The organism is Paenalcaligenes suwonensis (genome assembly GCF_011290505.1).
GTDB lineage: Bacteria > Pseudomonadota > Gammaproteobacteria > Burkholderiales > Burkholderiaceae_B > Paenalcaligenes > Paenalcaligenes suwonensis.
Genome location: NZ_JAANPV010000001.1, coordinates 346,029 through 403,078, shown reverse-complemented (window position 1 = coordinate 403,078; position 57,050 = coordinate 346,029). Strand labels below are relative to the sequence as shown.

Genomic DNA, 57,050 nt, shown 5'->3' with positions numbered 1-57,050 from the left:
CCACCACGGCGCCGATGCACTGAACGATGGTACCGTTGCTCATGTTTAGTCCTTGCATAATAACTTAATGGTTAGCCACACACCGATTACACGGCTGCGGCACCCCCCACGATTTCAGAAATTTCTTTAGTAATAGCAGCTTGACGGGTTTTGTTGTAAACCAGTTGCAGCTCACCAATCACTTTTTTGGCGTTATCAGATGCGGCCTTCATCGCCACCATACGGGCGGATTGCTCAGAAGCCATGTTTTCCGCTACAGCCTGATACACCAGACCTTCTACATAGCGCAACAACAGTTCATCAATAACAGTTTTCGAATCGGGTTCGTAGATGTAATCCCAACCGTATTCAGATTTGAGTGCTGTAGAAGCTGCTGCACTCTCGCCTACAACCTGGAAAGGATCTGCCAAACCGCTAGGCAGTGGCAATAAACGAATAAACGTAGGATCCTGCGTCATGGTGTTAACGAAACGACTTGTCGCTAGGTAGACTGCATCAATCTTGCCAGCTACGAAATCGTCCATCTGCACTTTAACTGCACCGATCAGACGCTCAAGGTTAGGTTCATCACCCAACTGCACTTCCTGAGACACCAAGTTGGCACCAACACGAGCCAGCGTTGAGGCAGCTTTGCTACCCAATGCTGTGGTTTGTACCTTAATGCCTTGATTTTCAAATTCGCGCAGACGAGCCAATACCAAACGCAAAATGTTGGTATTCAAACCACCACACAGGCCTTTATCCGTACTAACTACAACCACACCAACTGCGTTCAGCTTTTCACGCTCAAGCAAGTATGGGTGTGCGTAGTCTGGGTGTGCCTGCATCAGGTGCGCTGCAATTTCGCGTACCTTGGTCGCATAAGGACGGCCTGCACGCATCCGTTCCTGCGCCTTGCGCATTTTGGATGCCGCCACCATCTCCATGGCTTTGGTGATCTTGCTCGTGTTTTGCACGCTCTTGATCTTTGTACGAATTTCTTTAATTCCAGCCATCACACTTTCCTGTAAAGGCGTTATCGGGACAGGGCACCTGCCCCGCTATATGGGGCAGAACTAGCCTGCCCCTGCCTTAGCTCCAGACTTAGAAAGAGCCGTGCTTTTTGAAGTCCTGAATAGCAGCAGCCAATTCAGCTTCATCTTCTTTGCTCAGGTTAGCTGTATCTTGGATACGGTTAACCAGGTCTGCATGTTTGTTACGCAGCGAGTCTTTCAACGCTTTTTCGAATGGCAGAATCTGCGCAACTTCGAGGTCATCCAAGTAGCCATTGTTAATGGAGAACAAGCTAACAGCCATTTCCCACACTTCCAATGTTACGTACTGAGGCTGTTTCAACAACTCAACAGCACGACGACCACGCTCTAACTGACGACGTGTAGCTTCATCCAGATCAGAAGAGAACTGCGCAAACGCAGCCAATTCACGGTACTGAGCCAGGTTAGTACGAATACCACCGGACATTTTCTTGATAACTTTAGTCTGAGCTGCACCACCCACGCGGGATACGGAAATACCAGCGTTAATCGCAGGACGCACACCGGAGTGGAACAAGTCTGTTTCCAAGAAGATCTGACCGTCAGTAATAGAAATTACGTTGGTAGGAACGAAAGCGGAAACGTCACCAGCTTGAGTTTCAATAATTGGCAGAGCAGTCAAAGAACCTGTTTTGCCTTTTACTTCACCGTTAGTCAGACGCTCTACGTACTCAGCGTTAACACGAGCAGCACGCTCTAGTAAACGGGAGTGCAGGTAGAACACGTCACCTGGGTAAGCTTCACGACCTGGAGGACGACGCAACAACAGGGAAACCTGACGGTATGCCCACGCTTGTTTGGTCAAGTCATCGTAAACGATCAAAGCATCTTCACCACGGTCACGGAAGTATTCACCCATCGTGCAACCGGCGTAAGGAGCCAAGTATTGCATCGCTGCGGACTCGGAAGCCGACGCTGCAACCACGATTGTGTATTCCAGAGCACCGTGCTCTTCCAATTTGCGTACTACGTTGTTGATGGTAGAAGCTTTCTGACCAACAGCTACGTATACACAAGTAACGTTTTTGCCTTTCTGGTTGATGATGGTGTCAACTGCCACAGCTGTTTTACCAGTCTGACGGTCACCAATAATCAATTCACGCTGACCACGGCCAATTGGCACCATGGAGTCAATCGCTTTAATACCAGTTTGCAGAGGCTGATCAACGGATTGACGAGCAATCACGCCAGGAGCAACCTTTTCGATTACGTCCGTAGCTTTAGCATTGATTGGGCCTTTGCCATCAATTGGGTTACCCAGTGTGTCTACTACGCGACCGCGCAGTTCAGGACCCACAGGAACCTCAAGAATACGACCTGTGGCTTTAACAGGGTCGCCTTCCGACACGCCTGTGTACTCACCCAGAATAACGGCACCAACGGAGTCACGCTCCAAGTTCAGCGCCAAGCCGTATACGTTGTTAGGGAACTCTAGCATTTCCCCTTGCATCACATCGGACAAGCCGTGGATACGTGTAATACCGTCAGTCACGGAAACGACCGTGCCCTGCGTGCGAATGTCTGCAGACGCGCCAAGGCCTTCAATTCGGCTCTTGAGCAGTTCGCTGATCTCAGACGGATTAAGTTGCATGTTCAGACTCCTGGAATCCTGTATTCTGGCCTGCCATCAAGCTGCCAATGTGTCGCGCATGCGGGCCAGACGGGCCTGCACGGAAGTATCAAGTACCTGATCGCCTACCACTACGCGAACGCCGCCGATCAAATCAGTATCAACGGTGACTTCAGGCTCAAGCTTCAAACCGAATTTTTTCTCAAGTGCGGCAACAAGCTGATTCAGCTCATTACCTTGCAAGGGGAACGCACTACTGATGCGGGCTACAGCACTACCTTCTTGTTTGTGTTTCAGAAGGTCAAACTGTTCAGCAACCTGCGGCAACAGCAGCAGGCGTCCGTTAGCAATCAGCAAGTTCAGCAGATTGCGCGCCTTGTCATTCAGTGGGGTTTTCAGCAGACCTGAAAAAATCTCAAAACGCTGCGTATTGTTCAGCGTGGGCGTAGCCAGTGCTTCACGAACGTCGGGAAGATCAGCCACCTGAGCCATTTCGGACAAGAGGGCCGCCCATTGCTCGAGAGCACCCTGTTCTTGGCGTACAGCCTCGAACAGCGCCTCAGCGTAAGGTCTGGCAATAGTCGATAGTTCAGCCATGGCCTACCTTCAGATTAAAGTTCTGCTTCAAGCTGGTTCAACAGCTCAGCATGCACAGAAGAATCAACTTCGCGTCGCAGAATCTGCTCGGCACCAATTACGGCCAGTTTGGCCACATCGCCACGCAGTTGATCACGCAAACGCTGCACTTCCTGTACCGCGTCCAGGTGAGCCTGGGCGATGATACGGGCTTTTTCATGTTCAGCTTCAGCGCGTGCTTGTTCGATAAGTGCAGCAGCTTGCTTTTCAGCTTCAGCCAAACGTGCATGGTTATCGGACTTCGCGGATGCTTCCATCAGACTGATACGTGCCTGGGCTTGTGCCAGATCAGCTTTGCCTTTATCGGCTGCAGCTAGACCATCGGCAATCTTTTGGCGACGATCATCGATTGCTCTCGTCAGTGGTGGCCATACGAATTTCATCGTAAACCAAGCCAAGACGAAAAACACGATCATCTGGAAAAAGAGAGTCGCGTTTAAATTCACGGTCGTATCCCTTAAATACCTCTTGTGCCGGGCTAAAAATGTACCGACACCCTATGTTCAAGTCGAGAGCGGCGCAATGTACAGCACCGCCAACCTCAACTGCCTGTCCGCCGTAGGGCCAGCGGACGCGCCGCTATTAACCAACAAATGGGTTAGCAAACGCAAACAACATGGCAATACCAACGCCAATCAGGAAGGCCGCATCGATCAGACCAGCCAACAGGAACATTTTGGTTTGCAAAGCGTTCATCAGCTCTGGTTGACGAGCAGAAGCTTCCAAGTATTTACCACCCATCAGGGCAATACCGATACTGGCACCAAATGCACCCAGACCGACGATAATACCGCAAGCCAGTGCAACAAAAGCAACGTTGGTCATGACAACTCCTTGGTTAAAAATCTTGTGTTCAAAAAAACAAATAAAAACGGAACGGCGTAGCAGAAAACCTGATCAGCCCCGGGTCAGACACCGTGCCAAACCCGGAATATGTTTAATGGCCTTCGTGAGCCTGACCCACGTAAACGAGTGTCAGCATCATGAAAATAAACGCCTGTAGCAGCACGATCAGAATATGGAAAATTGCCCATATAGAACCGGCCAATACATGACCTACACCCAAGCCAATGCTTGAGCCATTAAACCCTGTCCATGCCCCGCCTAACAACGCGATCAACATGAAAACCAGCTCACCCGCGAACATGTTACCGAACAGTCGCATACCGAGAGAAACCGTTTTGGCCCCGTACTCAATAAGGTTCAGCAAAACGTTAAACGGAGCCAGCAGCACACCAGCAATACCGCCAAAGGTAAAGGGGGCTGTAAATAATGATTTCACAAAGCCTGTAGGCTTATGCATTTTGACGCTGTAGTACAGTGTCATCAGCAACACGCCCAGAGACATACCCATAGGGATGTTCAAGTCGGCGGTTGGCAAAATACGGTGGTAGTACAGAGGATCGCCTAGCTCATTAGCCAAGCCTAACTGGATGAACACCCAGCCCAAGAAGTCCACAGGGATCAAGTCCAGCACGTTCATCAAGATGATCCACAAGAACACTGTCAGTGCCATTGGTGCCACAAAGCGGCGGGACTCTTCGTTATGAACGATGGATTTAGCCTGATCAGCAACCCAATCAACCAGCATTTCTGCGGCGGTTTGGAAACGACCAGGTACACCTGCTGTTGCTGAACGCGCTGCGCGGTACAAGAAAAACACGACCAGCAAACCCATGAACAACGACCAGAAGATCGAGTCATAGTTGATGATGCTGAAATCGGCTATAACACTCTGCTTTTCACCCACGCTGTTCATATGAACAAGGTGGTGCTGAATGTAGTCAGACTGAGGCGAAATACCACTAGCAGCCATCTGAATTACCCTGTGACGTATACATTATGGGTACAAGACCCGTTAATCGTTTATGGCAACTTGCCTGCGACAAGCAGCAGCACATATCCCTTTAATACACCAAGCAGCCCAAACAACAAGGCTGGCCACACAAGCCAACCTGTATCAGACCAGACCACTAACGCCAAAATACCTAATGCAGAACCTAGCTTAAACAGTTCACCCACAAAGAAGGCTTGTACTGTAGCCGCTTTACCGCTGAGTAGATTCAGCAACAGCCGCATGGCAAAAAGTGCATTTGGTATCAAGTAGGCTGCTGCCCCCAGCAACGCTGAGATTGCGGCATTACCTCCTGCGACCACCCACGAAATCACGATAACAACTATTGCCATGACTGCCTGAGCCATCAGCACTCGAGCTATTCCCATGCCAGAACGCTTGGCCAAACGGCTGCGTTGCTCTGGTGTCAGGACTAGCTTGTTGTCATCCTGTACTTCGTTGGTTTCTGGTCCGACAGCCTGTAACTGAGTGCTATCGGTGTTGTTGGCCCGCTGCATACCTAGCCTTTCTGATTGAACGTCTCGCATAGCGGCAATTCCTTGCAAGACAACACTTTACATGCGAAAAATCGCGTAAATATGGCAATTCATCTACTAAGTTGCTTGGTGCCAAACCCGTAAAGTATAGCGCCTTTTTTTTGCCTCACGCAAATTTACAAATGCATTCACGCCACAAATCGTTACCTTCTTTTAGTCATAATACGGCAACGAAATATGATAATGGGGCGCAAAGCCGCGCCCCATATAGCTTGCTGAACAGTAAAGACACTATTAGCGGTGTTGGAATTTTGGTGGTCGTTTTTCCACAAATGCGTTCATGCCCTCTTTTTGGTCGTGTGTACCAAACAAAGTCTGGAAACTTCTACGCTCAAATAGCAGCCCTTCAGCCAATGGGCTCTCGTAGGCACGGTTAATGTTTTCTTTAGCCATGATCAAACATTGCAATGGCATGCTAGCAATGGTTTCCGCTACTTTCATGACTTCGTCCATGAGCGTCTCAGCAGGCACCACGCGCGACACCAAACCCGACGCCTCTGCTTCATCGGCTTTCATCATGCGAGCAGTCAAAATCATGTCCATGGCTTTGGCTTTACCAATAGCACGGGGCAAACGTTGTGTGCCGCCATAACCCGGAATCACGCCAATCTTAATTTCTGGTTGGCCAAACTGTGCGTTATCGCCCGCAATAATCATGTCGCATTGCAAGGCCAGTTCGCAACCACCGCCCAATGCATAGCCGGATACCGCAGCAATCACGGGTTTACGAATGCGGCGCAAGTCTTCCCAATCACCACCCAAGAAGTCTGCACTGTACACATCGTGAAAGAACCAGTCTTTCATGCCAGCGATATCAACCCCAGCAGCAAAAGCTTTAGGGCTGCCTGCCAAGACAATGACACCAATGTCTGGGTTTGCATCTAACGATCGCATGGCTTGCGCTAACTCGCCAATCAATTCATTATTTAAAGCATTCAGTGCCTTAGGCCTATTGATCTGTACGATACCCACGCGCCCGCGGGTTTCGATCAGAATTAAAGATGTTTCGCTCACATTGCCTCCGTTAAGCATTCTTGAAAGTAAAAGATGACTGCCAAAAATATACTGTATCGCGTTTGTTTTCCTGATCTTGCCGGACACCGTATACAGGTATCCCTGCATATTCCCAAACCTGATCCCGAGGGACAAGAACTATTTTTGCCCGCGTGGATCCCTGGTAGCTACCTCATTCGCGATTTTTCGCGTCAAATTGAAAGCTTAAGCGCCACGGCCGACAAAAAAACGGTAGCAGTACAAAAGCTAGATAGCCACCGCTGGCGCTGCGCCCCAGCCAAGGGCCCCTTACACATCGAATACACCGTTTATGCATGGGATTTATCCGTGCGTAGCGCACACGTTGATGAAAGCCATGTTTTCTTCAACGGTACCAGTGTTTTTTTGGGTGTGCACGGTCAAGAGCAACAACCTTGCTTGGTGGACATTCAAGCCCCAAAAAAACACAAAGACTGGCGTGTTTACACCAGCTTGCCGCTTGCTCCCAAACGCACTAAAGATGCCGCTAAACGCCATGAATTCGGCCTGTACATGGCCCCCGACTACGACGCTTTGCTGGATCACCCTGTAGAAATCGGTACACCACAGCATATCAGTTTTCATGCCCATGGTGCACTGCACGAAATGGTGTTTACCGGCGTGATTCCCAATCTAGATTTAGAGCGTATTGCCGCTGACGCCAAAGCCATTTGCGAAGCACAAATCAGCCTGTTTGAGCCAGACGATAACCGTGTTCCTTTCTTAGATAGCGCGGATCGCTATGTATTTATGACCATGGTGACAGGCGACGACTACGGTGGTTTGGAGCACCGTAGCTCTACAGCATTGATGGCCTCACGCAGCGACTTGCCCACACTCAGTCAGCGCGACCAACCCAAGAGCGCGGGCTATCAGACCTTTTTAGGTTTGGTGAGCCACGAATACTTTCATACATGGAATGTCAAACGCATCAAACCTGCCGCGTTTGCTCCCTATCAGTACCTGCAACCCAACTACACCGAGTTGCTCTGGGTATTTGAAGGCTTTACCTCGTACTACGACGACCTCATGTTGCTACGCTCTAAGGTAGTCACCGAAGAGCAATACCTAAGCTTACTCGCCAAAAACATAGACGTCGTACACCGTACCGGCGGACGCTTTAAACAATCGGTGGCCGAAAGCTCATTTGATACGTGGACTCGCTTCTATAAACAAGACGAGAACTCACCCAACGCGCTGGTCAGTTACTACAGCAAAGGCGCACTGGTAGCGCTAGGCCTGGACCTACTACTACGACAACGCACCAACGATGAACGCAGCCTAGACGACGTCATACGCTTAATGTGGCAACGCTATGGCCGCGACTTCTACCAAGGCCAAGGTGCCGGTATACCCGAAGATGCTATGCCAGCTCTGATACAAGAAGCCACTGGCGTGGATGCCAGCGACTTCATACAGCGTTATGCAAACGGACGTGAAGATGTACCCTTGCAAACGCTTCTAGAGGCCCAAGGCATCACCTTAACGTGGCAAGCAGACAGCACCCTACCCTCATTAGATGCGCGCTTTAAAAACAGCCCACAAGGCTTACAAGTAGCGACCGCCTATGAAGATGGCGCGGCACACCACGCAGGAATTTCTGCAAACGATATAATCGTGGCTCTGGATGGTTTACGCGTCAACGATCAGGCATCACTGAACAAACTACTTTCCGCCTACTCAGCCGGAGATAAAGTAGAAGTGCACGTATTCCGTCGCGATGAATTACGCAGCTTCCGCGCCAAACTCGGCCCGGCCCCACAACAGACTTGCTCGCTTAAACGTCTTACTTCCTGACATGACACACGCTTCATCTGCTGGTAAATGTGTACTGATTACGGGCGGAGCCCAGCGCTTGGGCAAAGCCATGGCATTGCGCTTTGCCCGCCAAGGCTGGGATATCGCGCTTCACTACCATCGCTCGCATGAGCAGGCCTTAGCCAGCCAAGCAGAAATAGAAGCACTGGGGCAGCGGTGCGCGCTGGTACAAGGTGATTTATCAGACGCCCATGCCCCAAAAGACATTTTCACTCGTAGCGTCGCCACCTTAGGGCGTGTTGATGCGGTCATCAACAATGCCTCGCTATTTGAGTATGACAATGCCAGCGAATTTTCGGCGGCACTGCTCAACCAACACTTAGGGCCTAACTTGGTAGCTCCTATCGAGCTGGCACAACAGTTGCACCAACACATACAGCCCCACCACCCCGAGCGCCAAGGTGTGGTGATCAACTTGCTAGACCAAAAGCTGTGGGGCTATAACCCCGACTTTTTCTCGTACACGCTGTGCAAAGCAGCGTTGCAATCTGCCACCACCATGCTTGCACAAGGGCTAGCGCCCTTTGTTCGCGTGGTAGGATTAGCCCCTGGCCTGACCATGCCTAGTCATATGCAAAGCGAAGACGATTTCGCCCGCACGCATGCACTGGCCCCTTTAGGCAGAGCCAGCACACCTGATGACATCGCCAATGCTGCCTTAATGCTGGCAGAAAACCCCAGCATTACCGGCTCGTCTCTCGTTGTAGATGGTGGTCAACACCTCATGGGCCTACAACGCGATTTTAGTTTGCTTTAAATACTCTTCTTTTTGTTATGACACTCGCTTCGGCCATACCTCCGCCTCCTTCTGTACGCCGTGTATTTTTTACCAATCTAGAACTGGGTGCCCGCATCGGCATACTGGAGCACGAACTGCGTGCGACACAGCCTATCAATATTGATGCCGAATTCGATGTGCTCACGCATCACGTCGTAGACGACCACAACATCGCTACGGTGTTGGATTACCGCCAATTGCGTAACGCCATCATTGAAGAGTGCACACAAGCACACGTAAACTTGCTCGAAACTCTGGTTGAACAAGTAGCCCGTCGGCTATTTACTGACTTCCCAGACCTTGTGCGCCTACGCTTGCGCATCAGCAAACCTCAGGCATTCAGCGACTGCGATGCCGTTGGCATTGAACTTGAACAAAGCCGTACTGTTACACCATGACCCTACCTTCCCTTGAAGCCGCCGTCAGCGAAGAATCGTCTGCCCTGACTCGCGAAGAAAAAAAACAACGTCACAACTTCCTGCAACTGGAAAAACGCCTGCTGCGTGAAGCCGGACGTGCGATTGGCGACTTCAACATGATTGAAGACGGCGATAAGATCATGGTCTGTTTGTCGGGTGGTAAGGACTCCTACACCCTGCTGGACTTGTTGATTAAGCTTAAAGCGCGCGCGCCCATACATTTTGATATTGTGGCGGTGAACCTAGACCAAAAGCAGCCCGGTTTTCCTGAACACGTGCTGCCTGAGTACCTAGAAAGCATCGGTGTGGACTACCACATCGAAACGCAAGACACCTACTCCATCGTTAAGCGTGTGATCCCTGAAGGTAAAACCACCTGCTCGCTGTGTTCGCGCCTGCGCCGTGGGATTTTGTACCGCGTAGCCGAAGAACTAGGTGCCACGAAAGTTGCGCTGGGCCACCACCGTGACGATATTCTGGCAACCTTCATGCTGAATCTGTTTTACGGCGGTCGCCTTAAAGCCATGCCACCAAAGCTGATGTCGGATAACGGCAAGCACATTGTGATTCGCCCTCTGGCCTATGTGGCCGAAAAAGACATCATTGAATACGCTCAGGTACGCGAATTCCCCATCATCCCCTGTAACTTGTGCGGTTCACAGGTGAACTTGAAACGCCAAGAAGCCAATCGCATGATTGCCGAATGGGATAAAAAATTCCCTGGCCGTACATGGAACATGTTTGGTGCACTGAATAAAGTGGTGCCATCGCACTTGATGGACAAAGAACTGTTCAACTTTGAAGGCCTAACCATCAGCGGTCAGCCCGACGCAGAAGGCGACATGGCTTTTGATGCTGAAGATTTCAATCAGCCACTTACCCACGCATTTGGGCAAGATGAAGACAACGAAGCCACCAAGCGTCCTGCTGTGGTGGCCCGTTTAGACAAATAAGTAGCAGTTAGGGTTAGCTGGGTTCTATCCCAGCAGCCCGTTTTAAACGTGTGATCAACAGCGGATCATACTCAGGGCCTTGCACCCTACGTCTATCTGGTTCAGGAGCTGCCAACGGCGCAGCTTCTTGACGCATGGTTTGTCCCGCTTCCAACGCCAACCGTTGGTATAGCGCGGTACCTTCACTTTTCCATGCAATTTCTTCTGGTTTGAGTGGGCGCACGATACGAGCAGGCGCCCCCATCACCAACTGCCCAGCAGGGATGTCCATAGAAGCCTTCACAAAGGCCATCGCCCCCACAATGGAGTCTTCGCCAATGACGGCTCTATCCATAATGACGGCGTTCATCCCTACCATGGCATTTTTGCCCACACGGCAACCGTGCAAAATAGCACCATGCCCTATATGCCCATCTTCTTCTACGATGGCGTCGGCATCCGGAAAGCTGTGTGCTACACAGTTATCTTGAATGTTTGCACCAGTCATCAGTTGTATGCGGCCAAAGTCGCCCCGCAATACTGCACCAGGCCCCACATAGCAGGCAGGCCCGATGATGACATCCCCAATTAATGTTGCTGACGGGTGCACATAGGCAGAAGGGTCAACAACGGGAATCACGCCATCGAAAGAGAAGATTTGAGCCATGGCTGTTAGGCCTCCCAGCTTTTGGCAACCATAGTCAATACGTCGTATAGCGCTACCACATCACCATTTTGGTTAGTGACTTCGCAATCCCAACGTACTTCACCGTGTTCTGCACTACTGCGTGGGTTGATTTCTTTACATGTAAGCTGCACACCTAAGGTGTCGCCGGCGTATACAGGTGTCAAGAAACGCAGGTTATCCACACCGTAGTTAGCCAATACTGGACCGGGTGCCGATTCCACAAACAAGCCCGCCGCAAACGACACTACTAGATAACCATGCGCAACACGGCCATCAAAGAAGGGGTTGGCTTTGGCGGCTTCTTCGTCCATGTGAGCGTAGAAGGTATCACCAGTAAAGTGTGCAAAGTGCTCGATGTCATCCAAGCTTACTGTGCGTTTGGCAGTAATCAGCTGATCGCCGATTTTTAACTCTGCCAACGATTTACGGAAAGGATGTGGCCCTTCGGTTTGTGCTGGCGCACCGGCTACCCAACGGCCTGTTATCGCGGACAACATGGTTGGAGGCCCCTGCACACCTGTGCGCTGCATGTAGTGATACACACTGCGCAACCCGCCTAGCTCTTCACCACCGCCTGCCCGGCCTGGCCCACCGTGCACCACACCGGGAACCGGTGACCCATGCCCAGTTGAGCTTTTTGCGCTATCACGGTTAGAGACCAAGATACGGCCATTAAAGGCCGCCATGCCCAAGACCACTTGCTGCACTACAGTGGGATCGTAACTGAACACAGACGTTACCAAACTGCCTTGGCCTTTACGCACCAAGGTAATGGCTTCATCAATAGAGTCGTAAGGCATCACTGTGCTCACCGGGCCAAACGCCTCTACATCGTGTACTTTCTTAGCGCTCAAAGGCTGATCGCAGTACAGCAACACGGGGTTATAGAACGCACCCGATGCACCGGCATCGTTTTGTTCAGGCTCGCCAAACCACACTTGAGTTTCCGTTAGCAACTCTTGAACACGCTCTTGCACCTCAGTGCGCTGATCTTGGCTCGCCAACGGCCCCATTTTGGTGCCTTCAGCAGCAGGATCACCCACCACCACTTTACCCAGTGCCTCGGCCAATGCTGCTTGCACGGAGGGTACTAGTGCACGTGGCACCAACACACGGCGAATGGCCGTACATTTTTGCCCTGCTTTCACGGTCATTTCATTCACGACTTCACGCACAAACAGCGTGAACTCGGGGCTATCAGGCGTAACGTCTGTACCCAGTACGGTAGCGTTTAAGCTGTCGGCTTCCATGGTGAAACGCACTGAGTTGTCTACAATGGCACGGCTGCTGCGCAGCATACGACCCGTAGAGGCAGAGCCCGTAAAGGTGACTACATCTTGACCATCTACATGGCTCAACAAATCGCCTACTGAACCACACACCAACTGCAACGCACCTTCAGGCAGCACACCCGTATCCAGCATACGGCGCACCATCAACTCGGTCAGGTACGAGGTTTGGCTAGCGGGTTTCACAATAGCAGGCATGCCAGCCAACCACGTGGGAGCCAGTTTTTCCAACATACCCCAGCACGGGAAGTTAAACGCGTTAATGTGAATTGCCACGCCTTGCAGCGGGGTCAAAATATGCTGAGCACTAAAGCTATTGTCTTTAGACAAGCGCTCTATGCCGCCATCCAGCAATACCGAGGTATTAGGTAGTTCGCGTCTGCCTTTAGACGAATAGGTCAGCAGTGTTCCAATACCGCCTTCAATATCAATCCAGCTATCGCGGCGCGTTGCACCGGTGCGGGTAGATAACGCGTACAGCTCTTCTTTGCATTCCAGCAGCGCCAAGCCCAATGTTTTGAGCATGCCAGCACGCTCATGAAAGGTCATGGCACGCAATGCTTTACCGCCTGTTTGGCGGCCATACTCACGTATGGCTGCAAAATCCAAACCTGTGGAATCTACTACAGCTACCGCCTCGCCTGTAACCGCATCCAACAACGTCTGCCCTTTCCCTGTGCCTGCTGTCCAACGACCGCAGACATAACTTTCTAGGCGCGTAGGCGTTGACGATGAAATGGTCATGAAACTTTCCTTACTTTGTAGAGTTTGATCAGGCCGTCAGTCCTAGGGCCTGCAAATGATCGTTCACACGCGTCTCCCAACGCTGTAACTGATCACTATTGCTGTCATGGCGTAAACCCAAACGACACAACATGGGGTAGCGGGCGGAGTCTTGCTGACCAAAGCCTGCTGCCACGCGTGGTCGCCAGTACGCCAAGCTCTCTTTGATTTGTTGGGTGTCTTGGCCCGCTTTTACCAGCACAGCCAAGCCTTCTTGCCCCAGTTCGGCATGACGCTGCTCACGCGGAGCAATGTCTCTAAATACTTCAGCCAATGGACCATAAGAAACCTTGCTTAGGCTTTCCAACTGCACTTCAGCAGCCAGACCTTGCAATACGTTCATGACCACGGCATCCACCCAGTTAATGAGCGGGAAATAAAACACCGACAAGCGCATGTCCGAACCTTGTCTAGCGGTAGGCAAAGCACTATCGCGGGGCAAACGTGCTGCCCAGTCATGCTGTTGTTCGTAGCGCTCTACATCGGTACCAAAGCTACGCATAATTTCCAGCACACGCTGGGCGTGATCGGCTTTCTCTAGCGTAATACGGCTAGCGGCAATACGCGCTTGGATATTAGGCGAGTAGTTAATGGACGAAGCAAAACCTGCCGATGCCGCCAGTTCGCTATCTACAAACGACGACATCATGCGCATTAATTCGCCACGATAACGAGCAGGTGCATTTTCAGGTGAGCTCAGCACGCCGCCTTGTTCTAGGTACTCTTCAATTTTCATGGTATCGGACATAGCGACTCCCCTTACTCATCAAAACTCACTACCACCTTGTCACTCAAGGGGTAGCACTGGCAACTCAGCACATAGCCCTGCTCAACCTCATAATCTTCCAACGCATGGTTGACGGCCATTTCCACTTCACCTTCCAGCACTTTGGCCTTGCAGGTAGAACACACGCCAGCTTTACAGGCATACGGTGCATCCAAATTGTTTTCCAATGCCGCATCCAACAAGCTTTGACCTTCTTTGGGGAAATCAAAACTACGCGCCACACCGTCTAACGTGACTGTAGCGGCACATGTTCTGGCAGCACTACCCGCATCAGAACTGCTCACTTGCTTACGTGCACGGCCGGGCTGTGCGGAAGCGAACAACTCGAACTTAATGCGTTCTTTTGCCAAACCATGCGCTTTCAACGCATCGGCAATGGTCAGCATCATGGGCTCTGGCCCACAAATGAAGGCTGTGTGTACCGATGGCAGGTTGATCCAACCACCAAACAAGCCATCGCATTTTTCGCGATCAATACGGCCTGTGAACAACTCAATTTCTTGGCCTTCTCTATCAAAAATATGAATGATAGATAGGCGCTCCATGTACTGGTTTTTCAGGTCTTCCAGTTCTTCACGGAACATCATGGAGCTGATCTGACGGTTGGCATACACCAGTGTGAAACTGGCTTGTGGCTCACGCGACAAGGTGCTTTTAATAATAGAAAGCAAAGGCGTAATACCACTACCACCCGCAAAACCTAAGTAATGGCGTGTGCTTTCTGGCTCCATAGGAATATGGAAGTTGCCCATAGGTGGCATAGCTTCCAGCACGGCACCTTCGGCTAACTCTTCATTTGCCCACGAAGAAAACGCACCACCATCCACACGCTTAATCCCAACGCGCAGCACTCCTTCTTCCAGACCGGAACAAATGGAGTACGAACGGCGCAGCTCATCGCCCTCAAATTCGCGGCGGAAGGTCAGGTACTGACCTGGGATAAATGAAAACAAGGCGTCATCTTCAGGACGCGGTTTTAAGGTAACGACTACGGCATCGCGTGTTTCGCGACGCACATCAACAACTTGCAGGGGGTGAAAGCGTGCCATGATTTCCTCCAATGGCTAGGCTTAAATACATTTGAAATAATCAAAGGGTTCTAGGCAATCCTGACAGCGATAATTGGCCTTACAGGGCGTGGAACCAAATTGACTAACCCGTTCTGTACGCGTGGACTGGCAACGCGGGCATGGCACTGACGGCACACCCTCGGCACGCAACCAAATGCGGGCAGGTTTACCGTCGGTACTTTGCTCTACCGGCGGTGCTATACCGTAGCCCCGCAGACGCTCTTTGCCGCGCTCGCTCATCCAGTCGGTACTCCACGGTGGCGAAAGCTGACGCTCCAGACGTATGTGTTCTATGCCCTGCGCACGCAGGGCTGCCTCTATATCCTCGTTAATCACAGTCGTGGCAGGACAACCGGAATACGTGGGTGTGACCACCACAACCAGCGTGTCTTCCTCGTAATACACCTCACGGATAATGCCGAGGTCCACCAATGAGATCACTGGAATTTCAGGATCAGGCACAGCGTCCAGCCATTGCCATACCTGATCCAGTTCGGGACGAGATAGCGTGTTCATGATGCTTACCACGTACAGCCAGGGTAGGCGCGCTGCAAGAATTGCATTTGCGCGAGGATATAACCCAAGTGCTCAGTGTGACGGCCTTGCTTGCCGCCCTTGTGCATGTAGGGGTTCTCGGGCAATTTCAACGTAGCGTGTGTCATGACGTCTTGTACACATGCCAACCAGGCATCACGCAGACTTTCGGGGTGTGGAGCAATACCGGCCTCGGCCAATACCGCATCACACTCATCGCCCATAAATAGCTCGCCGGTGTACGCCCACAAGTTATCCAGTGCTTCTTGCATGCGACGATGACTTTCGTCTGTGCCATCGCCCAAACGCACCAACAAATCGCTGCTACGCTCTAGGTGATAGGTCACTTCTTTCAACGCCTTGGCGGCAATCTCCGCGACACGGCTGTCTGACGATTGTTCTAGCGCTTGCAACTGCAACAAGTGCCACGCATCAAACAAGAACTGACGCATCAAGGTGTGTGCGTAGTCGCCATTAGGCTGTTCTACCAACAACACGTTGCGGAAATCTACGGCATCTCGCAGGTACGCTAAATCGTCGTCGGTTTTGCCTTCGCCTTGCAGCTCAGCAGCCAACCCTAACCAGAACTGTGTCTGACCAATCAGGTCTAGCGCCACGTTAGCCATGGCGATATCTTCTTCCAAGATAGGGGAATGGCCACACCATTCTGAAATCCTATGCCCCAGAATCAAAGTGCCATCACCCATGCGCAGCAACAGCTGCTGCAAAGCCGTCGTTGTGTCTAACTGGGTAGTCGTCATTACATGTGCCCCACTTCTTCAGGAATCTTGAAAAATGTTGGGTGGCGATACACCTTGGAGTTTGATGGCTCGAACAACGGGCCACGTTTAGAAGGTGCGCTAGCCACTACATCTTCAGACTTCACTGCCCAGATGCTCACCCCTTCGTTACGACGGGTGTACACATCACGTGCATTGTTGATTGCCATTTCCGCGTCAGGCGCATGCAAGCTACCTACGTGTCTATGATTCAGACCGTGTTGACCACGGATAAAAATTTCCCACAGAGGCCATTCTTGAGACATGGTGTAGTCCTCCTTATCTCGCTTGTTATTGCTACAGTTGTAGAGTGACGTGCCGATGGGAGAATCACCACCGGCGTGTAAGGTAGTTACGCTTGCTTGCGCTGTTTGGTTTGTTTCTTCTGGGCATTAACTGCCAGCCCTTCACGGAACCAGGCACCGTCATCCCACGCTTTAACGCGTGCGCCTAAACGCTCTTTGTTGCAGGGACCATTGCCAGCAATCACATCAAAGAACTCGCTCCAATCGGGCTCGGAGAAATCGTACGCACCGCGTTCTTCGTTCCATTTCAGGTGCTCATCTGGCACCGTCAGACCCAAGTACTCGGCTTGCGGTACCGTCTGGTCTACGAACTTCTGACGCAGCTCGTCGTTGGTGTTAATTTTGATTTTCCATGCCATGGACTGAGCCGAGTGCACGGAGTCTTTGTCTGACGGACCAAACATCATCAGCGCGGGGTACCAGAAACGGTTCAACGCATCTTGAGCCATGGCTTTTTGCTCAGGGCTACCGGCACACATTTTCATCATGATGTCGTAGCCTTGGCGCTGGTGGAAACTCTCTTCCTTACAGATACGGATCATGGCACGGCTGTATGGGCCGTACGATGTACGTTGCAGCGGTACTTGGTTCATGATGGCCGCACCATCCACTAACCAACCCACTGCACCAATATCGGCCCAGTTCAGTGTGGGGTAGTTAAAGATAGATGAATACTTCATCTTGCCGGAGTTCAGCAATTCGATGAGTTCGTCACGGCTTACGCCCAGCGTTTCGGCCGCACAGTACAAGTACAGACCGTGACCGGCTTCGTCTTGCACCTTCGCCAACAAAATAGCTTTACGTTCTAGCGTAGGAGCGCGCGTAATCCAGTTACCTTCAGGCAACTGACCTACTACCTCAGAGTGCGCGTGCTGACCAATCTGACGAATCAGGGTCTTGCGGTAGCCTTCTGGCATCCACTCTTTAGGTTCGATTTTTTCGCCGTTCTCTATACGCTCCATGAAGGCCTGTTCTTCTGCCGACATTTCATCAATGCGGCGTACGCGATCACTGCCCGTATTAATTACCTGTGCATACATAGGATGTCACCTTGCGTTCTATACTCGTTCAATAATCAGTGCGATACCTTGCCCTACGCCAATACACATGGTGCACAGCGCATAGCGGCCGCCTTGGCGATGCAGCTGATACGCTGCAGTCGCTGCCAGACGAGCACCACTCATACCCAGTGGGTGGCCTATAGCAATAGCGCCCCCGTTGGGATTCACATGTGGCGCATCATCCGCCAGCCCTAATTGACGTGTGACCGCCAGAGCTTGGGCAGCAAACGCCTCATTCAATTCGATTAGGTCCATGTCTTCTAAGCGCAAGCCGGCGCGTTTCAGTACACGGCGAGTGGCTTCTACTGGACCAATACCCATAATGCGTGGTTCTACACCCGCCGCCGCCATGGCTACAACGCGCGCCAACGGTTTGAAACCTTGTTGTGCGGCTATGGCTTCAGAGGCCACTACCAGCGCACATGCACCATCGTTCACGCCAGACGCATTACCCGCAGTCACGCTCAAGTCAGCACCATTTACGCCTTTTAATTTGGCCAACTGTTCTACGCCAGTACCAGGACGTGGGTGTTCGTCTTCGGTCACCAGAATAGGATCGCCTTTGCGCTGAGGAATGCTGACGGACATGAGTTCGTCGTTAAACACGCCAGCCGCTTGCGCTGCTGCCCAACGTGCTTGGCTGCGTGCAGCGAATAAGTCTTGGTCTTCACGACTGATGTTGAAATCAGCGGCTACGTTGTCCGCTGTTTGCGGCATCGTATCTACACCAAAGGCCGCGGCCAATTTGGGGTTCACAAAGCGCCAGCCAATAGTGGTGTCATACACCGCATTGCTACGTGAGAACGCGCTGGTTGCTTTGGGCATCACAAAAGGCGCACGGCTCATGCTTTCCACACCGCCTGCCACGATGAAATCGCAATCGCCTGCTTTAATAGAACGGGCCGCCATACCTACAGCATCCAAACCCGAACCACACAGTCTGTTAATGGTGGTAGCCGGTACATTGACTGGCATACCCGACAACAGTACAGCCATGCGTGCCACGTTACGGTTATCTTCACCCGCTTGGTTCGCACAGCCAAAAATCAGATCGTCCACCAGCGACCAGTCCGCAGTAGGATTGCGCTGCATCAGTGCGGTCAACGGCATTGCCGCCAAATCATCTGCTCGTACTGACGACAAGGCGCCACCATATCTGCCTATGGGTGTACGTACAGCGTCACAGATAAAAGCCTCGGACATAGGTCTGTTTCTCCTGTTGGATCCGCTCCGGCTAATTCAATGACCGACCGGACGGTTATATATAAACATATGAGTATTTAGCCATTTAATACATTACAGTTCAATGAGGGTTTTCTCTTAATTTGTAATGTTTCAGGATAAATTTTTTTGATACTACTTACACAAAAGCAGCCAAACGCTCTAGACGCTGGCTGATTTGTTGACTATTCGCGGGTAACTCACCATCGATGCTGACGAAGTCTGCCACCACTTTGGCATCAGCCATTTTGGACAACGCTACATACAAGCGCGCAAATAACTGACGCGCTGCATGGCCCTCCCACTGTTCAGGTAACGCTTCTACTGGCAAATGCGGCGCACGTAAGGCTACATGTCTAAATTCGTGCACCATTAATAACCGTAACGTTAACGCTGTAGCGGGCTCTAGCTGCGACAGCATGGCTTCCACAGGTTGGAAATGCGAGATAAAGCCTTGGTAGGCTTCCGCATACACAGGCAGATCCCAATGCTCTGCCACAAAGGTACGCATGTTATCGCGCCCTTGCAGTACTTCTGCCTGCCACACCAACACCTGCTTGGGTAACGGCACATCGTCTGGCCCCATGGCTAGACGTGGGCTAACCGCGGCATAACCCAAGCGCTTCAAGGTGCGCATAATGGACTCAGACTCGTCCCCTTCTACATAGACTAACCGCCACTGCTGCGTGGCTTGGTAGTCGTAGAGCACCTTCGCCGCATACGAGAACTCAGCGCGTGCGGCATTGGTTAGGCGATAAAAACTGCGCCGCCCAGAGCGTTCGCCCTGCAACTGCCCCGCTGCCATCAAACGCGACACCGCCGTGCGTACTAGGTTTTCACTAATACCCACAGCGGCACAACTCTCGATGATATTTCCCATCCACAACACACCACCGCGCGGCTCTACCACGTCACCATATAAGGTAACGATGAAAGCAGCCGCTTTAAGCTGGCAATTCAGCAGCAAGGTATCTACAAGCTGCTGACCTGCATTACTCGTGGTGTGCGACGTAGATGTAGGCAGTTGTGGCATAAGACTCAATACATGGAAGAGGTGTCAGCCTCAAAATGTACCAGTTTCTGCTACAGCTAGCAGCTTTTGACATGGTTCGGGGGTCATGCCTACTGCTGCAAAATGACGCAAGCGCTCTACTACCTCGCCCACACCACGCTCTACAGCATCTTGCAACAAACCACCACGCCAGCGTGGGAAGCCGTAGCCATGGATTTCAACCAAATCCACATCTGCTGAGCGTTGCGCAATACCTTCTTGCAGAATAAGTGCCGCTTCGTTCACCATCGGCAATACCAAGCAATCAATAATGTCTTGCTCAGTCCATGCTTGTTTGGCTACATCCGCAGACACCTTAGCAATCACATCAGCCACTACAGCAGACTCTATGGCCTTACGCTCGCCAGGCTCGTAGTCGTACCAACCACCATTGGTTTTCTGACCCAGCCTACCCATCTCACACAATTGCTCGGCAACCGGTGCGAATACCTCTTCGCCACGCTCTTTAGCTGCTTTGCGCTGGAATGCCGCAATATCCAAACCACCCAAATCTTGCGCTTCAAATGGCCCCATGGGCATGCCGTAGGCACGCATTGCGGCATCAACCTGGCTAGGTGTTGCACCAGCCAACAACACACGCTCTGCTTGTGCACGCAGCACACGCAAAATACGGTTGCCAATAAAGCCATCACAAATACCTGCACGTACTGGAATTTTGCGCAGTTTAGCAGCCAGTGCAAAACTGGTAGCTAAGGTTTGCATGGAGGTTTGTGCTGTTGGCACAATTTCCAGCAACTTCATAATTTGTGCGGGACTAAAGAAGTGCAAGCCGATGAAACGCTCCGGTGCTACTACACCGTGAGCAATAGCCGCTGGGTCTAGATACGACGTGTTGGTCGCTAAGATAGCATCCAAACGGCACACAGCAGACAACTGCGCAAACACATCACGCTTCACCTGCAAGTCTTCAAATACGGCTTCGATAACCAAATCTACTTCTGCTAAACCGGTGTAATCGGTCACGCCACGCACGCCAGCAATGCGTGCTTCGGCCGTTTCCGCACTAATGCGGCCACGTTTCACACTGCTTTGGTACGTTGTACTAATACGATCTAAGCCGCGTTGCAGTGATTCGGCATCGCGCTCCATCAACACCACGTTAATACCTGCATCACGCAGGGCCATGGCAATACCAGCACCCATTGTGCCGCCACCCACCACACCTGCTAGCTGTATTTCTTTAGTGTCTACGCCTTTGATTTCTGGGGGACGTGTGGCACCGCGCTCGGCAAAGAACACATGACGCAACGCACGAGCTTGCGCTGAACCACGTAAGCTCAAAAAGGTTTCACGCTCAAACGCTTGTGCTTCAGCCACCGGTGCTTCGCATGCACGTTTCACACACTCCAACGCCATGGCTGGCGCTTGCAAACGCTTGTCACGGGGCAATAGCGCTTTAGCTACCTGCTCCCATTCCTCGGATGACAAGGCTGCTCCCGCCACGGAACGCTGCAACACGGGCGCGGGCAATGGCTGTTCTACTACGGCGCTTAGCCACGTCAACGCGTTTTGCTGCAGGTCATTTTCAAATACTGCATCCACCAACCCTACGTCCAACGCTGCTGGCGCTTTAATCGGCGAGCCTTTAACTACCATTTCAGCAGCCTTACGCGCACCCACCAACCGCGGTAAGCGTACGCAACCACCCGCACCAGGCACCAGGCCCAAATTCACTTCGGGCACACCCAATTGTGCGTTCGCTAATGCCACACGGAATCGGCATGCCAATGCTACTTCTAACCCACCACCCAACGCACTGCCATGAATAGCGGCTGCCCACGGTTTAGCGGCTTGCTCAATGGCGGCAATCACCTCAGGCAAATGTGGAGCCTGCGGCGGTTTACCAAATTCGTTTACGTCTGCACCGGCAATAAAGGTACGCCCCGCGCACGTCAGCAGCACCGCCTGCACAGAAGGGTCTGCATCCAAGGTTTGTACAGCAGCAATCAAGCCGCTGCGTACTTCTCTGGACAGTGCATTTACCGGTGGATTATCCACCTGCACAATCGCAATCGCCCCACTACGTTCAATAGCAATATTCATCGTTTACATCCCCAGATAGGCAGAGCGTATACGCGGGTCTTCAATCAATTGCTGAGCCGGACCGGACAGGGTGATATGCCCTGTTTCCATCACATAGCCCCTATCAGCAACGGATAACGCGCCAAACGCATTTTGCTCTACCAACAACACGGTGACGTCCAACTCTTTCAGACTTTTCACCACATCAAAAATCTGAGCCACCAAAATGGGGGCCAACCCCATGCTAGGCTCATCTAACAATAAACACGATGGGCGGCTCAGCAGCGCACGCGCTATCGCCAACATTTGCTGCTGCCCTCCCGATAAACCACCCGCTGCCAAGTTACGTTTTTCACGCAAAATAGGAAACATGTTGAAGGCATCTTCCATGTCTCGCTCTACTTTGTCGTCGGTATACAGGTACGCCCCTAAACGCAGATTTTCCTCTACTGTTAGGCTAGTAAAAATCTGACGCCCTTCGGGTGACTGTGCCAAACCGCGTTTCACGCGTTGGTAGGCTGGCATGGTGTTTAGGTTTTCACCCCTGAACACAATATTGCCATCTTGCACCGGTTGAATACCAGATAAGCAACGTAACAAGGTAGTTTTACCCGCACCGTTTGCACCCACCACCACGACAATCTCGCCGGCACTAATTTCCAGATCAATGCCATGCAGCACTTCGATGCGGCCATAGCTGGAACGTAATTGATTAACACTCAGCATATTTGGCGGCCTCCTCTTTTGCGCCTGCACCTAGATAGGCTTCGATTACACGTGGATGGCTAGCGATCTCAGCAGGCACACCTTCGGCAATTTTTTCACCGTGATCCAGCACCACAATTTGATTGGAAATACGCATCACCATTTTCATGTCATGCTCCACCAACAAAATCGCAATACCACTGCTAGCCACTTCGGCCACCAGCTTTTCAATTTCTTCTGTCTCTACGGCATTACACCCTGCAGCTGGCTCATCCAACAGCAGCAGCTTAGGCTCTAGCGCCAAGGCTCTGGCGATTTCCAAGCGTTTTAACGACCCGTACGACAACGAACCCGCTTCAAATTCTGCCGCACGCCCTAGCCCTACACGGTCTAATAGCTCTCGTGCTTGATCTTCTGAACGCTTAGTACGTCTACGCGCTGACGGCAAGCCCAACAAATCAGCCAACAACGACCCGTTTTCTTGCAGGTGAAAACCTGTGGCCACGTTTTCCAATGCGGTCATTGCTGGAAACACTTGCAAGTTTTGAAAGGTACGGGACATACCTCGGCGAGCCAACAAGTGCGGTGCCATACCAGTTACTGGCTCGTTATTTAGCAATACTTCGCCTTGCTGCGGTTGATACACCCCCGACAACATATTGAACAAGGTGGTTTTACCGGCACCATTGGGCCCAATCACCGAGACGATTTCACTTTCGCGTACCGCAAAGCTCACGTCGTGTACCGCACGCAAACCACCGAAAGAGATGCCTACGTTTTTAACGTCTAATAAACTCATTAGCCTCTCCCGCGTAGTTTCTGTGACAAGCTAGGCAATACGCCTTCGCGCATAAAAATCATGACCAGCATCATGATCAAGCCCAACACAATCTGCTCGTACTCTTGCAAGAACGTCAGCACTTGTGGCAACGCTGTCAACAATGTGGCACCAAATACCGCCCCCAACACCGATGCAGCACCACCCAACACGGCCATGGTCACAATTTCAATGGAGTGCATAAAGCCCGCGACGTCAGGCGTCACGAAACGGTTTTGCATCGCCAAAATAGAACCCGCAAATGAGGCGTAAATGGCGGAAATCACAAAACCACGTAATTTGAATCTCGCCACATCTACACCTACGGTGCGTGCAGCCACTTCGGAACCGTGCAACGCGCGCAAGGCACGACCTGTTGCGCTGTATTGCAAGTTCAAAGCAATGGCAGCACCAATCACCAGCGCTATACCGCTAAAGGCGTACCAGAACTCGGCATTGCTCAGATTTAGACCCCACTCTTTCAGCAAGGCACGCAAACCAGGATCAGCCACCACGATGCCATCTGGGCCGCCAGTTAGCCATGCTTCGTTAGTCAGAACCATGGAGATCAGCACACCAAAACCCAAGGTAGCCACCGACAAGTAGTAGCCTTTAAGGCGCAAAATTGGTCGCCCCACCAACCAGGCCAACACACCTGAAATCAGTGCACCCAACACAGCGGCTGACAGCACCGAAATCCCAAAATGTTTAGGAGCCAGCGCGCACGCATACGCACCAATACCAATAAAACCCGCGTGGCCCAAACTAATCTGACCCACAAAGCCGGTAAGAATCACAATACCTACTACGGCCAAGCTGTTCACAAACACCAGCGAGCCCACGCGTAAGTAATAAGAAGAAGGGAAGAACCACGGCGCAATCGCGATCAACGCAATCAAAATCAGCAACGTGGCATGTTTAGGAGACAATTTCTTCATGGTTTACACCCTCTCCATGGATTTGCGCCCAAACAAACCTTGTGGCATCAAGAACAGCACCGCCAGAATCACCACAAAAGCCGCCGCATCTTTGTACTGCGAACTAATGTAGCCTGCCGTCATGGCTTCCAGAACCCCAAGCAAAATACCGCCCACTAACGCGCCTTTAGGGTTGCCCATACCGCCCAACATAGCGGCTGCAAAACCCTTCAGTGCCATGGTCATGCCGATGTCGTAGCTGGTCAGCGTAATAGGAGTGACCAACACACCAGCCAGCGCACCAATCGCTGCCGACAGAGCAAACGATAAGGTCATCACATACTTGGTATTAATCCCCACCAATACCGCTGCAATACGGTTATTGGCGGTTGCCAATACCGCGCGGCCCGTCAAGGTACGCGTAAAGAACAGCCACAACCCAACAAACACGACCAACGCACCAGCAATCACCCATAAACTCTGTGGCAAAATTGTTGCCCCCAGCAGCCTAATAGGATCATCTCCTGAAAACGCAGGGAACCTATGCAACTGCTTATCAAACACCAGTTGCACCACCCCACGTACAAAAATGGATGCCCCGATCGTAATAATGATCAGGCTTACTACCGGCGCACCGCGTGCCGGTTCAATCGCCAACTTGTTCAGCAATACCCCAATCACCGCTGTCACCACAATGGCCAATGCCGCCGCCAGGGGTAATGGCGCACCTGCGGTGTACGCCGCAGCAGTGATCATGCCCCCCAACATCACGAACTCACCTTGCGCAAAGTTCGCCACATCGGAGGCGTTATAAATAATGGTAAAACCCAGTGCCACTAACGCGTAGACGGCACCTACCGTCAGCCCCGATAACAGGAACTGCATAAATTCGGACATAGCTGTCTCCAGACCTTCTGCGTGCCCACCGTGGGGTGGTGACTAGCGCCACACCCCACGGATAGCCGTATTACTCAATGATTGTCCATTTGCCATCACGAATTTCCAGCATGCGGAATGCTGTCAAATCCAGACCTAAGTGGTCTTCTGGAGACATGGTGTAAACACCGGTGGTACCTACCAAGCCTTTAGTCGCTTCCAATGCATCACGGATAGCGGCTGGATCAGTGGAACCGGCACGCTCAATCGCATCAACAATCAGGTACAGCGCGTCATGGGCATAGCCACCGAATGTGGAAACTGGCTTGCCAGTTTTGCTCTCGTAGCGCTCTTTGTACGCTTGTACAGCTGGGCGTTGTGGGTCATCAGCCGCCAACAGCTCGGCTACCAACAGCGGTGTACCTGGCAGGCGAATACCTTCGGCTTCTTTAGCACCAGCCAACTCGATGAAGGCATCAGATGCTACACCGTGGGACTGGTACAAAGGCAAATCAATGGCCAATTGTGAGTAGTTACGTGTCACGATGGCAGGACCCGAACCCAGACCCAGCACCATGATGGCTTGAATACCGTCTTTGTTTTTCAGGTTAGTCAGCTGTGGGGTCATGTCGGCATCAGTAGGGCCAAAAATCTCGTCGCCCGCAACGGTGATGTCGTACTCGCCCACGATGTCCAAACACTGCTTACGCATAGAGGAGCCGAAGCTATCTGAGCCGGACAAAATACCTACGCTGTGCAGGTCACGCTTTTTCATATCCTCGAAAATCTTGGCACATGCCATACGATCCGTGTGAGGCGTTTTGAAGGTGTGTTTACGTACAGGCTGCGTAATTTCAATGGCACCTGCCAACGAAATAAATGGAACACCAGCCTCTTCCACTACAGGCATAATCGCCATTGTCGCGCCAGTCGTAGAACCACCAATGATGGCCACTACTTCATCGTCTTCTACCAAACGTGTAGCAAAAGTACGTGCTTTATTGGCATCACTCGCATCGTCGTACGAGATCAAACGGATTTTTTCACCCTTAACACCAACACCTCCTCTGGCATTGATATCCTCTACAAGGATTTTCAGTGTCTGTTCTTCGGGCTCGCCTAGAAAGGATGCAAAACCTGTGGAAGATACGGAAGAACCTATCAGTATCTCAGCCTGACTACCCATTGCCACGCAGGACAATACGGCGGCCACAGCGAGTTTGCATACGTTTTTCTTTGACGCGTATTGAGTCATATATGTCTCCTAGCTTGTTGAAGTGAACTGCTTGTTATGGGTGTGACCCTATGGGCCACACCTTGATTTCTTTGTTCTTACTGTGTCACCGGCCTACGCCACATCACCACGCGGAAGCGGTTTGCCACAAACGCGGCATCCGCTACACACGCATTTCCTGCTGGGTTAGCCCCCGTTACATGGAAATCACTGAAAGCAGCGCTCTGGTTCACATAAATACCGCCCATCAAGTTGATGGACAGGTTTACCCCTGCCGCCGCAAACGCTTGAATGGCGTTTTCGGTGGCGTCAGCATCGGTTTCATACAAGGCGGCGGTAATCGCCCCTTTAGTTCTGGCTAAGGTTGCGGCACGACGCACCCCTTCTTCAGCACTGTCTACAGCCACCAAAAACACGATGGGGCCAAAGCATTCTGTGCCGTACAAGGTTTCGTCTTCAGCCTGCACCGACAACAACAAAGGTGTAGCGGTACGTGCACTGTCTAAACCTTCGATCGCCGTAGAGTCACGCACAATAGGCGCTACCTTGCGCATGGCTTGTACGCGCTCCAGGGTGTCGGTATTGGCTAAGGCTCCTGCGACCATCGCCGCACGTGTTGGGTCTGCTAACAAACCGTCAATGGCAGCAGCAATACCTTGCTGTACCTCTTCCAGTGTTTTGTGCTCGTTGCCTGCGCGAATCCCCGCTTTAGGGATAAAAATATTCTGCGGAGCTGTACACATTTGGCCGCTATACAGTGCCAACGAAAACGCGATGTTCTGGCACATGCCTTTAAAGTCATCGGTAGCGGACACCACAATGCTGTTCACGCCAGCTTCTTCGGTGTACACCAGCGGTGTAGCCGCGTTAGCACGCAACCATTTTCCAAAGGTGTGCGAACCGGTGTAATCGATTTGCGCCACGTCTGGGTGCTCAGCCAAGGTTTTCGCCAAGCCAGTACCTGCATCTTCCGCCGCCAACAACACTACATCGGCTGGGAAACCTTGCTCAGTCAGCACGGCACGTGCCACTTGCACAGTAATTGCCATAGGCAAAATAGCAGCAGGGTGCGGTTTAGCAATAACGGTATTACCGGTCATCAAGTTGGCAAACAAGCCGGAATAACTGTTCCACGTAGGGAAAGTTTGGCAGCCAATCAACACCGAAACACCACGCGGAATAATCTGCCAATGCTTTTCCAGCACCAAATCACCCGCCTTACCCTGTGGTTTTACCCACTGAGCTTGCGCTGGAATACGTGCCATTTCAGCCCACGCGTACGCCAAGGCTTCAAGACCACGGTCTTGGGCGTGCGGGCCGCCTGCTTGAAACGCCATAGGAAATGCCTGACCCGAGGTATGCATCACGGCATGGGCCATCTCGAAACTGCGTTTATTCAAACGTGCCAAAATTTCCAAGCACACCCCTGCACGCGCTTCATGCGAGGCCTCTGCCCACGCTTTAGCGGCATTCCTAGAATGCTCTACCAAGGTGTTGGCATCTACGGCTGGATACGTAATACCCAGCACAGGGCCATAAGGGGACTGCTCTTGGCCCACGGTGGGGGCACCGGGGTGACCCGGCAAATCGAAGTGGCTATTCAGGCTAGCTTCATACGCTGCCAAACCATCGTCTTTAGCCGTTTCACCGTAAAACTTGCCGCTGGGAACCTCTGGATAAACGGTCCAGAACCCGCGCTGTTGCAGGGCTGTTAACGCCGCCTCTAGGATGGCGCGGTGCTGTTCAAATAAACTCTGCATACTGGTTTTTCCTATGTCTACATTTTCGGAAATATTATTGACCGACCGGACGGTTTATGCAATAGTAACAACCCGAATACCCGAACTTTGAGAAAATAACCAAAAGAATCAAAACCTACCAAAGCAAGGTTCGGCACTACTGGTTCGTAAAAGCAATAGGAGACATGCAATGAACCCTGCACACGATTGCGTGCTGAGTCGTCTTGAACAAGGCGTACTACACCTGACCCTGAACAGGCCAGACAAACTTAATTCGTTCAACACGGAAATGCACGTGGCATTGCGCGCCGAATTTGAGCGCGCCAGCCAAGATCCTGAAGTACGAGCGGTGCTGCTTACGGGTGCAGGGCGCGGTTTTTGTGCCGGGCAAGATCTGGGCGATAGAGATCCTCGCAAAGCCGAAGCAGCTCCAGACTTGGGGCAAACCATTGAACAGTTCTACAACCCTTTGATCCGTCAAATTCGCGCACTGGAAAAACCCGTAATTTGCGCGGTCAACGGTGTAGCCGCTGGCGCCGGTGCGAATATTGCACTGGTGTGTGACATCGTTTTGGCAGCTCGTTCTGCAAAGTTCATCCAAGCCTTTTCTAAAATTGGTTTGGTACCAGACTCAGGCGGCACATGGAGCTTACCTAACCTGATTGGTGAAGCACGCGCCAAGGCTTTGGCACTGACCGCCGCTCCTGTGGATGCCACCACTGCCGCTGAATGGGGCATGATTTGGCAAGCCGTAGAAGATGTTGAGCTGCAAGACACCGCTACTAAACTGGCACGCCAGTTGGCTCAAGGCCCCACCTTTGGTTTGGGCTTGATCAAACAAGCCATCCAAGCCGCCTCTGAAAACAGCCTAGATCAACAGTTGGATCTGGAGCGTGACCTACAGCGCCGCGCAGGCCGCAGTCACGACTACGCAGAAGGCGTAACCGCTTTCTTGGAAAAGCGCGCACCCGAATTCAAGGGGAAATAAGATGAGCACAACCACGCTATCCCCTCAGGCTTTAGCACAAGCTTGCGCAGACGCCATGTGGGCAGACGATCACGCTACCAAACACCTGAACATGGAATTGCTAAGTGTAGATGCAGGAAAAGCCTCTATTCGTATGCGCATTGCCAAACACATGTTGAACGGTCATGGCACCTGTCACGGTGGCTACATGTTTACCTTGGCAGATTCTTGCTTTGCTTTTGCGTGCAACACCTATAACCAGCGAACAGTGGCCCAGCAATGCTCTATCAGCTATTTGACCCCTGCATTCGAAGACGATGAACTCACGGCTACGGCACGTGAAGTCAGCCGAGCTGGCCGCAGTGGTATTTACGATATTAGTCTCCACAACCAACGTGGCGAACATATTGCTGAATTCCGCGGCCTTTCGCGCACCATCAAAGGTTCATTATTGCCTGACAGCCAGCCCTAAGAGGCTAGGCTAATCAAAGAAAATAGAGAAGTAGAGGACACAAAATCATGGAACCTATTATTCCTAACAAAGCTGATCTGGACCCCATAGTACTGGCATCGCGCGACGAAATTTCCGCGCTGCAATTGGAACGTATGAAATGGTCGCTGACACACGCCTACGAAAACTCGCCTTTTTACAAAGCGCGTTTCGATGAGGCCGGTGTACACCCGTCTGATCTGAAAACCTTGGCTGACTTGGCCAAATTCCCCTTTACCTGCAAAGACGATCTGCGCAAATCGTACCCCTTTGGGATGTTTGCGGTACCACGTGAAAAACTGGCTCGTATTCACGCCTCGTCTGGCACTACTGGTAAACCTACCGTTGTAGGCTACACCCGCAATGACATCGATACCTGGGCCACATTGGTTGCTCGCTGTATCCAAGCTGCTGGTGGTAGACCCGGCGATATCATGCACAACGCCTACGGTTACGGCTTATTTACCGGTGGTTTGGGTGCGCACTACGGCGCAGAAAAATTGGGGTGTACGGTAGTACCTATTTCTGGTGGTATGACCGAGCGTCAGGTATCCCTGATTAACGACTTCAAACCGCGCATCATCATGGTGACCCCATCCTACATGCTATCTATTTTGGATGAGTTCCACCGCCAAGGTTTGGACCCACGCGAATGCTCACTGGAAGTGGGTATTTTCGGTGCTGAACCTTGGACCAACGCCATGCGCTTGGAAATTGAACAAGCTTTCGATATGCACGCTGTGGATATCTATGGTTTGTCTGAAGTAATGGGCCCAGGTGTGGCTAACGAATGCGTAGAAACCAAAGACGGTCTGCACATTTGGGAAGATCACTTCTACCCAGAGATCATTAACCCTGAAACGGGCGAAGTACTGCCCGACGGTGAAGAAGGCGAGTTGGTGTTCACCACCCTAACCAAAGAAGGTTTGCCTATTATTCGTTACCGTACCCGCGACTTGACCCGCTTGCTGCCCGGCACAGCTCGCAGCATGCGCCGTATGGCTAAAGTAACAGGCCGCAGTGACGACATGATCATTTTGCGTGGTGTGAACGTGTTCCCCACACAAATTGAAGAGCAAATCTTGAAGTGTGATGGCTTAGCTGCCCACTTCAAGATTGAACTGAACAAATCGGGCCGTATGGACAACATGACTGTGCACGTTGAATGCCAGCCACAGTCTACCGACGACGCATCACGACAACGTGCAGCCAAAGAACTGGCTCACCACATCAAGAGCATCATCGGTATTAGTACACACATCAACGTTGCCCAGCCCGGAACCTTGCGTTCCGAGGGTAAAGCACAACGTATTGTGGACAACCGACCCAAGCAATAATACCCCTTGTACATCAGCCTGTTAGAGGCTGATGTACAAGAATACGCTACACTGATAGTTTTACTTTTACAGGAAAAATATGGCTCGCTCACGCGCAGCTGACTTTGAAGAAAAGCAGTTGCACATCTTAACCAATGCTGCTGCCGTTTTTGCAGAGCTGGGCATGGAAAAAGCCTCCATGTCACAAGTTGCTGCTCGCAGCCAAGTTTCCAAGGCTTTGCTGTACCACTACTATCCCAGCAAAAGTGCCTTAATTTTCGACATTATCCGTAGTCACTTAGAAGAACTGGATGACGCGCTAGAAATTGTTGCCGAAGAAAGCAAGAACGATGCTCCTGAAGTACGGCTGCGTAAATTGGTGCGCCAAATTCTAGAATGTTATCGTGACGCCGATGACAAACACTTGGTACAGCTGAATTGCCAGCGCTCGCTTCCCGAAGATGAAGCCCAAGAGATCCATATGCTGGAACGCAAAATCGTGGTGCAGATTGCGAATACCATTCTCGAAATCAACCCCGATATCAATGCGGAACGCCCATTGCTCAAACCCGTGACCATGTCACTGTTTGGTATGTTGAACTGGGTATATATGTGGTTTAGGCCCGATGGCCCTATTAGTCGCGAAGAATACGCCGACCTTGCTACGACCTTAATTCTGGAAGGTCTGAAAAATATACGGTAAGCCTAGCGCTTACCGCTTATCGCCTAACCCCTGCCATTCAAGCATGGGGGCATCAATATCTAACATGGCTAGCACTCGCTGCAACGAGTGATCTACCAATTCTTCTATATTCTGTGGTTTGAAATAAAACGCTGGTAATGGTGGAAAGATAATGCCCCCCATTTCCGTCACGGCCGTCATATTACGCAAATGTGCCAGGTTAAAAGGCGTTTCCCTAACCATTAGCACCAAACGTCGGCGCTCTTTAAGCACCACATCGGCAGCACGTGTAATTAAGTTATCAGCCAAACCGTGCGCCACCGAACCTAAGGTACGCATAGAACACGGCACTATCACCATGCCTGCCGTTCTAAAACTACCGCTGGCGATGCTCGCGCCCACTTCTTTATGGTTGTGCACCACGTCGGCTAAGTCGTACAACTGCTGACGCGTCATGCCCAACTCGTGATCCAAGTTCAGCACAGCGGCGGGGGAGACCACCAAATGGCTTTCCACCCCCTCGCAGCGCTGCAACATTTGCAACAAGCGCACGGTGTATAACGCGCCTGTTGCACCTGTCATGGCAACAATAATGCGTTGCCTTATGCTTGAACTCATTCCAGAGCCCCAGCCTCACGCAACATAGTTTCCAGTTCACCGTTTTCGAACATTTCGGAAACGATGTCTGAACCACCAACGAACTCGCCGCCAATGTACAGCTGAGGAATAGTAGGCCAGCTAGAGAAATCTTTAATGCCTTGACGCACTTCTTCGTCGTCCAGCACGTTTACAGTCACTACTTGGTTCAAACCTACGGCACGCAGAATTTGCACAGTACGTGCAGAAAAACCGCATTGTGGCATTTGCGCTGTGCCTTTCATGAACAGCACCACTGGGTTCTCGGTCACGGTTTCACGGATAAAATCTTGAACATCGCTCATGGTCTATACCACCTTATAAATCGTTAATGCACCCGCCGGATATACGTTCAATTCCGGCTAGATCCTGTTTGCTGTGCACCGCCGTGAAACCGGCCTGCTGCAACATGTGACGTACCTGTACAGCTTGATCCCAACCATGTTCCAGCCAAAGCTGCCCTGAAGGCAACAAAAACTGCGAAGCACCGTTGATAATAGTCTGCAAATCAGTCAAACCATCTGCCCCATCACTGAGCGCCATATCTGGCTCAAAGCGCACATCACCCTCTGATAGATGGGGATCATTTGCTGCAATGTAAGGGGGGTTGGAGACAATTAAATCAAAACCTTCAACGCCTTGCAGTGCATCGTACCAACTCCCTGCAAAAAATTCGACTTTTGCACACAAGTCGTGGGAGTTTTGCGTAGCCACCTGCAACGCATCAGCACTGAAATCCGTTGCAATCACCTGCGCATCGGGGCGCGCGAGCGCAATGGAAATCGCCACTGCACCACTGCCCGTTCCTAAATCTAACACACGTGGCTGGCTACGCCCTTCTAGGCTAGCTAAGGCTTGCTCAACTAAGGTTTCCGTATCTGGTCTAGGGATTAACACATGGGGCGAGACGCCAAAACGATGCCCCATAAACTCGCGCCACCCTACTAAGTACGCCATAGGCGTACCACTATGCCTTTCTTTTTCTAAAGCAGCGTACTGCTGTATAGCATCGTCTGACAGCACATCGGTATCGTGCGCAATCAACCACGCACGACTCACACCCAAAATGTGCTCCCACAGCATTTGCTGTTCAAGGCGTGGCAATGTAGAAGCACGCTGCCAAGCACGTAGCGTATTCATTATGCGTGCGCCAATGCCGCCAACTGTTCGGCTTGATGCTCGGCCAACAAGGCATTGATTAACTCTTCCATATCACCTTCCATGATGTAGCCCAATTTGTAGAGCGTCAGGTTAATACGGTGATCGGTCACACGCCCCTGTGGATAGTTATAGGTACGAATACGCTCAGACCTATCACCAGTCCCCACCAAGGAACGACGCTGATCAGATTCTTTTTGTTGTTGTTCGCGCAACTGCTGATCTTTCAATCGTGCCGCCAAAACTTGCATGGCTTTATCGCGGTTACGGTGCTGAGAACGGTCATCCTGACACTCCACCACCACCCCTGTGGGTAAGTGCGTAATACGCACCGCAGAGTCCGTTTTGTTCACGTGCTGACCACCCGCACCGCTGGCGCGGAAGGTATCAATACGCAGATCGCTACTGTTGATCACGATATCGGATGCTTCATCGGCCTCAGGCATGATGGCAACCGTTGCTGTAGACGTATGCACGCGACCTTGAGCTTCAGTTTCGGGGACGCGCTGTACACGGTGAGCACCGGACTCAAACTTCAACTGGCCATAGACGCCATCACCTTCAATACGGGCGATCACCTCTTTATAGCCACCCATTTCGGCGTCGTGACCAGAGATCATCTCTACGCGCCAACCTTTTTGCTCAGCAAAGCGGCTATACATACGCAGTAAATCACCTGCAAAAATCGCGCTCTCATCACCACCGGCACCCGCACGAATCTCTAGGTAAATGCCGCGACCATCGTCTGGATCTTTAGGCAGCAACAAAATTTGCAGTTCGTCTTCGAGCAGGGCAATGCTGTCGCGAGCAATACGGTATTCCTCTTCGCCCATTTCACGCATTTCTGGGTCGCGCATCATTTCCTGTGCAGTTTCCAAATCACCTTCGGTCGCTACATAACGATTAAAGGCTTCAACCACAGGGTCCAGTTCGGAACGCTCGCGCGACAATTTACGGAAGCTGTCCATATTTGATGCGGTATCAGGCTCAGCTAACAGAGCATCCAATTCAATCAACCGGTGAGCCAATTGCTCCAACCGGGTACGCATAGAATCTTTCATAAGCAGGGAAATAGAGAGAAAACGGTAGAGACCAGAGTGCGGGCCCGTGCAAGTTACTGCTCACAGCCCTTAACTAAACGCAACAGAGCGTCGCTACCGGCGACGATGCGAGTCTGGCAGTAAACGCGGCAGCATATCCAGCAACTGTTCTCGTTGTGGACCTTCACTGCGGTTCAATTCGGCCATGGGGCCGTGCAGGTACTTCTGGGTTAGGCTATGTGCTAACCACTCCATCACCTCTTCAGGTGAGTCTCCGCGAGCCAACATGCGACGCGCTCTATCCAGTTCTAACTGGCGTAGCTGATCCGCATTACGCTGTACATCTACCAGCGTTGGCACGATTTCGCGGTTATACAACCAATGCATGAAGTTCTGCACTTGGGTATCAATAATCGCTTCGGCTTGAACTACAGCCGCTTTACGGGCATCAGTACCTTGCTGCACAACGCGGCCCAAATCGTCTACTGAGTACAAGTACACATCAGACAAACGTGACACTTCGGGTTCTATATCGCGAGGTACAGCTAAATCCACCATCACCATAGGACGGTGCTTACGAGTACGAATAGCCCGCTCTACCATCCCTAAACCTAGGATGGGCAGGGAGCTTGCCGTACAGGATACGATGACGTCGTATTGATCAATGTGGTCGGGCAAATCGGACAGCTTCATGGTTTGGGCTGAAAAGCGATTCGCTAAGGTTTCAGCTCGGTCCAAACTACGGTTAGCCACACACATGGATTTGGGGCTAGCTGCAGCAAAGTGAGTGGCACAAAGCTCAATCATTTCGCCAGCACCGATAAACAACACTTTGCTGTCGCCTAAGTTACCAAATACGCGCTCAGCCAAACGTACTGCCGCGGCCGCCATTGATACGGATTGTGCACCAATAGCCGTTTGCGAACGTACTTCTTTAGCAACTGAAAAAGTGCGTTGAAACAACTGATGCAACAACGTGCCCAGCGCGCCAGCTTCTTCAGCCGCTTTCACCGCATCTTTCATTTGCCCCAAAATTTGAGGCTCGCCCAACACCATGGAGTCTAAGCCGCTCGCCACACGAAACGCGTGACGTACAGCGCCATTTTGCTGGTAACGATAAAGATGGGGAACCAACTCGCTGGATTTCAAACGGTTGAAATCCGCCATCCACTCTGGCAAACGTTCGGCCACATGCGGCTCTGCCGCACAGTAGATTTCTGTTCTATTACAGGTAGATAGGATAGCTGCTTCGCTAACGCTCTTTCCAAAGGCCGAGCGCAGGCCTTCCAGGGCGGGCCGAAGCACGTCCATAGGAAACGTCACTCGCTCACGCACAGCAACAGGTGCGGAGACGTAATTCAGACCGAAAGTAAGAACGTCCACTGACATGAGCCAATAAGGATAATTTAGGTATGGAGCATATTATAAGCGCCCGCAGCCTAGAACCCAAACTAGGGCTTTGTAAATACCGCTTCCCTGAGGCAAATCATGCGCCAATTAAAATTTTTGTCGCAGGGGGTTTACAAACCAAACTTACGTGCTATAATTATTTTCTTCGTGGCCTTGTAGCTCAGTCGGTAGAGCAGAGGATTGAAAATCCTTGTGTCGGTGGTTCGATTCCGCCCAAGGCCACCACGAATAAGAAAAAGCCCAATCTTCGGATTGGGCTTTTTGCATTTCTGCTTCAGGTTCAAACATTCACCTACATCAGCAGTTTGCTTGCAGTGCTATAGATCTATAGCACTGCCTTCATAGCGTAGTATGGCAAAGCGCTTAAAAACGATACGCCGTACCTACATACACTGTATTTTGTGCATTGATAGTGTTAGCCGTCTCTACGGTTACCCCTGCACTCAACTGCCAATGCTTGCTCAGTTGGCCAGAAGCCCCTAACTCAAACAACCCCGTATTTCTAACGTTGTTTGCTTGTGTGGCTAGATTAAATTGGCGGCCTGCATAATTACCCGTTTGCAAACTAGCACCTAACTGCTCCTTGGCCTTTTTAAATTCATGTAGCCACTGACCTGAGGCATACACAGACCAAGCTGGACTCACCGCTACGGATACCTGATAGCCTAGACTACTTTGCACTGAATTATGTGTTTGTGCATCAAAATGCATAGCCGACGAGTTAACAGCGTTCTCATTCAACGCTTTAACCTTGGTTCTTTGCACAGACAAGCCCATCAGAGGCCCATGAGTAAATGCGCCCTGCTGCCACACATAACCCGCACTCACTCGACCACCAAACTGATCACCACTGGCTTTGGAGTAATGCTCACGTTGCCCCGCACCCAGTGTCACATAGCGCGTGACCTTACTATCTAGATCAGCGTAATACACCTGCGCATTGACCCAGAGATTATCCTGCGCCCAACGACCATACAGACCACCCGCCATACGCTTTTGCTTCACATCATGGCTAGAACGCATACTAGAGTTTTGCTTGTCATACTGCACGTAAGCACCCAGCGTCCATTGACCTAACTGCTGACTAATACCAAGACTACCCGCACCATTGGTGCCGTCCAGTTTGCTATTACCGTTACTACCATTCGCAAAAACCGCGGCCCCCTCTGCCCACACTTGCAAGCCTTGCTCTGGCGTAGCAGCCGCCACGCCTAAGCGGCGATCAATACGCTGCATCTGGCTCAAGCCAGCCTGACTCGCGATGGGCCCCAACTGCCCCATCACTGTACCCGCCGACACCACTGACATCGCATAATCAGCAATCGCTGCATGCGCTCCAGATGTAGGGTGTACACCATCCGCATACAAGTACGTCTGCGCTGCATCAGGTGAAACTAACTGATCAGGCCCACACAGCAATGACGCTACCGTACACGCCATGTCTGTGACATTCGTAAAACCATAGGCCTGAGGATCCTGCATGACCTCGTTGAGCAAACCCGATATATTTAGCGGGATAATATTTGCTGGGCTATTTTCCAGCGCCGCTGCTAGCCCTTGGTTGTACGTCTTCGTCAGATCAGAGGCAATGGCTGAGGTCATCGGCGACCCAGCAAACTCCGGCGTCTGACCCAAGTCAGGAATATCCGCCAGCATGATGTACTGAGCCCCTTGCTCATGTAAGCTCTGGATAATACCGGCCTGCCCCATAATGGACTGTTGAATAATGGCAGGGCCTGCGTTGATATCTTGCGTGACAGCAAACAAGTCATTAGCACCACCCCACACGGCATACAACGCATCCTGATCCAAACGCCCACCCGACACCGCCAAAATCTGAGTCAGTTGATCTGTCATGGCTGGCACGGGAGGATTCATAGGCCCAGGCGGCTGCAAGGGATCAAGTTGCGAACCTACCGCGACACGCGCCCCACCCACGGCAAAGTTTGTGCCACCTTGACTGCTGGGTAACGCCTCTACACCGAGTTGCTGGGCCAAATACTGCGACCATACTTGGCCTGGATTCGTCGTAAAGCGCGAACCGAACTGACCTGAGTCAGTCAAGCTATCCCCAATAAAATAAATGGAATTTACGCTTTGCGCCGCCACGCTGCTGCTCACCGTTGCCAAGAGCATGGCCAAGATTTTTTTATTCATTATTATGACTTCCTGTTGAATTCTATAGACAAGGAAACCATAAAATCTAACGCTACACAGCGTCAATGAATTTACTTTTTATGAGTTTTAATTTGGTTTAAAACTACATTGATTTTATAATTTATTTTATAAATACCATTCATTTATTTTTAAAAAATTATCAAAAAATACTTTTATAATTACCCATTAATATAATAAAAATAAATAAAATAACTCTATATTTACAACAGCTTACCAAAAACAAAAGAAAAACAATAACGTTGCAAAATCAATAAAAAACAGTTTTTATATATTTACAAAAACCATTACACAAATACCAAAACCATGACAAAACCTCATCTACTAACTGAAATCAGGGATTTACTAAATAGATAAAATAGTCATCTGTTAGTTATCAAGCACCAAAATCCCTGCAGTAAGCCCTTACCTAAGGGTGATGATACGCCCCCCTCTTTTCTTCTTAGCCTCCTCACAGCATCTTTACGCTTACTTGCTTTCTCTTACGATGGTTTCAGCTACCATGTAACAAATCAAGTCACTTTATGTCGTCAAGGAGAGCACTTCATGAATTTCCACGCAGATTGGACAAACACACTAACAGAACTGGGCTTAACTTCCGTGATCGCGGAGCTGTCTTCTGATGAAGGCATTGCACGCAACGGCGGGCACACTGTTGAGGTACTGAAACGCAAGCTGGTTGAGCTACGTAAAGTACCTAGCGAAGAACAAGGCAAAAGCCATGGCCACAACCTGCACGTACTCAGTGAGATTATTGATACCGTAGAAAAAACCATGCGCAAGCAAGGTGACTAATAGCAACAAGCACGCATAAAAAACAGCCCAAAAGCTACATGGCCTTTGGGCTGTTTTCATTATGACGCGGTGTGAAGCTCTTACCCTATACACGCCCCACAGCTTACAAATCTTCTTTACGTTTAGGTAAGGGTTGTCCGGCTAAGGTCAGAGTACGCTCTAACAACTGCTCGTAAATGGGTCTACCACCTATGCTGGCTGCCACTACCGATGCACTTAATGCCGCCAATAAGCTAGGCAAAGCTAGGCTATAGGTACCTGTTAGTTCTATCACCAACACCACACCCACTAACGGCGCACGAATAGTACTTGCAAACATGCCCGCCATCCCTGCCACCGCAAACGCGATTGAGGCATCAGGCGGCAAGGTCATGACTTGGCCCAATAGCTGCCCTAGAAATACGCTCAGTGTCGCCGATAGCGCCAAAATAGGCGCAAAGATACCGGCTGGTGCTCCGATAGAATAACTAGCGGTGGTCATCACAAACCGTACCAACACTAATAAACCGAGTAACCCAATACTCATCGCGTGATTAGCCACAAAGACCGCCAAGGTTTCACCGCCGCCTGTAGCCTGTGGAAAACTTAACAGCAATGGCCCAATCAGTAACCCCATCAGAGCAGGCAACAAGTACGGCGACACCGATAAACTCAGGCGGCGTGATAGGTCTAAGCCCACCAAGATAGTGCGGTTAAATAGCACCCCCGCAGCACCCAAAATCATGCCCAACACCACAAAGACTGGCAGCATAGTCATGGGCATATCAATGCTAGCCATTTGCATAAAGGGCGTGGAGCCCGAGACCAACATGGTCATCACCGCGCTAGAACCACAGGCAATCAGTACCGCGCAATAGGCACGCACACTATAAGGAAACACATTGCGTGCTTCCTCAATTACAAATAAGGCCGAGGCCAATGGCGCATTAAAGGCTGCAGTTAACCCAGCCGCCGCCCCCGCTCCTAACAAGGCGCGTGCCTCTTTAAAGCGCTGCCCTAGCAATTGCGCAATGGATGCACCCATATGGATAGTAGGCCCTTCCCTACCACCTACTAGGCCTGCACCCAACGCCATCAAACCACCCACAAACTTTACCGGCAACACACGCTGCCAGCGCACGGTACGTAGCCCAGCCATTGCGCCTTCTACTTCTTGCACACCTGAGCCGCTGGCCTCTGGCGCAAACTTACGTACCAACGCCACCGCCGCACAAAACATCACAGCACAGAATATGGCCATACCTACGTACTGCCATAGTCCTTCTAGCCCTAACCATTCTGGCAATAAGTGCACTCGTTGTTGTGAATGCCCTACCAACAAATGAAAAGCCGACCCCAACAAGCCGGTTAAGACACCAATCATTGCCGCAACAAAGTAGTACGCCAAGGTTTCTTTTTGAGTAGAGGGTGCTGTAGATTGCGTCGCCATATGCAGTATGTGTAGGCCTTAGTTTTTTAAGATAAAAGCAGGAGGTGCTGATTCAGGCTGGTGCACAAACCACACTATACCGCTATACAGCACTGCACATGCGCACGCTGCGCACTATTCACATTCATTCAGATTTGCCTGCGCTTTTCCTCACTCCCTATATATAGCCCTAAATAACGCAAGGTTATTGATTGTCATAATTTAATATAATTAATGAAAATCATTATCATTTCAATTCAGAGAAAGGGGAAGAAAGTGGCATCACGTCAATGCTACGCCATCTGGCTAGGTATAGCGGGCTTAGGCTGCGCACCACTGCTACACGCTGAAGAGGATAAAACAGTTCGCAGCCTAGAGGCCATCGAAGTCAAAGCAAACCACTTCTTAGAGCTAGCACCCGCCTACGGGGGCAACCATCTCGCTACGGGTGGCTCTACTGGTTTGCTAGGTAACTTGGACAACATGGAAACACCGTTTAGCACGGTGAACTACACCAGCTCCTACATAGAAGACCAACAAGGCCAAGAACTGCGCATTCTGATCAGCAAGAACGACCCGTCCGTGCAAACACCCGGTTCGGGTGGTACAGCAGGTAAAGACACCATCTATATACGGGGGTTTTCAGCGGGTGATGTGTACTTAAACGGCATGCAGGGGCTAACCAGTGGCAGACGCGTGATGGCCATGGCCGAACGCTTAGAAGTATTGAAAGGGCCTTCTGCCCTGCTTTACGGCATGAATGCCAGCGGTGACGTGGGCGGTTCTATCAACATGGTGACCAAACGCGCCACCGTAGACCCCATTACCAACTTCACCGCCACCTATATGGCCCCTTCGCAATTTGGTGGGCACCTAGATTTAGGTAGACGTTTTGGCGAGAACAACGAATTTGGCCTACGCTTAAACACCGTATTTAAAGACGGGGAAGGCATGGTAGACCATCGCAAAAACCGCGATAAATTCGTGTCTTTGGGTGCAGACTACAACGGCGGTGCTTTCCGTTTAAAAACCGATTTCTACCACTTAGATGAGTACATCAGTGGTGTAAACCGCGGCATTAGCTTGGCGAAAGACCTGCAAAAGAACCCACTGCCTTCGGCTCCCAAAGGGGATGTGTTGCTGAGTGCGCCATGGGCATCTGCACAAATACGCGAAAATACGGCCATGGCGCGCGCTGAATACGACATTAACGACCAAGTCAGTGCCTATGCCTCGGTAGGGTATAGCGAATCCAGCATGCACAACTACAACACCAAAGGCAGTGTGCTGCTGAACGACAAAGGCGACTTACGCCTGAAAGTCACTCGCCGTCATAACCAAAGCCGCAACGTCGCCGCGAACACTGGCTTGTTCTACGAATTTGATACCGCTGGGATCAAACACAACCTCAGTATGGGCGTAGATTGGTATAGGCAAAACAGCCGTATGTCGAACACAGCACTTAAAGGCTGGACAGCGGACATCAACATCTACAATCCCGTTTACCCTGAACGCCCTAACTTTGCCCAAGCCCCTTTAGGGCCGGCCACCATTACCGAGCTATACAGCTTTGGTTTGGCTGATACCCTATCTTTTGACGACGACAGATTTCGCCTGATCTTGGGCTTGCGCCATCAAACCGTCAAAACCCATAACCGTTCATCTGGCGTGCGCTACGACAAAAGTGCGCTCACTCCCGCCATTGCAGGGGTATGGCGCTTGAATGAGGATTGGATGGTTTATGCCAACTACATTGAAGGCTTAACCAAAGGTACACAAGTAGGCGACGACTACGCTAACGATGGTGAAATCTTCCCACCGCAACGTACCAAACAACATGAAATTGGTTTGAAATACGACTCTGGCGACTACGCTATTACAGCGGCATTGTTCCAGATCACCCAACCTAATACCTATGAAGTGCCTGGGCGCGCTGGCGAAAAGCCATCACTCAGCTACGGTGGCGAACAGCGTAACCGTGGTGCAGAAATTCAGGTAGTAGGGCAAGTAACACCTGAATGGCGTTTGACGGGCGGTGTAGCCTACTTAGACCCCCGCTATCACAAGACTAGCGATAACGCGTCACGCAACAATTACGTCACTAACCTGTCGCGTTGGGCGGTAAAGCTAGGTGCTGAGTGGGAGCCTTCTTTCTTTGATGACCTAACCCTTAGTGCACACTTATCTTCGCAATCCAAACAATATCTGGATAAAGCCAATAGCTATTACGTGCCTGGCGTGACCACCTACGATGTGGGTGCACGCTATCGCACCTCGCTAGCGGGTAATCCACTGACCTTACGCCTCAGCATAGAAAACCTGACCAACAAAGCCTACTGGGTAGCCCCACTTAGCCAAGGCCAAGGTTCACCGCGTACCGTCTTGTTATCGGCCACGATGAACTTCTAAGTCTTATCGTTTCTACGGCGTAGCGCGTACTGCCTACGCCGTAACTTAGCCTCCCACCACCCTGTACTCAGGTGCCAAGGTGTCATACAGCGACTTTTTGAGCTGTTCTATAAAACGCTCTTGCAGCACAGAAGGCGGGCGCTCTGAACTGGTCACCACCGAATAATGATTCACCACTATGGGGTCAAAGGGTACGAACACCACGCCGTCGCCCCTATAGAGCGTTGCGGTTAATGGGTCTACCAATGCCACCCCAGCCCCAGCGGCAACCAGCTCTATCAGTGAGTACGAGATTTGTGACTCCAACCGCATTTCACGTTGAATACCGTGCGCGGCAAACAGCGCATCAATTTGCAAACGCGTGTCTAACACGTGCGGGTGCGACAGGAAAGTTTCCCCACGCAAATCCCATGGCCCCACGGTTGCCTGCTGCGTCAGCCTATGTCCAACTGGCAGCACGCACACCATACGTCCCGACAAAATGCGCTCGCCGTAGGTACCTGATTGCCGCATAGACAGCATCACCACGGCAATATCACACATACCACTCAACACCATATTCAATGATGTTTCTGAGCCGTGCATGTGCAGGGTTAACCGCGCACCGGGGTACTGAGCACTAAAGCCTGCCATCATTTTTGGCAAAAAAGACAATGCCAAAGCAGGAGCAGCCGCGATCTGCAAATAGCCTTGGTGGCCGTCGCGCAACATCTCCACACTTTGCAAAATACGGTCCACACTAATCAAAGACCGTTGTACTTCCTCATACAAAATCAGCGCTTCGGCGGTTGGCTTGAGTCTTCCTTGTTCCCTAACAAACAGTGAAAACCCTATATTTTCTTCTAAATCCCTAATCAACCGCGTTACTACCGGTTGTGAGACATTTAGCACCAAAGCCGCAGCAGTCACGGTTTTAGCCTGCATTACAGCCCTAAAACCCTCAAGTAATCGTAAGGTTATTTTTCCGGTCATAGCATAAAGACATACTAGGTCTCTAAATAAGCATTGGTCACACTAAAATTTCATTAATACTATAAATTAAAACAATGAAATATATAGCTCTAGATCACCATCAGCCCGTTTTCTGACTTATGACATTATTCTATAGGAGATACCATGCTTAGAACCTCCGTTCTCTTGGCTGCTGTATTAACCGCCTTCTCAACCAATTTGGTTGCTCAAGAAGTTCTTAACGTCGGCGCCTATGGTGGCTCCACAGAAACGCTATTCAAAGAAAAAATCATCCCTAACTTTGAAAAAGCGCATAACGTCAAAGTCATGTACGTTGCGGGTAACTCCACCGACACTCTGGCTAAGCTGGTCGCTCAGAAGAACCGTCCTGAGTTTGATGTGGCCCTTTTGGATGATGGCCCTCTTGCACAAGCTAACCAGTTTGGCCTCTGTGCCCCTATTACTCCCTCCCCGGTTTACGACGACCTGTACCCACTGGCAAAAATCTCTGATACCAGCATGGCTATTGGTGTAGTCGCTACCGGTTTGTTCTACAACACCGACGCGTTTGCTAAAGCCGGTTTGCCCGCACCTACGTCATGGGAAGACCTGACCAAAGCAGAATTCAAAGACAAAGTCGTCATTCCGCCTATTTCTAACGGCTATGGTCTGCAAACACTGATCAAATTCGCCAAGCTGCGTGGTGGTGGTGAAAGCAATATCGATCCAGGTTTTGAAGCCATCATCGACCAAGTTGGCCCTAACGTACTGGCATGGGAACCCTCCCCCGGCAAGATGACTGAGCTGTTCCAAAACGGTGATGCCATTCTGGGTGTATGGGGTAGTGGCCGTGTAGAAGCGCTGAAAGAAACCGGTTTCCCTGTTGAGTTTGTGTACCCACAAGAAGGCACCATGGTGCTGTTAACCGGCGTATGCCCAGTAGCTGGCCGTGCCGAAAACAATCCTGTTGCCCAAGCTTTCATCCAATACTTGGTCAGCCCAGAAATCCAAGCTTTGCTGGCTGACGGCCAAGCATGGGGCCCTGTAAACAGCAAAACTGATCTCACACCTGAAGTGGCCGCTAAAGTGCCTTACGGTGAAGAACAGATCGCTGCTCTGGAAACCGTAGATTGGACCATCATCAACAAAGAACGCGCCCAGTGGACTAACCGCTGGAACCGTACAGTAGAGCGTTAATTTTGAGTTACGTGCCGGCTTGATTTCCTCGCCGGCACTTTTGTCTTCTTTGCACAGTTCCGGTACACCATGAGCTTCATCACCATCCAAAACCTTAGAAAGACCTTTGGCGATTTTCAGGCCGTAAAAGATTTAAGCCTGAGCATTGAAAAAGGTGAATTCATTTCTTTGCTTGGCCCCTCTGGCTGCGGCAAGACCACGACCCTACAAATGATCGCTGGTTTTCTCTCCCCTACCTCAGGCAGTGTCAGCGTCAATGGCAAAGACATTACTGGAATGCGTCCAGAAGCTCGCGGTATGGGGATTGTGTTTCAAAGCTATGCGCTCTTCCCACACATGACGGTGGCCGAGAACGTGGGCTTTGGTTTAGAAATGCGTGGCGTGGCAAAGTCTGAACGCCAAGCACGTATTGAAGAAACCCTGTCGCTGGTGCGACTAGATGGTCTGGGTAAACGTTACCCCGCTGAAATGTCCGGTGGTCAGCGCCAACGTGTGGCCATTGCCCGCGCATTAGCCATCAAACCTGAAGTGCTATTGTTGGACGAACCCATGTCCAACTTGGATGCCAAGCTGCGTGAAGAAATGCACGTAGAGCTGCGCATGATTCAACGTCGCTTAGGCATTACTACCATCTTGGTCACTCACGATCAGGTAGAAGCCATGACCATGAGCGATCGCATTGCGGTCATGCACGGTGGCCGTATTGTACAGTTAGCTACCCCCTATGAAGCCTATGAGCACCCTGTGTCGCGCTTTGCATCGGGCTTCTTGGGTAAAACGAATTCCTTTGATGGCCTGATCGTGAAACAAGACGACACCCATCATCACGTACAAATTCACCCTGACTACACGGTAGCCATTGCCCGTAACCATGACTTCACCTGTAAGAAGGTACAAGTCAATATTCGTCCAGAGAAAATCCGCCTGGATAGCGATGTAACGCAAGGGCTAAAAGGCACAGTTACCACGCGCTTATTCTTGGGTGCCAACTGGATGTTAGATGTGGAAACCACGCTGGGCACTCTGCGCGTAAGCGTGCCTAATAAAAACGCCTATGCCCCAGAAGAGGGCACACAAGTGTCCGTGCTATGGGAAGAAAGCGACCTGCGTCTGGTAGAAGCAGGAGACGAGGCATGACCACGGCATCGCAATCTCGTAGCACGCCTTGGCTGTTATCTGCTCCGGGTCTAGCGGTTTTCCTAACCATGTTGCTGGTCCCTCTGGGCCTAACCGCTGTCTTATCGTTCCGGGTTTTTGACGGCATGTTTGGGGTGCAAGACACGCTAACGCTTGCTAACTACCTAGAAGTATTTGGCGACCCCTACTATCACGAAATTTTCATGCGTACAGGGCTCATGTCCTTGGGCGTCACCTTCATCTGTATTTTGATTGGGGTGCCTGAAACGCTGATTTTGTCTCACATGCGCAGACCATGGCGAGGACTGTTTCTGGTGTTAATCCTGGCCCCACTGCTGATTTCTGTGGTGGTACGTACCTTGGGTTGGTCCATTTTGCTGGGCAACAATGGCCTGATTAACCAGATTTTAATGGCGCTGGGCATTGTGGATGAGCCTCTGCGTTTGGTCTTTACCATGAGCGGTGTGGTCATTGCCATGACCCATGTGATGGTGCCGTTTATGGTGATTTCCATCTGGGCATCACTGCAAAAACTAGACCCACAAGTAGAAAACGCAGGCTTATCCTTAGGCGCATCACCTTCTACTGTGACACGCCGCGTGATTCTGCCGCAAATTTTGCCAGGCATCTTATCGGGCAGCATCATCGTTTTTGCTATGTCTGCATCTGCTTTTGCGACACCTGCCCTATTGGGTGGTAGACGTCTGAAAGTCGTAGCCACAGCCGCTTACGATGAGTTCCTTAGCACCCTGAACTGGCCCTTAGGCGCCACTATTGCCATCGTGCTATTGATTGCCAACATCATCATTATTCTGGGCGCCAACCGCTTGATTGAACGCCGTTTCAAACAAGTCTTCAGCTCCTAAGGAAGAATCATGAGAAAAAATTCTTGGCTCGCCCTGATCTATCACGCGTTGTTCACGCTGTTTATCTTGGCACCACTACTGATTGTGATTGCCGTGTCCTTTACCGACAAAGGCTATATTTCCCTGCCCACCGACGGTTTGTCGCTACGCTGGTTCTACGCCATTTTTGAAGCCCGCGAAATTGTCTCGGCTTTCTGGCTATCGCTGGGCATTGGCTTGGTGTCTGCCACCATTGCGATTGTGCTTGCCATTCCTGCCGCCTTGGCATTGGTGCGCTACAACTTCACTGGCCGTGGCGCCGTAACGGCCTTCTTTATGTCACCCCTAATGATTCCTCAGGTGGTATTGGGCGTGGCCTTCTTACGTTTCTTCAACGTGGTAGGTATTAGCGGCTCCTTCATCTGGCTGGCCTTTACTCACGTGATTGTGGTGATGCCTTACGCCCTGCGCTTGGTATTGTCTGCTGCCACTGGTATGGGCAATGACGCCGAAAACGCTGCCATGTCCTTAGGTGCATCGCGCTGGACCACCTTTAGACGCATCACCATCCCCCTGATTTTGCCGGGTGTAGTGGGCGGCTGGATGTTGGCCTTCATACAAAGTTTCGATGAGTTGACGATGACCATCTTCGTGGCTACGCCGGGTACCACTACCTTGCCAGTGGCCATGTACAACCAGATTACTCACACCATCGATCCATTGGTGACCTCTGTGTCCACCGTACTCATTGTAGGCACGCTCATTCTAATGGTCCTGCTGGATAGGATTGTTGGTCTGGACCAAGTACTCATTGGTAAAAACTCTAGCAGGTAAGTAAACGTGCACACATCAGATATCGTAGTTGTAGGCGCCGGACTGGTAGGTAGCGCCCTGGCCTGGGGACTTTCCCGGCTGGACCAAAAAGTCACCATCTTAGACGAAGGCGATCAAACCCTTAGAGCCTCACGCGGCAACTTTGGCCTGGTATGGGTACAAGGCAAAGGCGCAGGCTTATCGGACTACGCACGCTGGAGCTTACGTTCAGCGACGCAATGGCCTGAATTAGCGAACGCCTTAGCCGCCCAAACAGGCGTTGATGTCGCCTTGCAGCAAAAAGGGGGGCTAAGCCTTGCCCTAAGCGAAGACGACCTACAGAGCAAAGTTAAGAACCTTGAATGGTTACGTGGCGAAGTGGGCAGCCCCTATGATTTTGAAGTACTAGACAACAAAGCGCTGAAAGAACTCGTACCCAGCATCGGGCCAACCATTCCTGGGGCTACCTATTCCCCTATGGACGGACACGTCAACCCGTTGAAACTGTTCTTGGCACTACACCGTGCCATGCATCATCAAGGCGTGTCGCTGCACAGCAATGCCGCCGTAGAACGCATAGAGCGCAAAGATGGCGTGTTTATTTGTCATACCGCAGCAGGTAAATTTGCGGCAAAAAAAGTTGTGTTGGCCGCTGGTTTAGCCAATAAGAAGCTGGCGCCGCAGGTAGACATTCATGCACCCGTAGAGCCCAACCGTGGCCAAGTGCTAATCACTGAACGCTTGCCTGCATTCTTACATTTCCCCACCAATTACGTGCGTCAAACAGACGAAGGCACTGTGCAACTGGGGGATTCGCTAGAAGACGTGGGCTACAACGACACCACTACCACACCCGTGCTGGAAAACATTGCACAACGTGCAGTGCGGTGCTTCCCCATGCTTGCGCATGCTCGCGTAGTGCGATCGTGGGCTGCCTTACGCATTATGAGCCCAGACGGTTTCCCTATTTATCAGGAATCCAGCAGCATGCCTGGCGCTTTCTTAGTGACATGCCACAGCGGCGTCACCCTAGCCGCCAACCATGCGCTCACTATTGCGCCATGGATTGCGGGTGGTCAAAAACCTGAAGCCATCCACGCCTTCACGGCCAATCGTTTTCATGCAGCACGCACCAGCCCGCTGGGAGAAGAACATGCTCACTAAAGCCTTATTTAGAAAACTACCCCTTGCCACAGATAACAACACCCCTCTTGTCAGCATAGAGGTTAATGGCAGCACGCATCGCGTTGCCAATGACTTGTCCGTTGCTGCTGCCTTGCTCACGCTAGGCCCTGCCGCCATACGGCGCAACCCCGCTGATAACAGCGCACGCGGTCCCTACTGCATGATGGGCGTCTGTTTTGAATGCTTAGTTGAGATTGATGATGTACCCAATGTGCAGTCCTGTATGGTCCGGGTGGCTGAAGGAATGCGTATCACCACTGTAAATGCGACGGAAGCCTGCCATGACTGAACTGACCGCCAACCCACAACACGCTAAAGCGCCATCCCGGCATGTGCCGGTGGTGATTATTGGTTCTGGCCCTGCGGGATTGTCTGCGGCTAGCGAGTGTGCACAACACGGCATTAACACCTTGTTGTTAGACGAACAAAACAGTATGGGTGGACAGATTTACCGTTCTATCACGCAAACCAATGCCCAACGCCACGCTATTTTGGGGCCTGACTATACGGCCGGTGCTGCCATTGCTAAAGCAGCTCAACACCCGTTAATTGACTACTCGCCCAACAGTACGGTTTGGCAAGTAAACCGCGACCGCCAAGTCAGCTACAAAAAAGACGGCAAAAGCGTCACGGTACAAGCCGATCACATTATTCTGGCCACGGGCGCCATGGAGCGCCCCTTCCCCGTCTCCGGCTGGACTACACCCGGTGTGCTCAGCGGTGGTGGTGCGCAAATTTTGCTGAAAAGTGCAGGGGTAGTACCTAACGGCCCCGTTGTACTAGCTGGGTGCGGTCCACTGCTGTATTTGTTGGCCTACCAATACCTACAAGCTAATGTCGCTATTACTGCCATCGTAGACACCAGTCGTCGCGCTGACATTAAAGCTGCCTTGCCACACTTGTTCCCTGCCTTACGCGCATTTAACTACCTGCGCAAAGGGCTGAACATGATCAACGCTATCAAAAAAGCCAATATCCCGGTTTACAAAGGCTGCACAGACATCGCCATTCAAGGCGACGATACCGTAGACAGCATTCGCTTCACTAGCCAAGGCACCACCCACACCCTTAAAACCGATGTAGTGCTGCTGCATCAAGGGGTGATTCCTAACACCCAAATCAGTTGGTCGCTGCGTGCCGAGCACGAGTGGAATAGCGAGCAGTTGTGCTGGACACCGGTTACCTCTGATTGGGGTGCCTTAGACGTGCCCGGCATTTACACCGCGGGTGACGGTGCAGGTATTGGCGGTGCTGTTGTGGCTGCCCTGCAGGGTAAGCTGACCGCACTAGAAGTGTGTCAGCAGTTAGGCAAACTAGACAGCGCCAAACGCGATGCCTTAGCGGCACCGCTACGCAATGATCTGCGCCGTAACCTTGCTATACGCCCCTTTATTGATGCGCTGTACGAGCCTAAAAAGGCTAACCGTATTCCTACTGGCGACACGCTGGTATGCCGCTGCGAAGCTGTCACGGCTGCCGACATCAGCTCGTATGTGGAACACGGTTGCGTAGGCCCCAACCAAGCCAAAGCCTTTGGTCGTTGCGGTATGGGCCCCTGCCAAGGTAGGCAATGCGGCACTACCGTCACCGAGTTGATTGCCGACAAGCTTCAGCGCCCGGCGGGTGACGTAGGCTATTACCGTATTCGCCCCCCTATCAAACCTATTACTCTTGCTGAGTTAGCAGGCAATGACTAAGTCTGGCGACCCCACACGCTGCGATGTAGTGGTGATAGGCGGTGGCCTGCAAGGCCTGTCTTCCGCCTACCATCTGGCTAAACGCGGATTATCCGTCACGCTCCTAGAAGCAGAGTATTGCGGCAGACACGCCTCGGGCGTGAACGCTGGCGGTGTGCGCAGCCTAGGTAGGCACGTGGCAGAAATCCCCATTTCGCTGATGGCCTTAGACGACTACTGGCACCGTATGCCTGATGTAGTAGGCCATGACTGCGGTTTTGTGGGCAGTGGGCAGCTACAGTTGGCCGAAAACGAGGCCGAAATGCAGGTGGCGGCTGAGCGCGTCGCCTTGCTAAACAGCTTAGGTTTTCACCACGAAGAAGTGATTGATGCGGCTTATGTGCGCAAGCTGGTACCCAGCATTAGCCCTCACGTGCATGGCGGCATTTGGGCCAAACGTGATGGCTATGCCCTGCCATTTCAAACCGTGGTGGCGTTTAAGCACAGCGCTAGCCAACTCGGTGCGCACATACAAGAACAGTCGCCTGTCCTAAAGGTGGAATCCCATGGGGCCGATTGGGTAGTACACACTGCCACCCAAGAGTTCCGTTGCGGCCATATTGTGAACACGGCAGGCGCTTGGGCAAATGGTTTTGCTCGCCAACTAGGCGAAGAAACACCGGCAGAAACCAACGGCCTGATGCTAATGGTGACCCAACGTGTGGCCCCCTTTGTACGCCCTACCTTAGGTGCGTTGGGCCGACCCTTATCGTTTAAGCAGTTTGATAACGGCACGGTAGTGATTGGTGGCAGCTTAATGTGCGAGGCCGACGAGGTCGCACGCTGCGCCGATGCCAATGCCGCCGCGCTGTATAAAAGTGCTCAAACCGTCACTGATTTATTCCCACACTTAACGCATGTAGCCATTAACCGTGTCTGGGCAGGGGTAGAGGCTTTTATGCCTGACAGCATCCCCGTGATTAGCCCTAGCTCTACGGTGCAAGGTGTCACCCATGCTTTTGGCTTTTCTGCTCACGGCTTCCAGCTTAGCCCAGCAATTGGACGCTTAGTGTCCGAGCTGGTCTGTGATGGCCGCGCTTCGCTGGACCTCCGTGCATTTTCCATCACCCGCTTCCAAGAAAGCGGGGATCACTCCTCTTAATCTATAGGAAATCTCATGAGCGATATTCAACGCATTGATAGTAACGAACGCCTTAGCCGTATTGTGATTCACGGTGGTGTAGCACACGTTGCCGGTGTGACTGCTTCTGATCGTAGCGGCGACATTGGTGCACAAACACGTGAAGTGCTGCAAAAAATCGATGGCTACCTAGCACAAGCCGGTACCGACAAATCCCGTTTGTTGAACGTACAAATCTGGTTGAAAGACATTGATCGCGATTTCGCTGGCATGAACGTGGTGTGGGGCGAATGGGCCGACAAAGCCAACATGCCTACACGCGCTACCTGCGAAGCCAAACTGGCTGCACCAGAACTGCTGGTAGAAATCATCGTTTCTGCTGCGGTATAAGCTAGGCCCTACGCCCTTTCTGTTGTAGAAGGGGCGTCTTTATTACCCCTGTTTAAAACACTGATACACACCCTCACGCTCACGCAAAATCTCACGCGTTACAATACAGCTTTCTGACTTCTGCATGGGAAACCCTCATGATGCCTGACACCGATTACGATTCGTTGCTGGCCCAAGCCAAAGGCTTGTTCGAAGGCGAGCACGACAAAATTGCCAATGCGGCTAATCTCACTGCACTGGTCTACAACGCCATCCCCGGTCTGAACTGGGTAGGTTTTTATTTTTTTGATGGCAAAGAACTGGTGTTAGGGCCTTTCCAAGGCAAACCTGCCTGTATACGTATAGCGCTAAACAAAGGTGTATGTGGCACCGCTGCGGCCACTCGCCGCGTTCAACGCGTAGACGACGTACACACCTTTGATGGCCACATCGCCTGTGATGCAGACTCTAATTCTGAACTGGTGGTACCGCTGGTACGCCACGGTGAACTGGTAGGAGTATGGGATGTAGACAGCCCACTTCTGGCTCGCTTCACTGCAAAAGACGAAGCAGGTATGCAAGCCCTGTGCTCACTGTTTTTAGAATCGTATAAATAACGCTAGTGCAGGCCCTGCCAGCGCTCAACAGAAGGCTCTGCCACCGCCCAATGCCACTGCCCTTGGTAGTGGCAAATGGAGGTGACATACGGCAGGATTTGGCCTTCCTCGCCATCCACCGTAAACACCACTTCCCTACAGCGTGCGAGTGCATTATCAATGTCGCGCACCACTTCTAATGTCCCTTTCTCGTTGCCGTAGGGAATGGTATTCGATACTTCCCACGCTACAGTCTGGCCTATGGCTAAGCTACCCGCCAAATTTGCCATGTAGTTTTGTTGGTCGTTTTGCCATTCACGCAGCACGTATTTCACAAACGCATCGGTCGCGGCTTGCGCAGTCACCCCCATACTAAAACCTATGGCTGGGTTGGCAGTAATCGCACTCCCCACCACACCGGTTACCGCACCTACGGTGCTACCAATGCTAGACGATGCGCAGCCGGATAATAAGCTCGTTGCTACGGCCCCTACACAGACCCAGGCGCGCCATCTCATCATTGCAATGAGCCCCATCGCGATGTCGCAGGTTCAGCATTCGCCCAACGCCATACCTCACCATCTTGGCAGATAGTACTGACATAAAAAGCTTGCGCACGCTCAGGGTCGTCCGCCTCTACCGACACTACGGAAAACACCACTTCTTTGCATTGCAGCCCTACACCGCCCATCAACCTACTCACCGTTACTTGGCCGTAAGCATCTTCTTCTATGGGGATGTTATGGCTGACCTGCCACTCGGCTACATCACCTACTTGCAAAGTGCTGGCGGCCAGTGCAATGGCATCTTGCTCTTCAGCGCGAGTAGTGCGTTGCAGGTATTGCACCCCGGCACGTGTGGCCGCTTGCACACCTAGACCTATACCCGTGGCTACCGCCGCGTTATCGGTGATTTGGTCAGCAATCGCTACCCCAGCTATACCGGCAGCAGCACCACTTCCTTCGGTTAGCATGGAGCTGCAACCGGACAGCATCCATCCGGCTAAACCTAGCCATAGGGCACGCGTAGTATGACGTGTTACGCAGGCTCTGAGTCTCCAGCGCATAACAGTTTTTCCACCTCGGGCAACAATGTAACCACCCGAGTGTAACGGACACGTTCTGAGTATGCGGTAAAAGAAAGTAAAGCTTTTAAAAGAGGCGCTTTATGCGCCCCCTTATTAATTGTCGCGCTGTGCTACCGGCACTTTTTCATCCGCCTGATTCAGCCGCTGAATAACAGACGTGATATAGACGGTGAAAATGGGGAAAGTCGTCATCCCAATCACCGCCAAAGTCGTGGCTGAGACTTTGCCTATAGGCGTTTGCGCAATGATGTCTGAACCTACGGTGGTCACCATCATGGCAGCCCACCATAAGACATCGTAATAATCTTTCACCTGCTTATTCACGCCCACTTCAAAAATATAAAAAATCAGAGTTTGCGAATAAATCAGCGAGAAGAAAATCACAATATACGAAATAAACAAACTGGTAATGCTGTTACGCACCACAATACGCGTCAACACCACCAACGCAGCGCCCCCACGCAGAACGGGTACAAAGCGCAGTAAATACGTCACTTCGTGCGAGAAATCTATAGAGAAATACTCGAAAATATACAGGTACGGAATAGACAGGAAGATCACTATAAAGTAGCGCCAGAAGAACCTTCTTCTGTTTTTTGCCAACAAGAATAGAATCAGAAAATCCAGTAAGAAATAGCCGCAAATCCAAAACTGTATGGTGAGATAAATGGAGCGCCCTTGGGACAACTCACCCTCGAAGGTCTCCAAAGAAATACAGATAATCAATACGATGGTCAAAATGATAGTGACCACGTTTAAGGCCTTTTCTACATCACTTTGCCAATTTCTTTTCTGATCGTTATTCGATGACATGCAAACACCACAGTGGAATGGATTCAGCGGTTCTCTACCGTACCCTTGTCCTTAGCTAGGGATTTTGCCAAGCATACACGACAAGTTCTAGACAGTGACACTTTCATCACCCTATACTAAAACTTGTTATCCCCCATCGAGGTACTACGCCCATGCGCCAGTAATGCCGCTGTTCAGTTTCTGACGGCCTGTTTTCGCTCCCCCTATTTAGCGGGGAATGTACGGCATTATTACGGATTCGCGCATGACACCTCCTTATCTAGTACTGACAGGCTTGGGCTATAACTTGCCCGATGGCCGCACCCTTTTTTCTGATCTACACCTCAGCCTAGACGCACTACGCACCGGCCTCATAGGCAGAAACGGCGTGGGTAAAAGTGTATTGGCCCGCATCATGGCAGGCGAACTATCCACCAGCCACGGACAATGTCAGCGTATGGGCTCGGTACACTACTTACCCCAGCATATTCCTCTTTCAAGCACCACCACCGTGGCCTCGCTGTTGGGGATAGCGCATGTGCTCACCGCGTTAGAACACATAGAAGCCGGTAGCAGCGACAGCCACCACTTCGACACACTGGCTGATCGCTGGGATATACGCCAACAGTTGCATAACGCGTTAGAACAGGCTGAACTGGCACACCTACACGCTCACAGCATGGCACAACACCTTAGTGGTGGCGAATGCATGCGCCTTGCTTTAGCAGGTGCCATGCTAAGTAATGCCGACCTACTGATTCTGGATGAGCCCACCAACCATTTAGACCGTGAAAGCCGACTAGCCCTGCAGCAGCAATTACAGCACTGGCCCCATGGCTTGCTTGTGATTAGCCACGATAGAGCGCTACTGAACACGATGGATCTTATTGTGGAACTTACCCCCACTGGCCTACACCGATATGGCGGTAACTATGCGTTCTACAGCGAGCAAAAAGCCATCGCCCACGCTGCCGCCACACAAGCGCTAGAGCACCTACAACATACCCACAAGCAAGAAACCAAACAGCAGCACATGCTGCAAGAACGCCAAGCTAAGCGTCAGGCCAAAGGCAACAAACAAGGCAAAGAGGCCAATCAAGCGAAAATTTTGCTCGATAGGCAAAAAGAACGCAGTGAAAGCTCTGCTGGTCGCATACACCAACAACAAGCCGCACGACTGCAACAAGTAGGACAACATTTACAGGCAGCGCAACAACAACTCACACAAGAAAGCATCACCGCCATACACGCTGTGCACAGCAGCACTGCCTCCCAACAGCGGCTGGTCACCCTCAGCGACGTAGCCCTGCCGTACGGGAACACGGCCTTGCGCGCTATTGATTTCACCTTATACGGACGCCAACGCGTCGCCGTTGTAGGCCCAAACGGCTGTGGAAAATCCACGCTACTCAAAGTGATTGCTGGGCAAATCACGCCACTCTCGGGAAGTAGCCACGTCTCCGTGCCCTTTGCCTATTTGGATCAACAACTGCACACCCTAGACCCACAACGCAACGTACTAGAGCAGCTACGCGACGCCGCTCCCAAAACAGCCGAAGGCACACTACGCACGCAACTAGTGCATCTGGGTTTAGATAGCCAACGTATAGCTTTGCCTGTCGCACAATTAAGCGGCGGCGAACGTATTAAGGCCGCCTTAGCCTGCTTGTTGTATGCCGATGAGCCGCCTCAACTACTGTTGTTAGACGAGCCTAGCAACCACCTAGACTTACCCGCACTGCAAGCCTTAGAGCACATGCTACGTCACTATCATGGTGGCGTAATGGTGGTCTCGCACGATGAGCATTTCTTGGCACAGTTGGCTCTGAGCCACCAACTCACTGCCACGGAGAGTGGATGGCAACTCGCAGAACTGTTGCCTACTCAGGCTGACAATTCGCTTTAACCAGATGTATGTCATTATGGGTTTCGGTATTGGACACATCAAAATCCACAAAGCACTGCTGCCAGGTCTCGCCTTCCATCCAAAAGATCGCGAGCTTTCCCGCAGGGGATGGCGACACCATGTATAACTGGTTAAAAGCCCCTACGGTGAAATACTGACCTAGCTCCCCTTCTAGATAGGCCCTGGCTCCCGAAGGTACTTCCTGATTTTCCAGCAGCAGCATGATTTTATACCCCCGCGTAGTCTGAAACTCGGCCAGCACCAACGCCCCTTTAGTAGGATACAAATCGGTCTGCGAGAGCCTGCTCACGTCTACATTCAGAGGCAATGAACGGCTATCTAACCTAATGGTGTTATTGC

General features: G+C 51.4%; 59 protein-coding genes and 1 tRNA gene (2 of these 60 cut by a window edge). 22 read left to right on the top strand and 38 right to left on the bottom strand.

What is annotated here, in order from left to right; translation table 11 throughout:
• The 9 genes from atpD to GY634_RS01825 form a co-directional block, all read right to left on the bottom strand.
• Nucleotides 1–43, bottom strand: partial view of a F0F1 ATP synthase subunit beta gene (gene atpD, locus GY634_RS01865; RefSeq protein ID WP_166406870.1) — the 5' portion only. 1,376 nt of this gene lie to the left of the window's left edge; 43 of the gene's 1,419 nt are visible here — the first part of the coding sequence; its start codon is at nt 41–43; its stop codon lies off the left edge, out of view.
• 43 nt (nt 44–86) lie between these two features.
• Nucleotides 87–995, bottom strand: coding sequence for a F0F1 ATP synthase subunit gamma (gene atpG, locus GY634_RS01860; protein ID WP_166406869.1), 909 nt, complete (start codon nt 993–995; stop codon nt 87–89).
• Nucleotides 996–1,083: 88 nt separating this feature from the next.
• The gene (gene atpA, locus GY634_RS01855) at nt 1,084–2,625 is read right to left on the bottom strand and encodes a F0F1 ATP synthase subunit alpha (RefSeq protein ID WP_166406868.1); all 1,542 of its coding nucleotides are present in this window, start codon (nt 2,623–2,625) and stop codon (nt 1,084–1,086) included.
• A 36-nt stretch (nt 2,626–2,661) separates the two neighbouring features.
• Nucleotides 2,662–3,201, bottom strand: coding sequence for a F0F1 ATP synthase subunit delta (locus tag GY634_RS01850; RefSeq protein ID WP_166406867.1), 540 nt, complete (start codon nt 3,199–3,201; stop codon nt 2,662–2,664).
• A gap of 14 nt (nt 3,202–3,215) precedes the next feature.
• The gene (locus GY634_RS01845; RefSeq protein WP_135863682.1) at nt 3,216–3,686 is read right to left on the bottom strand and encodes a F0F1 ATP synthase subunit B; all 471 of its coding nucleotides are present in this window, start codon (nt 3,684–3,686) and stop codon (nt 3,216–3,218) included.
• A gap of 136 nt (nt 3,687–3,822) precedes the next feature.
• Entirely contained in the window at nt 3,823–4,065 is a 243-nt protein-coding gene (atpE, locus tag GY634_RS01840; protein ID WP_077734422.1) for a F0F1 ATP synthase subunit C, read from the bottom strand.
• Between the two features lie 112 nt (nt 4,066–4,177).
• Nucleotides 4,178–5,056: a F0F1 ATP synthase subunit A gene (gene atpB / locus GY634_RS01835; protein ID WP_166406866.1), complete on the bottom strand. Its 879-nt coding sequence runs from the start codon at nt 5,054–5,056 to the stop codon at nt 4,178–4,180.
• Between the two features lie 50 nt (nt 5,057–5,106).
• Entirely contained in the window at nt 5,107–5,622 is a 516-nt protein-coding gene (locus tag GY634_RS01830) for an ATP synthase subunit I (protein ID WP_242683572.1), read from the bottom strand.
• A 243-nt stretch (nt 5,623–5,865) separates the two neighbouring features.
• The gene (locus GY634_RS01825; protein WP_166406865.1) at nt 5,866–6,645 is read right to left on the bottom strand and encodes an enoyl-CoA hydratase; all 780 of its coding nucleotides are present in this window, start codon (nt 6,643–6,645) and stop codon (nt 5,866–5,868) included.
• 33 nt (nt 6,646–6,678) lie between these two features.
• On the opposite strand from GY634_RS01825, the gene GY634_RS01820 reads away from it, so the two are divergent.
• From GY634_RS01820 to ttcA, 4 genes are read left to right on the top strand one after another with little or no spacing between them, the layout of a single operon-like run.
• Nucleotides 6,679–8,460, top strand: a complete 1,782-nt coding sequence (locus GY634_RS01820; protein ID WP_166406864.1) for a M61 family metallopeptidase — start codon at nt 6,679–6,681, stop codon at nt 8,458–8,460.
• A gap of 1 nt (nt 8,461) precedes the next feature.
• Nucleotides 8,462–9,238, top strand: a complete 777-nt coding sequence (locus GY634_RS01815) for an SDR family oxidoreductase (protein WP_166406863.1) — start codon at nt 8,462–8,464, stop codon at nt 9,236–9,238.
• A 17-nt stretch (nt 9,239–9,255) separates the two neighbouring features.
• Complete coding sequence (locus tag GY634_RS01810; RefSeq protein WP_135863692.1) at nt 9,256–9,657, top strand: dihydroneopterin aldolase; 402 nt, start codon at nt 9,256–9,258, stop codon at nt 9,655–9,657.
• Nucleotides 9,654–10,631, top strand: coding sequence for a tRNA 2-thiocytidine(32) synthetase TtcA (gene ttcA / locus GY634_RS01805; protein WP_166406862.1), 978 nt, complete (start codon nt 9,654–9,656; stop codon nt 10,629–10,631). The genes GY634_RS01810 and ttcA overlap by 4 nt, the downstream gene beginning before the upstream one ends.
• A 13-nt stretch (nt 10,632–10,644) precedes the next feature.
• On the opposite strand, the gene GY634_RS01800 is transcribed toward ttcA, so the two are convergent.
• The 17 genes from GY634_RS01800 to paaN all read right to left on the bottom strand — a co-directional run bounded on the left by GY634_RS01800 (nt 10,645) and on the right by paaN (nt 28,530).
• Nucleotides 10,645–11,277, bottom strand: coding sequence for an acyltransferase (locus GY634_RS01800; RefSeq protein WP_166406861.1), 633 nt, complete (start codon nt 11,275–11,277; stop codon nt 10,645–10,647).
• 5 nt (nt 11,278–11,282) lie between these two features.
• Entirely contained in the window at nt 11,283–13,331 is a 2,049-nt protein-coding gene (gene paaZ / locus GY634_RS01795) for a phenylacetic acid degradation bifunctional protein PaaZ (protein ID WP_166406860.1), read from the bottom strand.
• A gap of 28 nt (nt 13,332–13,359) precedes the next feature.
• Nucleotides 13,360–14,118 carry a Phenylacetic acid catabolic protein gene (locus GY634_RS01790; RefSeq protein WP_166406859.1) on the bottom strand — a complete coding sequence of 253 codons (759 nt, stop codon included), beginning with the start codon at nt 14,116–14,118 and terminating at the stop codon, nt 13,360–13,362.
• A gap of 11 nt (nt 14,119–14,129) precedes the next feature.
• The gene (gene paaE / locus GY634_RS01785; protein WP_166406858.1) at nt 14,130–15,206 is read right to left on the bottom strand and encodes a 1,2-phenylacetyl-CoA epoxidase subunit PaaE; all 1,077 of its coding nucleotides are present in this window, start codon (nt 15,204–15,206) and stop codon (nt 14,130–14,132) included.
• 21 nt (nt 15,207–15,227) lie between these two features.
• A complete protein-coding gene (gene paaD / locus GY634_RS01780) occupies nt 15,228–15,743 on the bottom strand; it encodes a 1,2-phenylacetyl-CoA epoxidase subunit PaaD (protein WP_166406857.1) in 516 nt (171 codons plus the stop codon).
• Nucleotides 15,744–15,748: 5 nt separating this feature from the next.
• Complete coding sequence (paaC, locus tag GY634_RS01775) at nt 15,749–16,522, bottom strand: 1,2-phenylacetyl-CoA epoxidase subunit PaaC (protein WP_166406856.1); 774 nt, start codon at nt 16,520–16,522, stop codon at nt 15,749–15,751.
• Nucleotides 16,522–16,806, bottom strand: a complete 285-nt coding sequence (gene paaB / locus GY634_RS01770) for a 1,2-phenylacetyl-CoA epoxidase subunit PaaB (protein WP_135864575.1) — start codon at nt 16,804–16,806, stop codon at nt 16,522–16,524. Before paaB ends, paaC begins: the two co-directional genes overlap by 1 nt.
• A gap of 86 nt (nt 16,807–16,892) precedes the next feature.
• Nucleotides 16,893–17,885, bottom strand: coding sequence for a 1,2-phenylacetyl-CoA epoxidase subunit PaaA (paaA, locus tag GY634_RS01765; RefSeq protein WP_166406855.1), 993 nt, complete (start codon nt 17,883–17,885; stop codon nt 16,893–16,895).
• Nucleotides 17,886–17,903: 18 nt separating this feature from the next.
• Nucleotides 17,904–19,109: a 3-oxoadipyl-CoA thiolase gene (gene pcaF / locus GY634_RS01760; RefSeq protein WP_166406854.1), complete on the bottom strand. Its 1,206-nt coding sequence runs from the start codon at nt 19,107–19,109 to the stop codon at nt 17,904–17,906.
• A 157-nt stretch (nt 19,110–19,266) separates the two neighbouring features.
• Nucleotides 19,267–20,160 (bottom strand): PaaX family transcriptional regulator C-terminal domain-containing protein, encoded by an 894-nt coding sequence (locus GY634_RS01755; RefSeq protein WP_166406853.1) that lies wholly within the window; start codon nt 20,158–20,160, stop codon nt 19,267–19,269.
• Nucleotides 20,161–20,190: 30 nt separating this feature from the next.
• Nucleotides 20,191–22,242 carry a 3-hydroxyacyl-CoA dehydrogenase NAD-binding domain-containing protein gene (locus GY634_RS01750; RefSeq protein ID WP_166406852.1) on the bottom strand — a complete coding sequence of 684 codons (2,052 nt, stop codon included), beginning with the start codon at nt 22,240–22,242 and terminating at the stop codon, nt 20,191–20,193.
• A gap of 3 nt (nt 22,243–22,245) precedes the next feature.
• The gene (locus GY634_RS01745; RefSeq protein ID WP_166406851.1) at nt 22,246–22,947 is read right to left on the bottom strand and encodes an ABC transporter ATP-binding protein; all 702 of its coding nucleotides are present in this window, start codon (nt 22,945–22,947) and stop codon (nt 22,246–22,248) included.
• Complete coding sequence (locus GY634_RS01740; protein WP_166406850.1) at nt 22,934–23,725, bottom strand: ABC transporter ATP-binding protein; 792 nt, start codon at nt 23,723–23,725, stop codon at nt 22,934–22,936. Before GY634_RS01740 ends, GY634_RS01745 begins: the two co-directional genes overlap by 14 nt.
• Nucleotides 23,725–24,681, bottom strand: a complete 957-nt coding sequence (locus GY634_RS01735; protein ID WP_166406849.1) for a branched-chain amino acid ABC transporter permease — start codon at nt 24,679–24,681, stop codon at nt 23,725–23,727. Before GY634_RS01735 ends, GY634_RS01740 begins: the two co-directional genes overlap by 1 nt.
• A gap of 3 nt (nt 24,682–24,684) precedes the next feature.
• On the bottom strand, nt 24,685–25,557 hold the full coding sequence (locus GY634_RS01730) for a branched-chain amino acid ABC transporter permease (RefSeq protein ID WP_166406848.1): 873 nt from the start codon (nt 25,555–25,557) through the stop codon (nt 24,685–24,687).
• A 70-nt stretch (nt 25,558–25,627) separates the two neighbouring features.
• Entirely contained in the window at nt 25,628–26,791 is a 1,164-nt protein-coding gene (locus GY634_RS01725) for an ABC transporter substrate-binding protein (RefSeq protein ID WP_166406847.1), read from the bottom strand.
• A 77-nt stretch (nt 26,792–26,868) separates the two neighbouring features.
• The gene (paaN, locus tag GY634_RS01720; RefSeq protein ID WP_166406846.1) at nt 26,869–28,530 is read right to left on the bottom strand and encodes a phenylacetic acid degradation protein PaaN; all 1,662 of its coding nucleotides are present in this window, start codon (nt 28,528–28,530) and stop codon (nt 26,869–26,871) included.
• Nucleotides 28,531–28,699: 169 nt separating this feature from the next.
• Here paaN and paaG point away from each other — a divergent pair, with 169 nt between their 5' ends.
• The 4 genes from paaG to GY634_RS01700 all read left to right on the top strand — a co-directional run bounded on the left by paaG (nt 28,700) and on the right by GY634_RS01700 (nt 31,985).
• Nucleotides 28,700–29,497: a 2-(1,2-epoxy-1,2-dihydrophenyl)acetyl-CoA isomerase PaaG gene (gene paaG, locus GY634_RS01715; protein WP_166406845.1), complete on the top strand. Its 798-nt coding sequence runs from the start codon at nt 28,700–28,702 to the stop codon at nt 29,495–29,497.
• Nucleotide 29,498: 1 nt separating this feature from the next.
• Nucleotides 29,499–29,948 (top strand): hydroxyphenylacetyl-CoA thioesterase PaaI, encoded by a 450-nt coding sequence (gene paaI / locus GY634_RS01710; protein ID WP_166406844.1) that lies wholly within the window; start codon nt 29,499–29,501, stop codon nt 29,946–29,948.
• A gap of 47 nt (nt 29,949–29,995) precedes the next feature.
• Nucleotides 29,996–31,303: a phenylacetate--CoA ligase PaaK gene (gene paaK, locus GY634_RS01705; protein ID WP_166406843.1), complete on the top strand. Its 1,308-nt coding sequence runs from the start codon at nt 29,996–29,998 to the stop codon at nt 31,301–31,303.
• Between the two features lie 79 nt (nt 31,304–31,382).
• Entirely contained in the window at nt 31,383–31,985 is a 603-nt protein-coding gene (locus tag GY634_RS01700) for a TetR/AcrR family transcriptional regulator (protein ID WP_166406842.1), read from the top strand.
• A gap of 9 nt (nt 31,986–31,994) precedes the next feature.
• Here GY634_RS01700 and GY634_RS01695 read toward each other — a convergent pair whose 3' ends face one another.
• From GY634_RS01695 to hemA, 5 genes are all read right to left on the bottom strand, one after another.
• Nucleotides 31,995–32,582 (bottom strand): UbiX family flavin prenyltransferase, encoded by a 588-nt coding sequence (locus GY634_RS01695; RefSeq protein ID WP_166406841.1) that lies wholly within the window; start codon nt 32,580–32,582, stop codon nt 31,995–31,997.
• Nucleotides 32,579–32,905: a Grx4 family monothiol glutaredoxin gene (gene grxD, locus GY634_RS01690; protein WP_166406840.1), complete on the bottom strand. Its 327-nt coding sequence runs from the start codon at nt 32,903–32,905 to the stop codon at nt 32,579–32,581. Before grxD ends, GY634_RS01695 begins: the two co-directional genes overlap by 4 nt.
• 13 nt (nt 32,906–32,918) lie before the next feature.
• Entirely contained in the window at nt 32,919–33,740 is an 822-nt protein-coding gene (prmC, locus tag GY634_RS01685) for a peptide chain release factor N(5)-glutamine methyltransferase (RefSeq protein WP_166406839.1), read from the bottom strand.
• Nucleotides 33,740–34,819, bottom strand: a complete 1,080-nt coding sequence (gene prfA / locus GY634_RS01680) for a peptide chain release factor 1 (RefSeq protein ID WP_166406838.1) — start codon at nt 34,817–34,819, stop codon at nt 33,740–33,742. The genes prmC and prfA overlap by 1 nt, the downstream gene beginning before the upstream one ends.
• 93 nt (nt 34,820–34,912) lie before the next feature.
• Entirely contained in the window at nt 34,913–36,187 is a 1,275-nt protein-coding gene (gene hemA, locus GY634_RS01675; protein ID WP_166406837.1) for a glutamyl-tRNA reductase, read from the bottom strand.
• Nucleotides 36,188–36,357: 170 nt separating this feature from the next.
• On the opposite strand from hemA, the gene GY634_RS01670 reads away from it, so the two are divergent.
• A tRNA-Phe gene (locus tag GY634_RS01670) sits at nt 36,358–36,433 on the top strand.
• 138 nt (nt 36,434–36,571) lie between these two features.
• Here GY634_RS01670 and GY634_RS01665 read toward each other — a convergent pair.
• Nucleotides 36,572–38,365, bottom strand: a complete 1,794-nt coding sequence (locus GY634_RS01665; RefSeq protein WP_166406836.1) for an autotransporter domain-containing protein — start codon at nt 38,363–38,365, stop codon at nt 36,572–36,574.
• Nucleotides 38,366–38,929: 564 nt separating this feature from the next.
• On the opposite strand from GY634_RS01665, the gene GY634_RS01660 reads away from it, so the two are divergent.
• Complete coding sequence (locus tag GY634_RS01660; protein WP_166406835.1) at nt 38,930–39,178, top strand: hypothetical protein; 249 nt, start codon at nt 38,930–38,932, stop codon at nt 39,176–39,178.
• A 103-nt stretch (nt 39,179–39,281) separates the two neighbouring features.
• On the opposite strand, the gene clcA is transcribed toward GY634_RS01660, so the two are convergent.
• Nucleotides 39,282–40,607, bottom strand: coding sequence for a H(+)/Cl(-) exchange transporter ClcA (clcA, locus tag GY634_RS01655; RefSeq protein WP_166406834.1), 1,326 nt, complete (start codon nt 40,605–40,607; stop codon nt 39,282–39,284).
• A 255-nt stretch (nt 40,608–40,862) separates the two neighbouring features.
• Between clcA and GY634_RS01650 the strand changes: the two genes are divergently transcribed.
• Nucleotides 40,863–42,995 carry a TonB-dependent receptor gene (locus GY634_RS01650; RefSeq protein WP_166406833.1) on the top strand — a complete coding sequence of 711 codons (2,133 nt, stop codon included), beginning with the start codon at nt 40,863–40,865 and terminating at the stop codon, nt 42,993–42,995.
• Nucleotides 42,996–43,040: 45 nt separating this feature from the next.
• Here the strand turns inward: GY634_RS01650 and GY634_RS01645 are convergent, their stop codons facing one another.
• A complete protein-coding gene (locus tag GY634_RS01645; protein WP_242683570.1) occupies nt 43,041–43,967 on the bottom strand; it encodes a LysR substrate-binding domain-containing protein in 927 nt (308 codons plus the stop codon).
• Between the two features lie 144 nt (nt 43,968–44,111).
• Between GY634_RS01645 and GY634_RS01640 the strand changes: the two genes are divergently transcribed.
• The 10 genes from GY634_RS01640 (at nt 44,112) to GY634_RS01595 (ending at nt 52,926) form a co-directional block, all read left to right on the top strand.
• The gene (locus tag GY634_RS01640) at nt 44,112–45,143 is read left to right on the top strand and encodes an ABC transporter substrate-binding protein (protein WP_166406832.1); all 1,032 of its coding nucleotides are present in this window, start codon (nt 44,112–44,114) and stop codon (nt 45,141–45,143) included.
• 69 nt (nt 45,144–45,212) lie between these two features.
• Nucleotides 45,213–46,280: an ABC transporter ATP-binding protein gene (locus GY634_RS01635; RefSeq protein ID WP_166406831.1), complete on the top strand. Its 1,068-nt coding sequence runs from the start codon at nt 45,213–45,215 to the stop codon at nt 46,278–46,280.
• Nucleotides 46,277–47,146 (top strand): ABC transporter permease, encoded by an 870-nt coding sequence (locus tag GY634_RS01630; protein ID WP_166406830.1) that lies wholly within the window; start codon nt 46,277–46,279, stop codon nt 47,144–47,146. Before GY634_RS01635 ends, GY634_RS01630 begins: the two co-directional genes overlap by 4 nt.
• A 9-nt stretch (nt 47,147–47,155) precedes the next feature.
• Nucleotides 47,156–47,959: an ABC transporter permease gene (locus GY634_RS01625; RefSeq protein ID WP_166406829.1), complete on the top strand. Its 804-nt coding sequence runs from the start codon at nt 47,156–47,158 to the stop codon at nt 47,957–47,959.
• Between the two features lie 6 nt (nt 47,960–47,965).
• Entirely contained in the window at nt 47,966–49,102 is a 1,137-nt protein-coding gene (locus tag GY634_RS01620) for an NAD(P)/FAD-dependent oxidoreductase (protein ID WP_166406828.1), read from the top strand.
• Entirely contained in the window at nt 49,092–49,412 is a 321-nt protein-coding gene (locus tag GY634_RS01615) for a (2Fe-2S)-binding protein (protein ID WP_166406827.1), read from the top strand. The genes GY634_RS01620 and GY634_RS01615 overlap by 11 nt, the downstream gene beginning before the upstream one ends.
• Nucleotides 49,405–50,820: an FAD/NAD(P)-dependent oxidoreductase gene (locus tag GY634_RS01610; RefSeq protein ID WP_166406826.1), complete on the top strand. Its 1,416-nt coding sequence runs from the start codon at nt 49,405–49,407 to the stop codon at nt 50,818–50,820. Before GY634_RS01615 ends, GY634_RS01610 begins: the two co-directional genes overlap by 8 nt.
• Nucleotides 50,813–51,961: an NAD(P)/FAD-dependent oxidoreductase gene (locus tag GY634_RS01605; RefSeq protein WP_166406825.1), complete on the top strand. Its 1,149-nt coding sequence runs from the start codon at nt 50,813–50,815 to the stop codon at nt 51,959–51,961. The genes GY634_RS01610 and GY634_RS01605 overlap by 8 nt, the downstream gene beginning before the upstream one ends.
• 15 nt (nt 51,962–51,976) lie before the next feature.
• On the top strand, nt 51,977–52,330 hold the full coding sequence (locus GY634_RS01600) for a RidA family protein (RefSeq protein ID WP_166406824.1): 354 nt from the start codon (nt 51,977–51,979) through the stop codon (nt 52,328–52,330).
• Nucleotides 52,331–52,467: 137 nt separating this feature from the next.
• On the top strand, nt 52,468–52,926 hold the full coding sequence (locus GY634_RS01595) for a GAF domain-containing protein (RefSeq protein WP_166406823.1): 459 nt from the start codon (nt 52,468–52,470) through the stop codon (nt 52,924–52,926).
• A gap of 2 nt (nt 52,927–52,928) precedes the next feature.
• Here the strand turns inward: GY634_RS01595 and GY634_RS01590 are convergent, their stop codons facing one another.
• The 3 genes from GY634_RS01590 to GY634_RS01580 all read right to left on the bottom strand — a co-directional run bounded on the left by GY634_RS01590 (nt 52,929) and on the right by GY634_RS01580 (nt 54,805).
• Complete coding sequence (locus tag GY634_RS01590) at nt 52,929–53,426, bottom strand: hypothetical protein (protein ID WP_242683569.1); 498 nt, start codon at nt 53,424–53,426, stop codon at nt 52,929–52,931.
• Nucleotides 53,423–53,971 (bottom strand): hypothetical protein, encoded by a 549-nt coding sequence (locus tag GY634_RS01585; protein ID WP_166406822.1) that lies wholly within the window; start codon nt 53,969–53,971, stop codon nt 53,423–53,425. Before GY634_RS01585 ends, GY634_RS01590 begins: the two co-directional genes overlap by 4 nt.
• Before the next feature lie 114 nt (nt 53,972–54,085).
• Nucleotides 54,086–54,805 carry a two pore domain potassium channel family protein gene (locus GY634_RS01580; RefSeq protein ID WP_207625452.1) on the bottom strand — a complete coding sequence of 240 codons (720 nt, stop codon included), beginning with the start codon at nt 54,803–54,805 and terminating at the stop codon, nt 54,086–54,088.
• Between the two features lie 244 nt (nt 54,806–55,049).
• Here GY634_RS01580 and GY634_RS01575 point away from each other — a divergent pair, with 244 nt between their 5' ends.
• Nucleotides 55,050–56,690, top strand: coding sequence for an ABC-F family ATP-binding cassette domain-containing protein (locus tag GY634_RS01575; protein WP_166406821.1), 1,641 nt, complete (start codon nt 55,050–55,052; stop codon nt 56,688–56,690).
• Here the strand turns inward: GY634_RS01575 and GY634_RS01570 are convergent.
• On the bottom strand, nt 56,665–57,050 hold the end of the coding sequence (locus GY634_RS01570) for a fimbria/pilus outer membrane usher protein (RefSeq protein WP_166406820.1). It continues 2,098 nt past the right edge of the window; the window shows 386 of its 2,484 coding nt (coding positions 2,099–2,484); its start codon lies beyond the right edge, outside the window; its stop codon occupies nt 56,665–56,667. The two genes, GY634_RS01575 and GY634_RS01570, sit on opposite strands and share 26 nt — an antisense overlap.

What these genes read in the sequence shown, in the direction of transcription:
- atpG (WP_166406869.1), bottom strand. Translation starts at nt 995, where the DNA reads ATGGCTGGAATTAAAGAAATTCGTACAAAGATCAAGAGCGTGCAAAAC.
- atpA (WP_166406868.1), bottom strand. Translation starts at nt 2,625, where the DNA reads ATGCAACTTAATCCGTCTGAGATCAGCGAACTGCTCAAGAGCCGAATT.
- GY634_RS01850 (WP_166406867.1), bottom strand. Translation starts at nt 3,201, where the DNA reads ATGGCTGAACTATCGACTATTGCCAGACCTTACGCTGAGGCGCTGTTC.
- atpE (WP_077734422.1), bottom strand. Translation starts at nt 4,065, where the DNA reads ATGACCAACGTTGCTTTTGTTGCACTGGCTTGCGGTATTATCGTCGGT.
- atpB (WP_166406866.1), bottom strand. Translation starts at nt 5,056, where the DNA reads ATGGCTGCTAGTGGTATTTCGCCTCAGTCTGACTACATTCAGCACCAC.
- GY634_RS01830 (WP_242683572.1), bottom strand. Translation starts at nt 5,622, where the DNA reads ATGCGAGACGTTCAATCAGAAAGGCTAGGTATGCAGCGGGCCAACAAC.
- GY634_RS01820 (WP_166406864.1), top strand. Translation starts at nt 6,679, where the DNA reads ATGACTGCCAAAAATATACTGTATCGCGTTTGTTTTCCTGATCTTGCC.
- GY634_RS01815 (WP_166406863.1), top strand. Translation starts at nt 8,462, where the DNA reads ATGACACACGCTTCATCTGCTGGTAAATGTGTACTGATTACGGGCGGA.
- GY634_RS01810 (WP_135863692.1), top strand. Translation starts at nt 9,256, where the DNA reads ATGACACTCGCTTCGGCCATACCTCCGCCTCCTTCTGTACGCCGTGTA.
- ttcA (WP_166406862.1), top strand. Translation starts at nt 9,654, where the DNA reads ATGACCCTACCTTCCCTTGAAGCCGCCGTCAGCGAAGAATCGTCTGCC.
- GY634_RS01800 (WP_166406861.1), bottom strand. Translation starts at nt 11,277, where the DNA reads ATGGCTCAAATCTTCTCTTTCGATGGCGTGATTCCCGTTGTTGACCCT.
- paaZ (WP_166406860.1), bottom strand. Translation starts at nt 13,331, where the DNA reads ATGACCATTTCATCGTCAACGCCTACGCGCCTAGAAAGTTATGTCTGC.
- GY634_RS01790 (WP_166406859.1), bottom strand. Translation starts at nt 14,118, where the DNA reads ATGTCCGATACCATGAAAATTGAAGAGTACCTAGAACAAGGCGGCGTG.
- paaE (WP_166406858.1), bottom strand. Translation starts at nt 15,206, where the DNA reads ATGGCACGCTTTCACCCCCTGCAAGTTGTTGATGTGCGTCGCGAAACA.
- paaD (WP_166406857.1), bottom strand. Translation starts at nt 15,743, where the DNA reads ATGAACACGCTATCTCGTCCCGAACTGGATCAGGTATGGCAATGGCTG.
- paaC (WP_166406856.1), bottom strand. Translation starts at nt 16,522, where the DNA reads ATGACGACTACCCAGTTAGACACAACGACGGCTTTGCAGCAGCTGTTG.
- paaB (WP_135864575.1), bottom strand. Translation starts at nt 16,806, where the DNA reads ATGTCTCAAGAATGGCCTCTGTGGGAAATTTTTATCCGTGGTCAACAC.
- paaA (WP_166406855.1), bottom strand. Translation starts at nt 17,885, where the DNA reads ATGTATGCACAGGTAATTAATACGGGCAGTGATCGCGTACGCCGCATT.
- pcaF (WP_166406854.1), bottom strand. Translation starts at nt 19,109, where the DNA reads ATGTCCGAGGCTTTTATCTGTGACGCTGTACGTACACCCATAGGCAGA.
- GY634_RS01755 (WP_166406853.1), bottom strand. Translation starts at nt 20,160, where the DNA reads ATGCCACAACTGCCTACATCTACGTCGCACACCACGAGTAATGCAGGT.
- GY634_RS01750 (WP_166406852.1), bottom strand. Translation starts at nt 22,242, where the DNA reads ATGAATATTGCTATTGAACGTAGTGGGGCGATTGCGATTGTGCAGGTG.
- GY634_RS01745 (WP_166406851.1), bottom strand. Translation starts at nt 22,947, where the DNA reads ATGCTGAGTGTTAATCAATTACGTTCCAGCTATGGCCGCATCGAAGTG.
- GY634_RS01740 (WP_166406850.1), bottom strand. Translation starts at nt 23,725, where the DNA reads ATGAGTTTATTAGACGTTAAAAACGTAGGCATCTCTTTCGGTGGTTTG.
- GY634_RS01735 (WP_166406849.1), bottom strand. Translation starts at nt 24,681, where the DNA reads ATGAAGAAATTGTCTCCTAAACATGCCACGTTGCTGATTTTGATTGCG.
- GY634_RS01730 (WP_166406848.1), bottom strand. Translation starts at nt 25,557, where the DNA reads ATGTCCGAATTTATGCAGTTCCTGTTATCGGGGCTGACGGTAGGTGCC.
- GY634_RS01725 (WP_166406847.1), bottom strand. Translation starts at nt 26,791, where the DNA reads ATGACTCAATACGCGTCAAAGAAAAACGTATGCAAACTCGCTGTGGCC.
- paaN (WP_166406846.1), bottom strand. Translation starts at nt 28,530, where the DNA reads ATGCAGAGTTTATTTGAACAGCACCGCGCCATCCTAGAGGCGGCGTTA.
- paaG (WP_166406845.1), top strand. Translation starts at nt 28,700, where the DNA reads ATGAACCCTGCACACGATTGCGTGCTGAGTCGTCTTGAACAAGGCGTA.
- paaI (WP_166406844.1), top strand. Translation starts at nt 29,499, where the DNA reads ATGAGCACAACCACGCTATCCCCTCAGGCTTTAGCACAAGCTTGCGCA.
- paaK (WP_166406843.1), top strand. Translation starts at nt 29,996, where the DNA reads ATGGAACCTATTATTCCTAACAAAGCTGATCTGGACCCCATAGTACTG.
- GY634_RS01700 (WP_166406842.1), top strand. Translation starts at nt 31,383, where the DNA reads ATGGCTCGCTCACGCGCAGCTGACTTTGAAGAAAAGCAGTTGCACATC.
- GY634_RS01695 (WP_166406841.1), bottom strand. Translation starts at nt 32,582, where the DNA reads ATGAGTTCAAGCATAAGGCAACGCATTATTGTTGCCATGACAGGTGCA.
- grxD (WP_166406840.1), bottom strand. Translation starts at nt 32,905, where the DNA reads ATGAGCGATGTTCAAGATTTTATCCGTGAAACCGTGACCGAGAACCCA.
- prmC (WP_166406839.1), bottom strand. Translation starts at nt 33,740, where the DNA reads ATGAATACGCTACGTGCTTGGCAGCGTGCTTCTACATTGCCACGCCTT.
- prfA (WP_166406838.1), bottom strand. Translation starts at nt 34,819, where the DNA reads ATGAAAGATTCTATGCGTACCCGGTTGGAGCAATTGGCTCACCGGTTG.
- hemA (WP_166406837.1), bottom strand. Translation starts at nt 36,187, where the DNA reads ATGTCAGTGGACGTTCTTACTTTCGGTCTGAATTACGTCTCCGCACCT.
- GY634_RS01665 (WP_166406836.1), bottom strand. Translation starts at nt 38,365, where the DNA reads ATGAATAAAAAAATCTTGGCCATGCTCTTGGCAACGGTGAGCAGCAGC.
- GY634_RS01660 (WP_166406835.1), top strand. Translation starts at nt 38,930, where the DNA reads ATGAATTTCCACGCAGATTGGACAAACACACTAACAGAACTGGGCTTA.
- clcA (WP_166406834.1), bottom strand. Translation starts at nt 40,607, where the DNA reads ATGGCGACGCAATCTACAGCACCCTCTACTCAAAAAGAAACCTTGGCG.
- GY634_RS01645 (WP_242683570.1), bottom strand. Translation starts at nt 43,967, where the DNA reads ATGACCGGAAAAATAACCTTACGATTACTTGAGGGTTTTAGGGCTGTA.
- GY634_RS01640 (WP_166406832.1), top strand. Translation starts at nt 44,112, where the DNA reads ATGCTTAGAACCTCCGTTCTCTTGGCTGCTGTATTAACCGCCTTCTCA.
- GY634_RS01635 (WP_166406831.1), top strand. Translation starts at nt 45,213, where the DNA reads ATGAGCTTCATCACCATCCAAAACCTTAGAAAGACCTTTGGCGATTTT.
- GY634_RS01630 (WP_166406830.1), top strand. Translation starts at nt 46,277, where the DNA reads ATGACCACGGCATCGCAATCTCGTAGCACGCCTTGGCTGTTATCTGCT.
- GY634_RS01625 (WP_166406829.1), top strand. Translation starts at nt 47,156, where the DNA reads ATGAGAAAAAATTCTTGGCTCGCCCTGATCTATCACGCGTTGTTCACG.
- GY634_RS01615 (WP_166406827.1), top strand. Translation starts at nt 49,092, where the DNA reads ATGCTCACTAAAGCCTTATTTAGAAAACTACCCCTTGCCACAGATAAC.
- GY634_RS01610 (WP_166406826.1), top strand. Translation starts at nt 49,405, where the DNA reads ATGACTGAACTGACCGCCAACCCACAACACGCTAAAGCGCCATCCCGG.
- GY634_RS01605 (WP_166406825.1), top strand. Translation starts at nt 50,813, where the DNA reads ATGACTAAGTCTGGCGACCCCACACGCTGCGATGTAGTGGTGATAGGC.
- GY634_RS01600 (WP_166406824.1), top strand. Translation starts at nt 51,977, where the DNA reads ATGAGCGATATTCAACGCATTGATAGTAACGAACGCCTTAGCCGTATT.
- GY634_RS01595 (WP_166406823.1), top strand. Translation starts at nt 52,468, where the DNA reads ATGATGCCTGACACCGATTACGATTCGTTGCTGGCCCAAGCCAAAGGC.
- GY634_RS01590 (WP_242683569.1), bottom strand. Translation starts at nt 53,426, where the DNA reads ATGATGAGATGGCGCGCCTGGGTCTGTGTAGGGGCCGTAGCAACGAGC.
- GY634_RS01585 (WP_166406822.1), bottom strand. Translation starts at nt 53,971, where the DNA reads ATGCGCTGGAGACTCAGAGCCTGCGTAACACGTCATACTACGCGTGCC.
- GY634_RS01580 (WP_207625452.1), bottom strand. Translation starts at nt 54,805, where the DNA reads ATGTCATCGAATAACGATCAGAAAAGAAATTGGCAAAGTGATGTAGAA.
- GY634_RS01575 (WP_166406821.1), top strand. Translation starts at nt 55,050, where the DNA reads ATGACACCTCCTTATCTAGTACTGACAGGCTTGGGCTATAACTTGCCC.